This window comes from uncultured Caulobacter sp., from assembly GCF_947036865.1.
Classification (GTDB): Bacteria; Pseudomonadota; Alphaproteobacteria; order Caulobacterales; family Caulobacteraceae; genus Caulobacter.
Map to the genome: position 1 here is coordinate 1 of NZ_CAMQSF010000010.1, position 57,671 is coordinate 57,671.

40 protein-coding genes, 2 pseudogenes and 1 riboswitch are annotated in these 57,671 nt (G+C 69.3%); of the genes and pseudogenes, 17 read left to right on the plus strand and 25 right to left on the minus strand.

Annotated features, from left to right (window positions below; genetic code table 11):
• Positions 1-326: 326 nt before the first annotated feature.
• From Q0V34_RS08250 to kdpA, 5 genes are read right to left on the minus strand one after another with little or no spacing between them, the layout of a single operon-like run.
• Positions 327-1,016 (minus strand): winged helix-turn-helix domain-containing protein, encoded by a 690-nt coding sequence (locus Q0V34_RS08250; RefSeq protein ID WP_297510452.1) that lies wholly within the window; start codon positions 1,014-1,016, stop codon positions 327-329.
• A 7-nt stretch (positions 1,017-1,023) separates the two neighbouring features.
• The gene (locus tag Q0V34_RS08255) at positions 1,024-3,720 is read right to left on the minus strand and encodes a sensor histidine kinase KdpD (protein WP_297510455.1); all 2,697 of its coding nucleotides are present in this window, start codon (positions 3,718-3,720) and stop codon (positions 1,024-1,026) included.
• Positions 3,720-4,298, minus strand: coding sequence for a potassium-transporting ATPase subunit KdpC (gene kdpC / locus Q0V34_RS08260; protein ID WP_297510458.1), 579 nt, complete (start codon positions 4,296-4,298; stop codon positions 3,720-3,722). Before kdpC ends, Q0V34_RS08255 begins: the two co-directional genes overlap by 1 nt.
• A gap of 26 nt (positions 4,299-4,324) precedes the next feature.
• Positions 4,325-6,385, minus strand: coding sequence for a potassium-transporting ATPase subunit KdpB (kdpB, locus tag Q0V34_RS08265; RefSeq protein WP_297510462.1), 2,061 nt, complete (start codon positions 6,383-6,385; stop codon positions 4,325-4,327).
• 11 nt (positions 6,386-6,396) lie between these two features.
• Positions 6,397-8,109: a potassium-transporting ATPase subunit KdpA gene (gene kdpA / locus Q0V34_RS08270; protein ID WP_297510465.1), complete on the minus strand. Its 1,713-nt coding sequence runs from the start codon at positions 8,107-8,109 to the stop codon at positions 6,397-6,399.
• Positions 8,110-8,627: 518 nt separating this feature from the next.
• On the opposite strand from kdpA, the gene Q0V34_RS08275 reads away from it, so the two are divergent.
• The gene (locus tag Q0V34_RS08275) at positions 8,628-10,736 is read left to right on the plus strand and encodes a TonB-dependent siderophore receptor (RefSeq protein ID WP_297510468.1); all 2,109 of its coding nucleotides are present in this window, start codon (positions 8,628-8,630) and stop codon (positions 10,734-10,736) included.
• Here the strand turns inward: Q0V34_RS08275 and Q0V34_RS08280 are convergent.
• Positions 10,708-11,475, minus strand: a complete 768-nt coding sequence (locus Q0V34_RS08280) for an alpha/beta hydrolase (protein ID WP_297510669.1) — start codon at positions 11,473-11,475, stop codon at positions 10,708-10,710. The genes Q0V34_RS08275 and Q0V34_RS08280 overlap by 29 nt on opposite strands.
• Before the next feature lie 49 nt (positions 11,476-11,524).
• The gene (gene pgi / locus Q0V34_RS08285; RefSeq protein WP_297510471.1) at positions 11,525-13,144 is read right to left on the minus strand and encodes a glucose-6-phosphate isomerase; all 1,620 of its coding nucleotides are present in this window, start codon (positions 13,142-13,144) and stop codon (positions 11,525-11,527) included.
• A 106-nt stretch (positions 13,145-13,250) separates the two neighbouring features.
• Between pgi and Q0V34_RS08290 the strand changes: the two genes are divergently transcribed.
• A complete protein-coding gene (locus Q0V34_RS08290; RefSeq protein WP_297510473.1) occupies positions 13,251-13,742 on the plus strand; it encodes a hypothetical protein in 492 nt (163 codons plus the stop codon).
• A 100-nt stretch (positions 13,743-13,842) separates the two neighbouring features.
• Positions 13,843-14,571 (plus strand): DUF1353 domain-containing protein, encoded by a 729-nt coding sequence (locus Q0V34_RS08295; protein WP_297510475.1) that lies wholly within the window; start codon positions 13,843-13,845, stop codon positions 14,569-14,571.
• A gap of 74 nt (positions 14,572-14,645) precedes the next feature.
• Here the strand turns inward: Q0V34_RS08295 and Q0V34_RS08300 are convergent, their stop codons facing one another.
• Positions 14,646-16,802 (minus strand): thioredoxin family protein, encoded by a 2,157-nt coding sequence (locus Q0V34_RS08300; RefSeq protein WP_297510477.1) that lies wholly within the window; start codon positions 16,800-16,802, stop codon positions 14,646-14,648.
• Positions 16,803-16,933: 131 nt separating this feature from the next.
• On the opposite strand from Q0V34_RS08300, the gene Q0V34_RS08305 reads away from it, so the two are divergent.
• Positions 16,934-17,326, plus strand: coding sequence for an acyl dehydratase (locus Q0V34_RS08305; RefSeq protein ID WP_297510479.1), 393 nt, complete (start codon positions 16,934-16,936; stop codon positions 17,324-17,326).
• A gap of 175 nt (positions 17,327-17,501) precedes the next feature.
• Here the strand turns inward: Q0V34_RS08305 and Q0V34_RS08310 are convergent, their stop codons facing one another.
• The gene (locus Q0V34_RS08310; RefSeq protein WP_297510482.1) at positions 17,502-18,290 is read right to left on the minus strand and encodes a SapC family protein; all 789 of its coding nucleotides are present in this window, start codon (positions 18,288-18,290) and stop codon (positions 17,502-17,504) included.
• A 318-nt stretch (positions 18,291-18,608) separates the two neighbouring features.
• Between Q0V34_RS08310 and Q0V34_RS08315 the strand changes: the two genes are divergently transcribed.
• On the plus strand, positions 18,609-19,421 hold the full coding sequence (locus Q0V34_RS08315) for a phosphatase PAP2 family protein (RefSeq protein WP_297510485.1): 813 nt from the start codon (positions 18,609-18,611) through the stop codon (positions 19,419-19,421).
• Here Q0V34_RS08315 and Q0V34_RS08320 read toward each other — a convergent pair.
• The 4 genes from Q0V34_RS08320 to Q0V34_RS08335 all read right to left on the minus strand — a co-directional run bounded on the left by Q0V34_RS08320 (position 19,418) and on the right by Q0V34_RS08335 (position 25,413).
• A complete protein-coding gene (locus Q0V34_RS08320; protein WP_297510488.1) occupies positions 19,418-19,972 on the minus strand; it encodes a GNAT family N-acetyltransferase in 555 nt (184 codons plus the stop codon). The two genes, Q0V34_RS08315 and Q0V34_RS08320, sit on opposite strands and share 4 nt — an antisense overlap.
• Positions 19,969-20,847 (minus strand): N-carbamoylputrescine amidase, encoded by an 879-nt coding sequence (aguB, locus tag Q0V34_RS08325; protein WP_297510491.1) that lies wholly within the window; start codon positions 20,845-20,847, stop codon positions 19,969-19,971. Before aguB ends, Q0V34_RS08320 begins: the two co-directional genes overlap by 4 nt.
• A 1-nt stretch (position 20,848) precedes the next feature.
• A complete protein-coding gene (locus Q0V34_RS08330) occupies positions 20,849-21,850 on the minus strand; it encodes an agmatine deiminase family protein (protein ID WP_297510494.1) in 1,002 nt (333 codons plus the stop codon).
• Between the two features lie 179 nt (positions 21,851-22,029).
• Positions 22,030-25,413 carry a TonB-dependent receptor gene (locus Q0V34_RS08335; protein ID WP_297510497.1) on the minus strand — a complete coding sequence of 1,128 codons (3,384 nt, stop codon included), beginning with the start codon at positions 25,411-25,413 and terminating at the stop codon, positions 22,030-22,032.
• 207 nt (positions 25,414-25,620) lie between these two features.
• On the opposite strand from Q0V34_RS08335, the gene Q0V34_RS08340 reads away from it, so the two are divergent.
• The 3 genes and pseudogenes from Q0V34_RS08340 to Q0V34_RS08350 form a co-directional block, all read left to right on the plus strand.
• Positions 25,621-27,198 (plus strand): glycosyltransferase family 39 protein, encoded by a 1,578-nt coding sequence (locus Q0V34_RS08340; RefSeq protein ID WP_297510499.1) that lies wholly within the window; start codon positions 25,621-25,623, stop codon positions 27,196-27,198.
• Positions 27,199-27,282: 84 nt separating this feature from the next.
• Entirely contained in the window at positions 27,283-28,272 is a 990-nt protein-coding gene (locus Q0V34_RS08345) for a DJ-1/PfpI family protein (RefSeq protein ID WP_297510501.1), read from the plus strand.
• Positions 28,257-28,376: pseudogene (locus Q0V34_RS08350) on the plus strand (hypothetical protein); the annotation flags it as partial. The gene Q0V34_RS08345 and the pseudogene Q0V34_RS08350, both read left to right, overlap by 16 nt.
• Before the next feature lie 16 nt (positions 28,377-28,392).
• On the opposite strand, the gene Q0V34_RS08355 reads toward Q0V34_RS08350, so the two are convergent.
• Complete coding sequence (locus tag Q0V34_RS08355) at positions 28,393-29,034, minus strand: 3-oxoacid CoA-transferase subunit B (protein ID WP_297510504.1); 642 nt, start codon at positions 29,032-29,034, stop codon at positions 28,393-28,395.
• On the minus strand, positions 29,034-29,744 hold the full coding sequence (locus Q0V34_RS08360; protein WP_297510507.1) for a CoA transferase subunit A: 711 nt from the start codon (positions 29,742-29,744) through the stop codon (positions 29,034-29,036). Before Q0V34_RS08360 ends, Q0V34_RS08355 begins: the two co-directional genes overlap by 1 nt.
• Between Q0V34_RS08360 and Q0V34_RS08365 the strand changes: the two are divergent.
• From Q0V34_RS08365 to Q0V34_RS08375, 3 genes and pseudogenes are all read left to right on the plus strand, one after another.
• Positions 29,647-29,873 (plus strand): annotated as a pseudogene (locus Q0V34_RS08365) (hypothetical protein). The gene Q0V34_RS08360 and the pseudogene Q0V34_RS08365 sit on opposite strands and share 98 nt — an antisense overlap.
• On the plus strand, positions 29,870-30,463 hold the full coding sequence (locus Q0V34_RS08370) for an NAD(P)H-dependent oxidoreductase (protein ID WP_297510510.1): 594 nt from the start codon (positions 29,870-29,872) through the stop codon (positions 30,461-30,463). Before Q0V34_RS08365 ends, Q0V34_RS08370 begins: the two are co-directional and overlap by 4 nt.
• Positions 30,464-30,466: 3 nt before the next feature.
• Positions 30,467-32,368, plus strand: coding sequence for a monovalent cation:proton antiporter-2 (CPA2) family protein (locus Q0V34_RS08375; protein WP_297510513.1), 1,902 nt, complete (start codon positions 30,467-30,469; stop codon positions 32,366-32,368).
• Between the two features lie 16 nt (positions 32,369-32,384).
• Here Q0V34_RS08375 and Q0V34_RS08380 read toward each other — a convergent pair whose 3' ends face one another.
• The 3 genes from Q0V34_RS08380 to Q0V34_RS08390 all read right to left on the minus strand — a co-directional run bounded on the left by Q0V34_RS08380 (position 32,385) and on the right by Q0V34_RS08390 (position 35,279).
• A complete protein-coding gene (locus Q0V34_RS08380) occupies positions 32,385-33,389 on the minus strand; it encodes a sterol desaturase family protein (RefSeq protein WP_297510517.1) in 1,005 nt (334 codons plus the stop codon).
• A 59-nt stretch (positions 33,390-33,448) separates the two neighbouring features.
• On the minus strand, positions 33,449-34,504 hold the full coding sequence (locus Q0V34_RS08385) for a fatty acid desaturase (RefSeq protein WP_297510520.1): 1,056 nt from the start codon (positions 34,502-34,504) through the stop codon (positions 33,449-33,451).
• 106 nt (positions 34,505-34,610) lie between these two features.
• Positions 34,611-35,279 carry an OmpA family protein gene (locus Q0V34_RS08390; RefSeq protein ID WP_297510523.1) on the minus strand — a complete coding sequence of 223 codons (669 nt, stop codon included), beginning with the start codon at positions 35,277-35,279 and terminating at the stop codon, positions 34,611-34,613.
• 177 nt (positions 35,280-35,456) lie between these two features.
• On the opposite strand from Q0V34_RS08390, the gene Q0V34_RS08395 reads away from it, so the two are divergent.
• Positions 35,457-36,392: a 2-oxoglutarate and iron-dependent oxygenase domain-containing protein gene (locus Q0V34_RS08395; RefSeq protein WP_297510526.1), complete on the plus strand. Its 936-nt coding sequence runs from the start codon at positions 35,457-35,459 to the stop codon at positions 36,390-36,392.
• A gap of 61 nt (positions 36,393-36,453) precedes the next feature.
• On the opposite strand, the gene Q0V34_RS08400 is transcribed toward Q0V34_RS08395, so the two are convergent.
• Positions 36,454-38,124 carry a TadE/TadG family type IV pilus assembly protein gene (locus Q0V34_RS08400; protein WP_297510529.1) on the minus strand — a complete coding sequence of 557 codons (1,671 nt, stop codon included), beginning with the start codon at positions 38,122-38,124 and terminating at the stop codon, positions 36,454-36,456.
• Positions 38,125-38,253: 129 nt separating this feature from the next.
• Between Q0V34_RS08400 and trmD the strand changes: the two genes are divergently transcribed.
• The 4 genes from trmD to Q0V34_RS08420 all read left to right on the plus strand — a co-directional run bounded on the left by trmD (position 38,254) and on the right by Q0V34_RS08420 (position 42,219).
• Positions 38,254-38,982 (plus strand): tRNA (guanosine(37)-N1)-methyltransferase TrmD, encoded by a 729-nt coding sequence (gene trmD, locus Q0V34_RS08405; RefSeq protein ID WP_297510531.1) that lies wholly within the window; start codon positions 38,254-38,256, stop codon positions 38,980-38,982.
• A gap of 12 nt (positions 38,983-38,994) precedes the next feature.
• Positions 38,995-39,381 carry a 50S ribosomal protein L19 gene (rplS, locus tag Q0V34_RS08410; RefSeq protein WP_297510534.1) on the plus strand — a complete coding sequence of 129 codons (387 nt, stop codon included), beginning with the start codon at positions 38,995-38,997 and terminating at the stop codon, positions 39,379-39,381.
• A 282-nt stretch (positions 39,382-39,663) separates the two neighbouring features.
• A riboswitch (ZMP/ZTP riboswitch) is annotated at positions 39,664-39,743 on the plus strand.
• Between the two features lie 26 nt (positions 39,744-39,769).
• Positions 39,770-41,359, plus strand: coding sequence for a bifunctional phosphoribosylaminoimidazolecarboxamide formyltransferase/IMP cyclohydrolase (purH, locus tag Q0V34_RS08415; protein WP_297510537.1), 1,590 nt, complete (start codon positions 39,770-39,772; stop codon positions 41,357-41,359).
• Between the two features lie 110 nt (positions 41,360-41,469).
• Positions 41,470-42,219, plus strand: coding sequence for a prolyl oligopeptidase family serine peptidase (locus Q0V34_RS08420; RefSeq protein ID WP_297510540.1), 750 nt, complete (start codon positions 41,470-41,472; stop codon positions 42,217-42,219).
• Here the strand turns inward: Q0V34_RS08420 and Q0V34_RS08425 are convergent.
• The 4 genes from Q0V34_RS08425 to Q0V34_RS08440 all read right to left on the minus strand — a co-directional run bounded on the left by Q0V34_RS08425 (position 42,216) and on the right by Q0V34_RS08440 (position 51,082).
• Complete coding sequence (locus tag Q0V34_RS08425) at positions 42,216-43,421, minus strand: DUF418 domain-containing protein (protein ID WP_297510543.1); 1,206 nt, start codon at positions 43,419-43,421, stop codon at positions 42,216-42,218. The two genes, Q0V34_RS08420 and Q0V34_RS08425, sit on opposite strands and share 4 nt — an antisense overlap.
• A gap of 40 nt (positions 43,422-43,461) precedes the next feature.
• Positions 43,462-44,781 carry an MFS transporter gene (locus tag Q0V34_RS08430; protein WP_297510546.1) on the minus strand — a complete coding sequence of 440 codons (1,320 nt, stop codon included), beginning with the start codon at positions 44,779-44,781 and terminating at the stop codon, positions 43,462-43,464.
• Between the two features lie 60 nt (positions 44,782-44,841).
• Positions 44,842-49,665, minus strand: coding sequence for an NAD-glutamate dehydrogenase (locus Q0V34_RS08435; protein ID WP_297510549.1), 4,824 nt, complete (start codon positions 49,663-49,665; stop codon positions 44,842-44,844).
• Between the two features lie 271 nt (positions 49,666-49,936).
• Complete coding sequence (locus tag Q0V34_RS08440) at positions 49,937-51,082, minus strand: AI-2E family transporter (protein WP_297510552.1); 1,146 nt, start codon at positions 51,080-51,082, stop codon at positions 49,937-49,939.
• A 102-nt stretch (positions 51,083-51,184) separates the two neighbouring features.
• Between Q0V34_RS08440 and Q0V34_RS08445 the strand changes: the two genes are divergently transcribed.
• Complete coding sequence (locus Q0V34_RS08445) at positions 51,185-52,675, plus strand: helicase HerA-like domain-containing protein (RefSeq protein WP_297510555.1); 1,491 nt, start codon at positions 51,185-51,187, stop codon at positions 52,673-52,675.
• Here Q0V34_RS08445 and Q0V34_RS08450 read toward each other — a convergent pair.
• Complete coding sequence (locus Q0V34_RS08450) at positions 52,653-55,016, minus strand: ATP-binding protein (protein WP_297510558.1); 2,364 nt, start codon at positions 55,014-55,016, stop codon at positions 52,653-52,655. The genes Q0V34_RS08445 and Q0V34_RS08450 overlap by 23 nt on opposite strands.
• 106 nt (positions 55,017-55,122) lie before the next feature.
• On the minus strand, positions 55,123-57,573 hold the full coding sequence (locus tag Q0V34_RS08455; protein WP_297510671.1) for an EAL domain-containing protein: 2,451 nt from the start codon (positions 57,571-57,573) through the stop codon (positions 55,123-55,125).
• Between the last annotated feature and the right edge of the window lie 98 nt (positions 57,574-57,671).

Below are 57,671 nucleotides of genomic sequence, written 5' to 3' on the forward strand. Positions count from 1 at the left end.
AACCCCAGCTTCGTTCAAGCCCGCCTCCGGGTGAACAACCTTCATAGCTTCGACAACTAGGTGACAAAGACGCAAGGCTGGTGACCCGGAGTCACCATCGCGGTGGACGGTCGATCACGGCGCCGGCGCGGCGCTCAAGACCACGGGGCGACCCGCGCGGGATCGTCAGCCACGGGATAGGTCGGAGACCGCCCTCTCGGCATCGCGCCGCGGCCGCCGCCGCGCCTCGTTGATCCGCCGACACCGCGCGCGGGGTGGATTGGCTCGGTTTCGCCAAGGATCGCCGCGACGCGTTTCGGGGGCGCCGCGCGCCGGCTTTCCGGGTCCTAGCCCGCCAGCCGATAGCCCACGCCCGGCTCGGTCAGGATCAGGGTCGGCTTGCCGGGATCCTCCTCCAGCTTTTGCCGCAGTTGGCCCACGAAGACTCGCAGGTACTGGGTGTCCTCGGCGTGCGCGGCGCCCCAGACGCCGACCAGCAACTCCTTGTGGCTCAGCACCTTGCCCGGCGACAGGGCCAGTCGCGCCAGGAGCTCGAATTCCTTGGGCGACAGCTTCACGGGCCCGCCGTCCCGGGTCACCAGCCGCCGGTCGAGATCGATCACCACCGCGCCGAACGACAGCGGGCCGGCGGGACGACGGGGCGTCGAGGACTGTCGGAGCGCCACGCGCAGGCGCGCCAGCAGTTCGCCGACCCCGAACGGCTTTTCGACATAGTCGTTGGCGCCGCGATCCAGCGCCTCGATCTTCTCGACTTCCCGGTCGCGCGCCGAAAGGATCAGGATCGGCCCTTCGTAGAAGGCGCGCGCCTTGTCCAGCACGTCCTTGCCGTCCATGTCGGGCAGGCCCAGGTCCAGCACGACCGCGTCGGGGGACCACAGCGCGATGCCCCTCAGCCCTTCCTGGCCGCTGTCGGCGCGCAGGGGCTCGTAGCCGGCGGCGTCCAGGGCGGGCCCGAGAAAGCGATGGATCTGCGGCTCGTCGTCGATGACGAGGATGCGGTGGCGAAGCGCGCTCATGCGCCCGTCATAGCAGATGATGCGGCGTCGCGACGCCCTTGGGCAGGCTGATCAGGATCCGGGTTCCCCTCCCGTCGTGGATCGGACTGGCGGCGGCGATCCGTCCGCCCAGGGCGTCGATGAAGCCCTTGGCGATCGACAGGCCCAACCCCGCGCCCTGGCCGCGGTCGCTGGTTTCTTCCATGCGGCGGAACTTGTCGAACACGCGCTCCAGTTCCGTCGCGGGAATCCCGCGTCCCTCGTCCTCGATGCTGATCACGACGTTCGAGCGGTCCTCGTAGGCGGCCAGCTCGATGCGGGCGTCGGGCGGGCTGTAGGCGATGGCGTTCTCCAGGACATTGACCACCACCTGCTCCAGCAGATTGGCGTCGGTCTCGACCAGGGAAAGGTCGCGGGGAAAGTCGCGCGACAGCGGCCGTCCGCCCAGGCGGCGCGAGACCCGCTCGGCGGCGGCGTTGAGCACGTCGCGGACGTCGATCCAGTCGGTGCGCAGGCGCAGCGCCCCGCCCTCGATGCGGGTCATGTCCAGCAGGTTGGCGACATACCGGTTGAGGCGTTCGGCCTCCTCGCGAATGCTGATGACGAGGTCCTCGCGCACGGACTTGCCAAGCTTGTCCCCGTACTCGATCAGCGTGGTCGAGGCGCCCAGCACCGTCGACAGCGGCGTGCGCAGGTCGTGGCTGACCGAGTTCATCAGGGCCGAGCGGAAGCGATCGGTGCGGCGCAGCGTCTCGGTCTCCAACGCCTCGGCCGCGAGCTGCGAGCGCTCCAGGGCCACGGCCCCCTGCTCCAGCAAGGCCAGGACCAGCCGCTCGTGATCCGAGCCGGGCGGCGCGGTTCCGGCCGCCACGCCCGCGACGCCGGTCCGCGCGCGCACGCCGTCCATCGGCCAGAAGGTCCAGCGCGCCTGCGGCAGGGTGCCGGTGCCGAAGCCCGCCGGCTCGCCCTTCTCCCAGGCCCAGCGGGCGGCGGCCATCTGGGCGGCGTCCAGCGGCTGGAGGTCGGGAGAGCCGAACGCCGGGACGATTTCGCCGCCCTCGGGCAGCAGCACCAGGGCCCGCCCCCCGGCGGCGGCGGAGACCTGCTCGGCCAGGGCCCTGGCCACGGCCTCGCGTCCGCTGGCGGCCGACAGGGTGCGGCTAGCGGCCAGCAGGGTCGTCACGGCGGCGGCGCGACGCTGCGAGCCGAGGGCCTGGTCGCGCACCCGCCCCGCGAGGCCCCCGGAGGCCAGGGCCACGGCCCAGAACACGAACAGGGTGATGAGGTCGGTCGGCGAGCCGATGACCAGGCTGTAGCGCGGCTCGAGGAACAGATAGTTGTAGATGAGAAAGGCCACGGTCGCGGCCGCCAGGGCGGGGCGAAGGCCCTGGAGAACCCCGGCCGCCAGAACCGCGGCCAGGAAGATCATCCCCAGGTCGACTCGGTCGAAGGCCACGTCAAGACCCCAGGCGACCAGGGTCGCCGCCGCGACGAACAGGGCCCCCACCGCATAGCCTCGCCAACGATCCCTTCGCGGCGTCGGCGGCGGAGGAGGCTCGTGGCGTGGCGCGGCTTCGGTGACGACGTGCACCGCCACCCCGCGCGCCGCGCGCAGCAGCGCCGCCGCCAGGGAGCGGCCGAGCGCCTCGCGCCAGCGGCTCTCCACGGACTTGCCGATGACGATCTGGGTGACGTTGTGCCGCCGCGCATAGGCCATGACCGTGGCGACGATGTCGCCGCCCGTCAGGGTCAGGGTCACGCCGCCCAGCTGCTCGGCCAGGCGGAAGGCCTCGCGCTGGCGGGCGGCGTCGCCGTCGCGAGCGGCCGGACGGTCGATCCGCTCGACATGGGCCACGGTCCAGGGCGCGTCCATCATCATGTCGGAGAGCCGCCGGCCGGCGCGCACCAGGGTCGCGGCCATGGCGTCGCCGCTGACCAGCACCAGGATCCGCTCGCCCGCCGCCCAAGGCCCTTCGACACCCTTCTCGCGCATGGTGGCGACCAGCTGGTCGTCCACCGTCTGGGCCGCGCGGCGCAGGGCCAGCTCGCGCAGGGCGGTGAGGTTCTCGACCTTGAAGAAGTTGTCGGCGGCCAGCCGCGCCGTCTCCGGCACATAGACCTTGCCCGCCGCCATCCGCTCGCGCAGCTCCTCGGGCGTGATGTCGACGAGCTCGATGGCGTCGGCGCGCGAGAGGGCGCTGTCGGGCACGGTCTCGCGCTGGCGCACGCCGGTGATGCGCTGAACGACGTCGACGAGGCTCTCCAGGTGCTGGACGTTCAAGGTGGTCCAGACGTCCACCCCGGCGGCCAGCAGCTCCTCGACGTCCTGCCAGCGCTTGGGGTGGCGCGAGCCGATGGCGTTCGAATGGGCGTATTCGTCGACCAGCAGGATCTTGGGCTTGCGCGCCAGGGCCGCGTCCAGATCGAACTCCATCTGCACGCGGCCGCGATGCTCGATCGGCCTGCGCGGCAGGACCTCCATGCCGCGCAGCAGGCTTTCGGTCTCGCGCCGGCCGTGGGTCTCGACGACGCCGATCAGGACGTCGGCGCCCTCGGCCTTGCGGCGGCGGGCGGCGCGCAGCATCTCGTAGGTCTTGCCCACGCCGGGGGCCATGCCCAGAAACACCTTGAGGCGCCCCCGGCGCGCCTTGTTGGCGGCGGCCAGGAGCGCCTCGGGGTCGGGACGCCCAGGTTCGTTTTGCGAGGCGCGGTCGTCCGTCGGCACTATCCGCCTTTCGGGAATTGCGCGTCGAGCGCCCGGTTGAGCGACAGGACATTGACGCGGGGCTGGCCGATGAAGCCCAGCAGCGGCCGCTGGACCTGGGCGTCGATCAGGGCCGTGATCCGGCCAAGCGGCGCATGCCGCTCACGCGCCACGCGCGGCGCCTGGAAGCGGGCGTTGGCGGGCGAGATTTCCGGGTCGAGCCCCGAACCCGAAGAGGTGACCGCGTCGGCGGGGATCAGCGCGCCGGGATTCTCCGCGCGCAGGGCCTTGGCGTCGCTCTGCTCGCGGGCGATCAGCTTGTCGTAGAGCGGTCCCATGTTGGAGCCGCTGGAGGCGGTGGCGTCATAGCCGTTCCCGGCGGCGGAGGGACGGCCGTGGAAGTATTGCGGCTTGGCGAAGGCCTGGCCGATCAGGGCGGAGCCCACGACCTTGCCGCCGGCGTCACGGACGAGGCTGCCGTTGGCCTGGGCCGGAAACGCCGCCTGTGCGACGCCCGTGACGGCCAGCGGATAGGCCAGGCCCAGAAGCACGGTGAACAGGCCCATGGAAACGACGGCCGGGCGAAGATGAGACAACATGAGCATAGGTCTCCGAAGGTTCGTGTTTACGCCAAGCCCAGGGCCGAGACCACGAGGTCGATCAGCTTGATGCCGATGAACGGCGCGACCAGACCGCCCAGCCCGTAGAGGGTCAGGTTGCGCGACAGCAGCTTGCCGGCGCCGACGGCGCGGTACTTCACGCCCTTCAGGGCCAGAGGGATCAGGGCGACGATCACCAGGGCGTTGAAGATCACCGCCGACAGGATGGCGCTCTGCGGGCTGTGCAGCTTCATCACGTTCAGCGCCGAGAGGGCCGGCAGCGAGACCACGAACATCGCCGGAATGATGGCGAAATACTTGGCCACGTCGTTGGCGATCGAGAAGGTGGTCAGGGCGCCGCGGGTGATCAGCATCTGCTTGCCGACCTCGACGATCTCGATGACCTTGGTCGGGTCGCTGTCGAGATCGACCATGTTGCCGGCCTCGCGCGCGGCCTGGGCGCCGGTCTGCATGGCGACGCCGACGTCGGCCTGGGCCAGGGCGGGGGCGTCGTTGGCGCCGTCGCCGCACATGGCCACGAGGCGCCCCTTGCCCTGTTCCTCGCGGATCAGCCGCAGCTTGTCCTCGGGCGTGGCCTCGGCCAGGAAGTCGTCGACGCCGGCTTCCGAGGCGATGGCGGCGGCGGTCACCGGGTTGTCGCCGGTGATCATCACGGTGCGCAGGCCCATGCGGCGCAGGTCGGCGAAGCGCTCCTTCACGCCCGGCTTGACGACGTCCTTCAGGTGGATGACGCCGACCAGGACGCCGTCCTCGCTGACCGCCAGCGGCGTGCCGCCGGAGCGGGCGATGCGATCGACGGCGGCGGTCAGCTCGGCCGGGACGCTCTTGGGCTCCAGCGACAGCGAGCGGTAGACCGCGTCGACCGCGCCCTTGCGCCAGCGGCGGCCGCCGTGATCCAGGCCCGACTGGCGGGTCTGGGCGGAGAAGGGGATCGACGTCGCGCCTTCGGGCGGCTCGACGGTCAGGCCGGCGTTGCGCGCCAGCTCGACGATCGAACGGCCTTCCGGCGTCTCGTCGGCCAGGGAGGCCATCAGGGCCGCCTTCATCGCCGCGTCGGGACGCACGCCGGGCGCCGGGATCACCTCGGTGGCCATGCGGTTGCCGAAGGTGATGGTGCCGGTCTTGTCCAGCAGCAAGGTGTCGACGTCGCCGGCCGCCTCGACCGCGCGGCCCGAGGTCGCCAGAACATTGACCTTCAGGAGACGGTCCATCCCGGCGATGCCGACGGCGCTGAGCAGGCCGCCGATCGTGGTCGGGATCAGGGTGATGAATAGCGCGCCCAGCACCAGCGGATCCAGGGCCACGCCCGAGAACTTGCCCAGGCCCAGCAGGGTCACCACCGCGATCAGGAAGATCAGGGTCAGACCCGCCAGCAGCACGGCCAGGGCGATCTCGTTCGGCGTCTTGCGGCGGTCGGCGCCCTCGACCATGGCGATCATCCGATCCAGGAAGGTCGAGCCCGCCTCGGCGGTGACCCGCACCTTGATCCAGTCGGAGACCACGGTCGTGCCGCCGGTCACCGCCGAGCGGTCGCCGCCGCTCTCGCGGATCACCGGCGCGCTCTCGCCGGTGATCGCCGCCTCGTTGACGCTGGCCATGCCCTCGACGATCTCGCCGTCGGTGGCGATCACGTCGCCGGCCTCGACCAGGATGATTTCGCCGACCCCGAGCTTATGGGCCGGGGTGGGGATCCAGGTCCCGGTGTTGGGGTCGATGATCAGCTTGGCCTTGGTGGTGACGCGGGTGGCGCGCAGGCTGTCGGCGGCGGCCTTGCCCCGCCCCTCGGCGACGCTCTCGGCGAGGTTGGCGAACAGCACGGTGGCCCACAGCCAGACCGCGATCTGCAGGGCGAAGCCGGGCGCCTGATGCGCCGCCACCGCCGCGCCCGCCGAGACGGTCGACAGCAGGGCCACGATCCAGGTGGCGAAGATCACCGGATTGCCCGTCAACTTGCGCGGATCGAGCTTGAGGAAGGCGTCCTTGGCCGCGCGGAGCAGGACGGCGCCGGAGAGGCCGCCGGCCAGGGGGCGTCGCCCCTCGTCGGCATGGATATCGATCGAAGTCATGGGATCACCACTCAGCGGAGGGCCGCGACCGCGCCGAGCGCTTGGAAGTGCTCGACGATCGGTCCCAGCGCCATCGCGGGGAAGAATTGCAGGCCGCCCAGGATCAGGATCACCCCGATCAGCAGGCCAACGAAGAGACCGCCGTCGGTCGGCAGCGTGCCGGCGCTGGGGGCCAGCTTGGGCTTGGCGGCCAGGCTGCCGGCGATGGCCAGGACGGCGACGATCGGCAGGAAGCGGCCCAGCGCCATGGCGATCCCCAGCGTCACGTCCCACCAGGGGGCGTTGGCCGTCAGCCCCGCGAAGGCCGAGCCGTTATTGGCCGTGCCCGAGACATAGGCATAGAGGATCTCCGACAGGCCGTGCGGGCCGCTGTGCATCAGCCCCTTCAGCGCCTCCGGCAGGACGGCGGCGACGCCGGAGAAGCCCAGCATCGACAGCGGGATGATCACGACGGCGAGGATCGAGAACTGGATCTCGCGGGCCTCGATCTTCTTGCCGAGATATTCCGGCGTGCGCCCGACCATCAGGCCGGCGACGAACACCGACAGCAGGGCCATGACGACCATGATCGCGACGCCCGAACCGATGCCGCCCGGCAGGATCTCGCCCAGCTGCATCAGGAACATGGCGATGCCGCCGCCCAGGGGCATCAGGCTGGAGTGCATGCCGTTGACCGAGCCGTTCGAGGCGCCCGTGGTCATCGCGACCCAGGCGGCCGTGGCCGGCGCGCCGAAGCGGACCTCCTTGCCCTCCATGTTGACGCTGGCGTCGACCTTGGCGGCGACCTGGGCGGGAGGCGCCTGGGTCTCGGTGGCGTAGACGCCCGCCGCGCCGGCGAACAGCAGCACGAAGGCGGCGATGACCATCGCCCGCGCGTCCTTCTTGGCCAGCACCATGCGGCCGAAGGCGAAGAAGGCGGCCCAGCCCAGGGTGTTCATCGACACGGCCGTGAGCAGGTTGGTCAGCGGCGTCGGGTTCTCGAACGGGTGGGCCGAGTTGGCGTTGAAGATTCCGCCGCCATTGATGCCCAGCATCTTGATCGCCTCCTGCGAGGCCACCGCGTACAGCGAGATCTTCTGGTCCGCGCCCTCCAGGGTGTGGGCGGTGACGCTGGCGGCCAGGGTCTGGGGCAGGCCCAGGGCGACGAGCACGATCGCGAACACCAGGGACAGCGGCAGCAGCACGTAGAGCGTGGTGCGGATCAGATCGGCCCAGAAGTTGCCGACGCCCTCGCCGCGGTGGGCGACGAACGCCCGGGCCAGGGCGGCCGCGACCGTCGCGCCGGTGGCGGCCGACAGGAAGTTCTGCACCGTCAGCACCAGCATCTGGCTGAGCGTCGACATCGTGCTCTCGCCCGCGTAGCTCTGCCAGTTGGTGTTGGTGATGAAGCTGATCGCCGTGTTGAACGACAGGTGCCCCGACAGGCCGGCGAAGCCCTGCGGGTTCAGCGGCAGGACGCCTTGCAGGCGCAGCACCGCGTAGACGAAGACGAAGCCGACGAGATTGAACGCCAGCAGGGCCATCGCATAGGCGTGCCAGCTCTGGCTCTTGGTCGGATCGACGCCGCAGGCCTTGTAGAACAGGCCCTCGATGGGTCGCATCACGGGATCGAGGAAGGTTTTTTCGCCGTTCCAGACGCGCGAAAGGAAAACGCCCAGCGGCCAGCCGATCGCGACCGCCAGGCTCAGGGTCAGGGCGATCTCCGCCCATCCTTGCCAAGTCATGGAGAAGGGTCCGTCAGAACTTGTCGGGCCGCAGCATCGCCGCGACCATGTAGCCAGCGATCACGACCGCGCCGGCGCCCCACAGGATGTTCACGAGCATCGTCACACGCGCCTCAGCGCGGCGACGAACGCGCCGAACAGAGCGAACAGGCCCAAGGCCAGCGCTCCGTAGAGAAGATCAGCCATCACGGCCTCCTTGAATGTCGGAGGCCAGGGACCATGAAGCCGCGTAAGGGCTCCATGCCGAAACGACGGGCGGGCATAAGGGCGGCGTAAAGATCGCGGGCGCGCGCCCGGGCGGTCCACTGTTCCATGCGCTGGACAAACACCGAGGCGCAGAAACGAAGCTGATCTACAGCTAAGTGAATCTCGATCACTCAACAGATTATCCCCGTTGAGCCTGTGAATAACCCGCATGAAAAACTTGTAATATAACGGATAAGTAACGTACGTGTCGTCCTTGTAACTTGAGATGAACGGTGTGGGCGGCCAGACCTTCCCCCTAGTGAGGGGAAAGTTTGATGACCAAGACCATGCTGCTGGCCACGGCGGCCGCGCTGATGCTCGTCGACGCCGGTTTGGCGGGCGCCGCCAGGGCCGGCGAGACGGCCGAGAAGCCGGCGACCCAGGAAGCCGCCCAGGCGCCGGTTCCGACCGGCCCGACCGACAAGGCGCCGCTGGACGACGCCAGCCAGCGCGGCGTGCTGGTGTTCGAGCCGGCCTTCTTCGCCGCCCAGCGGCCGAACACGGCCCTGGACATGGTCAACCGGGTGCCGGGCTTTTCGATCAATGACGGTTCGGGCTCGCGCGGCTTCGAGGGCGCGGTCGGCAATGTGCTGATCAACGGCGACCGCCCGGCCTCGAAGAACGACAGCGGCTCGAACGTGCTGGGCCGCACCCCCGCCGACCGGGTCGAGCGCATCGAGCTGATTCGCGGCGGCGCGCCGGGGATCGACATGCAGGGCTACGCGGTCGTCGTGAACGTGATCCTGAAGAAGGGCGTCAGCCGCCAGCAGATCCTGACCTGGAACCCGATGTTCTTCGCCGGCGGCCACGACGTCTATGGCGGCAGCTATCAGTTCACCTCGACCAACGGCGATCACAGCTGGGGGATCTTTCTCAGCGATGGCAATTCGACCAGCGACAGCAACGGCGCCGGTCGCAACGTGCGCCACGACGGGACCGGCCAGCTGATCCGCGACGAGCGGTTCGAGAACGACGCCTGGGGCGGCGGCCACTCGATCCGCGGCAACTATTCGGGGCCCGTGGCCGGCGGCAAGCTGGAGGCCACCGCCCGCTATGGCGACCACGACTGGCGACAGTGGCAGGTGCTGCAATCGTCTAGCGCCCTGCGGCGCAGCGACTACGCGGAGAAGAGCCATTCGGGCGAGGTCGGCCTGACCTACACCCGGCCGCTGGCCCCGCGCTGGTTCCTCGAGAGCCGCGCCATCCACACCTTCGAGACCTTCAGGAACGCCTCGACCGGCGACGAGACCCTGAGCGGCGTCCAGAGCCCCCAACAACGGTTCGCGGCCAATGGCGACGACAGCGAGTCGATCCTGCGCGCCCTGGTGCGCCACGACTATTCCAAGGCGCTGACCGTCGAGGCCGGCGGCGAGGTCGCCTACAACATGCTGGACGTCAAACAGGCCTACAGCGTAGGCGGCGTCGGCGTGCCCCTGCCCTCGGCGTCGGTCAAGGTGGAGGAGCTGCGCGGCGAGGCCTTCACCAAGGCCACCTGGCGGGTCAATCCGAAACTGACCCTGGAAGGCGGCCTGCGGGTCGAGAAGTCGACGATCAAGCAGTCGGGCGACGCCTCGAACGAGAAGAGCTTCTTCTATCCCAAGCCCCGGTTCCTGGCGACCTGGACGCCGGCGGCGGGCAGCCAGTTCCGCTACCGCTTCGAGCGCGAGCTGGGCCAGCTGGACTTCAACGACTTCGCCGCCTCTTCGGACCTCGGCGACGGCAACGTCTATGGCGGCAATGTCGACCTGAAGCCCGAGCAGCGCTGGATCAACGAGATCAGCTACGAGCGCCGCTTCTGGGGCGAAGGCATCGTCTCGGTCGGCTATCGCCACGACGAGATCATCGGCGTGATCGACCGCCTGCCCTTGCCGGGCAACCTGTCGGCCACCGGCAATATCGGCGACGGCACGCTGGACCGGCTGTCGGTCAATATCGTCGTCCCCACGGACAAGCTTGGGATCAAGGGCGGTCGGTTCACCTTCAAGAACGACTGGAACCAGACCCACGTCACCGACCCGACCACGGGCAAGGACCGGCGGATCTCGCGCGTGCGTCCGACCCAGGCCAATATCGGCTTCCAGCAGGATCTGGTGAAGTACAAGACCCAGTGGGGGATCAACTGGCTGCCCTATCTGGGCCAAGGCACCTATGACGTCGACCAGACCAATGTCTGGCGCGGCACGGGCTATTACGAGACGTTCGTCGAGTACAAGCCGACCGCGACCCTGGCCATCCGCGCCCAGCTGAACATCTGGAACGACTATACGATTCGCCGGACGGTGTTCTCCAACCGCGCGCCGGAGCGGGCCGTGGCCTATGTCGAGGATCGGACGATCGACCCGCGCACCTTCGTCAGCCTGCGGGTGCGGAAGACGTTCTAGGCGCGGGCAGGCCGCCCAAGAAGCCGGTCACCTGGCCGACGAACCAGTCCTGGGCGTCGCGATGGACGTAGTGGCCTCCCCGGGGAGCGGCTTCCAGCCGCGCCGCCGGCCAGCGTTCGAGCAGCTTGGCCTGCTGGGCCAGCCATAGGCCGTCGAAGCCGCCCTGGCCGCTGTTCCGCCGCGTGAGGATCAGGGTCGGCGTCGCGCCGCCGGCCGTCTCGGCCTCCTCGCGTTCGGACTGGGCGATGGCCTCGGCCTCGCGACGCCCGCCGGCCGGGAACACGTACTTCAGCAGCGGCGGGAAGGTGCAGCCGAACTTGAGCCGCGCCGCGCAAGCCTCGGTGAAGCCGGTCGGACGGGTCTCCTCCAGCACCAGCGCCTCGACCTCGCCGGGGTTGCGGGCCGCGTAATAGGCCGCGAACACGCCGCCCAGCGAATGGCCCAGCAGCACCGGCCGCTTGACGCCGAGCGCCGCCAGCAGCCCCTTCAACTCCGCTTCCGCCCGCGCCGCGTCGTGGACGGCCGGATCGTCGGCGCTGCCGCCGTAGCCGGCGCGGTCGTAGGCGATGACCCGCCAGCCCTTGGCCAGTTTCGGCCCCACCGCGTCGAAGGTCGCCGCGCCGTCGCCCAGACCGCTCAGCATCACCAGGACCCGGTCCCCCGCCCCCCATTCGCGATAGGCGACCTTGCGGCCCGCGACCGTCGCCTCGCCGGCCCGGGCTGGGAGGGCGATCAGCATCGCGGCGGCGCAGAACGTGGCGATCAGTGGCGCGCGCACCTGCCCGGCCCTATCGCTTCAGGCGCTGGACCAGCGCCGCCGTGGACGGATCGTGCTCGCCCGCCGCGCCGTCGGTCAGCTCCGGCAGGATGCGGTTCGCCATCACCTTGCCCAGCTCGACGCCCCACTGGTCGAAGCTGTTGATTCCCCAGATCACGCCCTCGACGAAGGTCTTGTGCTCATAGAGGGCGATCAGGGCGCCGAACGTCTCCGGCGTCAGCCGGTCCAGAAGCACCAGGGTGGACGGACGATTGCCCGCGAAGGTCCGTTGCGGGGCCAGGGTGGCGATCTCGGCGTCCGGAACGCCCTTGGCCTTCAGCTCGGCGACGACGTCCTCGGTGGTCCGCCCCACCATGAACGCCTCGGCCTGGGCCAGCAGGTTCGACAGCAGCTTCTCGTGCATGCCGGCCGGGCCCTCTTCGGACCGGGCGACGCCGATCAGCTCCATCGGCGTGATGTCCGTCCCCTGATGCATGCACTGGAAATAGGCGTGCTGGACATTGGTGCCCTCGTCGCCGAACACCACCGTGGCCGTGCCGCGCGCGGCGGGCTGGCCATCGGGTCGGACCGACTTGCCGTTGCTCTCCATCTCCAGCTGCTGGAGGAAGGCCGCCAGGCGGCGGAGGCGGTGCGCATACGGAACGACCGACCGCGCCCGGCGGTCCAGGCCGTTGCGGTTGAAGATCTGGGCCAGGGCCAGCAGCACCGGCGCGTTCTTCTCCAGCGGGGCGTTTTGGAAGTGCGCGTCCATGGCCGCGCCGCCGTCGAGGAAGCCCTGGAAGGCGTCCCAGCCCGCCGCCACCGCCACCGACAGGCTGACCGACGACCACAGCGAATAGCGGCCGCCGACCCAGTCCCAGAAGCCGAACACCCGATCGTCCGGCACGCCGAAGGCCGAGGTCTTGTCCAAGGCGGTCGAGATGGCCGCCAGGTGCTGGTTGGCGCCGGCCTCGCCCAGCGCCGCCGCCAGCCAGGCGCGCGCGGCCCCGGCGTTGGCCATGGTCTCCTGCGTCGTGAAGGTCTTGGAGACCACCATGACCAGGGTCTCTTCCGGGTCCATATCGGCCGTGGTCAGGGCGAACTCGGCCCCGTCGACATTGGCCACGAAGCGCAGGTCGATCGTCGGCTTCACCGGCCGCAGGGCGTCCCACAGGAGGCGCGGCCCCAGGTCCGAACCGCCGATGCCGATGTGCAGGATGGCCTTGAACGGCTTGCCGGTCGCGCCCTTGATCGCGCCGGAGCGGACGGCCTCGGCGAAGGCCTTCATCCGGGTCCGGACACTCTCGACCTCGGCCATGACCGGCTGGCCCAGGGCCTTGATGTCGGCGCCGGCGGGCGCCCGCAGGGCGGTGTGCAGCACCGCGCGCCCCTCGGACGTGTTGATCGCCTCGCCGCCGAACATCCGCGCCCGGGCGCCCTCGACATCGGCCGCGTGGGCGAGATCCAGCGCCGCCTCGAGACCGGCCTCGTCCCAGGCCTGCTTGGAGAGATCCAGGTGCAGCCCGGCGACCTCCAGGGTCAGGGCGTCGAGGCGCCCCGGCTCGGCCTCGAAGAACTCGACGATGCGCTTTCCGCCGGCGGCCTTGGCGGCGGCTTCCAGGCGGGTCCAGGCGGCGTCGAGATCGGCCATGAGCGGTCCTCTGAAGTTTGGTAAATCGGCGTTTACCGTAGCGGGCTTATCAAACGCCCGCCGCCGCGTCATGGCAGACCAATGACGTTTTTTGCGGGAACCCGTCATGTCCTGCGACGCCGTCGCCTTTTCCGCCATGCTCTGGATGGCCTCGTTCAACCCCGGCCAGGCCGCGACGCCGGCTCCGGCCGTGAGCCAGCCCCTCGTGCCCAAGTCCGTCGCCGGCGAGCCGCTGTTCCAGGACATCGTCCGTCGCGCCCGTCAGCTGAAGGCCCAGACCGAAGCCTATCGCCAAGCCCTGGCCAAGGCCGACCCGGCCGGCGCGGCCCTGCCCCTGAAGGGCTTCGACGGCTTCGAGACCAGGATCGCGGATCTCTCGGCCCTCGACATGAAGGGCCACGTCACGCTGAAGGAACGCGGCGCGGTCGACGATCTCAAGTGCATCCTGCGCGGCATCAGCCAGGACCTGCCCGAGAAGCTGACGGCCGTCCGCGCGGCGGCGACGATCAAAACCCAGGATCTGGCCCTGCGCGACATGGTCTATCTGCTGAACGACAATGTCGAGGTCATCACCGCCCCGCCGCAGCCGGCGGCCTGAGGCTCGAAGCCCAAGCTTGGCCGAAACTTCGCCATGGTCGCTTGATATCGGCCGCCCGGGCGCTCAGAAGATCGCCGGTCCTCCCTCCTCGCCAGCTCCGATGTCCCGCCTGAAACCCCTCGCCGCCCTCGCGGGCGCCAGCCTGGTCCTCGCCGCCTGCGCGACCGAGACGAACACCACCGTCTTCGTGCCGGTCGTGGCCCCGACGCCGCCCAGTTCGCTGACGCCGCAGCCGATCATGCTGTTCAACCAGACCAAGGACGGCCGCAAGCTGTTCACGCTGGACGCCGAGTTCCCCTATTGCGACGTCGAGACGGGGAAGGTGATCGTGGTGCCCCGCTGGTACGTCACCGACTTCGCCAGCGTGCCGTGGTATGGCCAGGCGATCGTCGATCCCCAGGGTCCGACCGCCCGCGCCGCTATCGTCCACGACTGGCTCTACACGATCGGCGAGCCGGGCAAGCGCGAAGAGGCCGACCAGATCTTCCTGCGCGCGATGATCAAGTACGGGGTCTCGCCGTTCCAGGCCAATATCGCCTACCAGGCCGTGCGGCTGGGCGGCGAGAGGGGCTACGGCCTGCCCAGCGACTGGCGGTTCGTCGACCCCCGGCGCCAGGACATCGCCCAGCCCCCGCCGTTCCCCAAGCCGCGCACCGGCATGGTCCGCTACTTGCCCAAATGCCAGGGCTTCGGCGCGCTGATCGCGTCCGGCTGGCGCGCCTATCCGATCAAGACCCTGACGCCGGTGATCCCGCCGCCGGTGGTCGTGACCAAGACCCCGCTCGACAAGGTCAAGGACCTGGTCCCGTTCGGCGACAAGAAGAAGTAAAGCCCATGCGCCGCCCTCGCCCGTCGACAAGCTCGGGGTGAGGACGACTTTCGGGCCGTTCGTTCGAAAACGACCTACGTCCCCGCCTTCTCGATCGCCTCGATCACCAGGCCTTCGGTCAGCAGCTGCGGCAGGATCACCGGCGGGCCGCCGTTCTTGGGATAGACCACATAGAGCGGCACGCCCACGCGGCCGAACTCGGCCAGGGCCTTGGCGATCACCGGGTCGCGATTGGTCCAGTCGGCCTTCAGATAGACCGCGTTACGCGCCTTGAACGCCTCGACCACCTTCGAGCCGGACAGCGCGACCTTCTCGTTGACCTGGCAGGTGACGCACCAGGCGGCGGTGAAGTCGACCAGGACCGGTCGCCCTTCCGCTCGCAGCGCCTTGACCTTCTCGGGCGACCAGGCCTCGGCGGCGAGGCCGGGACCGGCCTGCGTGGGTCCGGCGGCGCTGGGCGCGGTCGTCGGCGCCTTGGCGTCCAAGGCGCCGAAGCCGGCGATGGCGAGGGCGCCGGCCAGGGCCAGCAGCGCCACCACGGTCGAGACCATCGCGGGCTTGCCCTCGGCGCGCCGCGCCTGAGCCAGGCCGTGCAGCCACGCCGCGAAGGCCGCCAGCACGCCGGCCGCCAGCAGATAGCCCAGGGCCAGCGGCCCCGCCTGCTGGGCGAACACCCAGGCCAGCCACAGGGCCGCGCCGTACATCGGGAAGGCCAGCCCCTTCTTCAGCACGTCCATCCAGGCGCCGGGACGCGGCAGAAGCTTCAGGAGCCCCGGAATGAAGGCCACGGCCACGAACGGCGCGGCGAAGCCCAGGGCCAGGGCCAGGAACACCGCCAGGGCGACGAGGGGCGGTTGGGTCAGGGCGTAGCCCAGGGCCCCGGCCATGAACGGCGCGGTGCAGGGGGCGGCCACCACCACGGCCAGGGCTCCGGTGAAGAAGGCGCCGGCCGCGCCGTCCTTGGAGGAGGCCTCGGCCCCGACGTTCTGCACCGAGGTCCCGATCTCGAAGACGCCGGACATGTTCAGCGCCACCAGCAGCATCAGCAAGGCCAGCCCCGCCACCACGACCGGCGACTGCAGCTGGAAGCCCCAGCCCACCGCCGCGCCGCCGGCCCGGACGGCCAGCAGAACGCCGGCCAGGGCGAGGAACGTCGCCACCACGCCCAGCAGGAAGACGAGACCCTGCGCCCGCGCCTTGGCCGCATGGTGGGCGTGGCCGGCCAGGCTGGCGGCCTTCATCGACAGCACCGGGAAGACGCACGGCATCAGGTTCAGGATCAGGCCGCCGACAAAGGCGAACAGCAGGGCGCCGACGAGGCCGCCCGACCCCGCCCCGCCCCCCGCCGGCTTGGTCTCGACCGGCGGCGCCAGACCGCCGGCGGCGGCGGGCGGCTCGCCCGGCGTGGCGCTGACCTCCCAGGCCCCGGCCTTGGTCGCCAGCACGCCGGCCAGTTCGCTCGGGGCCGCGCCGCCGCCGACGAAGTCGTAGCCCGGCTTCAGCGCCAGGGTCAGGCCCTCGGGGCCACGGTCGACGCCTTGTGCGGCGGCGTGCTCGATCGCCTTGGGCGAATAGGGAAAGAAATAGGCGCCGGCCAGGTCCGCGCCCTTCAGCGGGCCGCCGGTGACGGCGAGCTTGAGGGTCTGGCCGTCCAGCTTGAACACCGCCTTCAGGCCCGCCGGCTTGGGGGCCTTGGCCAGGGCTTCGCCGACCACCGCCCCCCATTTCGGATCGGCCGTCGGCGTCGCGACGACCGGCAGCAGCAGCGAGACCTTGGCCTCCTCCGGCACGCAGATGTCCTTGCAGACCAGATAGAAGACGTCGGCGGTCAGGCTGAGGGTGGTCCCGATCTGCGCGTCCGCGGGGGCGGTGATCGGCACGGGCAGCAGCACCTCGCCCTCATAGGCGTAGTCCAGCAGCGGCCCGAGCTTGGCGGTCGTCGGCGTCGGCCAGACGATGTCGCCGGCGCTCCAGCCGGCGGGCAGGGTCCAGGTGATCTTGGTCGCCTGGCCCGCGTCGCCGGGATTGCGCCAATAGGTGTGCCACTCGGGGATGATCTTCTGGCGCAGGGCCACATAGACCATGCCGCCGGGCGCGACGCCGGTGTCCTGCGCCACCAGCTCCGACTCGATGTGCCCGGACTGGACCACCGGTCCCGCCAGGGCGCCGCCGGCCAGGAGGGTCGCCGCCAGCAGCGCTTGGAGGGCCAGGACGAGTTTCTTCAGGACCATCGGGAAAAGCTCGACAAGGAGGACGGCGGCGGCCACACATGGCCCCTCCCCCGCCTTTTCCACAAGGGGGCGCCCTCGACAATGTGGGGGACGCGGTCGACAGTCGGTCTCGGAATCATCCGGAGACCTCCATGCCCGCCGCCTTCGACGACATCGCCATCGGACAAGTCGTCAATCTCGGCTCCCGCGCCGTCGATGCGAAGGCGCTGGAGGCCTATATCGCCGCCTTCACCCCGGGTTGGCCGGTCGAGAACGGCGCGCCGGACGGCATGGTCTTCGCCCTGTGGACCCGCCTCGACACCGAGGCCAGCGCCGCCTGGCCGCAGACCAAGCGCCTGGGCGTCGACGCCCTGCGCTGGATGCGCAACCCGCCCGTCGGCGAACTGCTGCGCGGTCGCATGACCGTCATGGGCAAGGACCCGGTCGGCGAAGGCAAAGGCATCGTCATCGCCCAGCACGACCTGCTCGACGAGGCCGGGCGCCTGGTCTTCTCGTGCCTGACCCGGAGCATCTTCGCGCGTTAGCGAGGTCCGCCCTCGCCCTTCGACGGGCTCAGGGTGAGGGCTACTTTGGCCTTGCCTTAAAAACCTCACCCTGAGCTTGTCGAAGGGCGAGGTTCTTGGCGCCTCCAACGCCCCCCAAAGAAAAGGCGGTGAAGCTGTCGCCTCACCGCCTCGAAATCTTCTTACGAACCGAACCCTAGTTCAGGTTGGCGGCCTCGGCCTGCTTCATCATGGTCTTGTTGATCAGGCGATCCCAGCCCAGCAGCGACACCAGGTGGGCGTAGATCTGGCCCAGGGCGCCGTTCTGCTGCAGCTCCTTCAGCTTGTCGGCCGGCAGGGCGTTCAGCTTGTCTTCCGAGACGCCGAAATATTCGGCGACGGTGACCAGCTCGCCGGCGGGGGCGCCGGTCTCGTCCTGCGGCTGGAAGGTGGCCTTCTTCAGCTCGAACAGGTCCAGGTCCTTCAGCAGCTGGACGAACGAGTCCGTGCGCTGACGCTCGCCCTCGAAGTCGTCGCAGAACTTGATGCAGTTCTGGGTGTACTCGGTCGGCTCGCCCTTGGCGTCGAACAGCGGGGTTTCGCCCTTTTCGCTGAGCAGGTCCGAACCGCGGTCGATGCAGACGATCAGACGGTTCTCGGTGTCGTCATTGGCCAGCACGAACGGATAGCGGCGGATATAGGCCGGGATATAGACGTTCGGCTCGATCGAGCCGTCGGCGCCGATGAACAGGTTTTCCTGCTGGTTCAGGCCCATCACGGCCAGCGGCACCTTGTCCTCGCCGGCGAAGATCACCGGGAAGGTCAGGGCGGCCGGGCCGAATTCCGAGACCGTCAGCGGCACGGCGGTGCCGGCGGCGGCGAAGGCGTACGGCTTGTCCTTGTGGACGAGGGCCAGCTTCGCGTGCTGCTCGCGGTTCAGCGGCTCGGGCGAGATATAGAAAAGAACGTTGCCGGTGATCTGGCCGTCGGACTGGGTCGTTGTCATGAAGAGCTCTACGACAGAATTGGGAAACGGACGCTCGAACGCTTCGAAGACGACCGCGAAGGCCCGGCCTTCTAGCCGATCCAGCGCGGACCGGCAATCTAGGCCGCTGTCATAGCCGAACCCGGCGGCGCGGATTCACCGCCGAGGAGAGCGCGAGCGCGTCGTCTGGCTTGTCCGGGAACGGATCAGAAGCGACGGACGACCCGGCGCGCCATGTCGCGGCGTCATGAAACGATATATCTCGCCCTCGACCCGCTTTGTCTTGACGCGGCGGCCGTGGCCCGGTCTGTGAGCCCGTCAGCTGAAGGGACGCATCCCATGACCCGTTTCGCGCCAGTCGCCGTCGCCTCGGCCCTGATCCTGTCCCTGGCCGGCTGTTCGGCGCTTCCGAGACCCTTCGCCGAGCGCGCCCCGGCCAAGGTCGCGATGACCGCGCCGTCGGCGGGCTGGGTGAAGCCGCCGCCGGGATATCTGGAGGGAAACGGCGGGATCGACGCCGTCGCCATCCTCGGTCCGCCGCCGGCCCCGGACTCGCCGCGCGGCAAGGCCGAGCGCGCCCAGTTCGTGGAGACCCGCAAGCTGGTCAACACCGCCGCCTGGAGCCAGGCGATCGCCGACGCCGACCTTTCGGGCAAGAACGGGCTGAAGAGCTTCTCGTGCGCGGCGGGCGTCACGCTGAGCGCCGAGGCGACCCCGACCCTGGCCCGCCTGCTGCTGCGCATGACCGACGACGCGGCCCGGATCTACCAGCCCGCCAAGGCCAGCTTCAAACGGCCGCGCCCGCCGGTCGGCAACAGCGCCCCGATCTGCGTGCCGCGCGAGGCCTGGATCGAGACCGACGGCTCCTATCCCTCCGGCCACGGCCTGATCGGCTGGGCCTGGGCCTCGGTGATCGCCGAGCTGGTTCCGGAAAAGACGAGCCCGATCCTGGCGCGCGGCAAGGCGTTCGGCGACAGCCGCGTCATCTGCGGCGTCCACTATCAGAGCGACGTCGAGGCCGGCCGCTATCTGGGCTCGGCCCTGGTGACGCGGCTGCACGACGAGCCGGCGTTCATGAGCGATCTGGCCAAGGCGCGCGAGGAAGTGGCGGCTTCGAAGACCAAGGGCCCGCCAGCGGGCTGCGGCGCCTAGCGGCCGCGAAAGTAGCCCTCATCTTGGGGCCGCGCCACGAACACCACGTGCGGCCGCAGCGGATCATCCGCCGCCAGGCTCGGATGGTCGAAGTCGCGGTCGGGGGCCGGGACCATGCCGATCCGGCGCATCACCGCCTGCGACTTGAGGTTCGGCCGGGCCGTCCAGGCGAGGATTTCGGCCAGATTCAGGACCTTGAAGCCATGGGCCAGAGCCGCGCGGCCCGCCTCGGTGGCGTAGCCCTGGCCCCAGGCTTCGGCCGCGAAACGCCAGCCCACCTCGACCTTGCCGGCCTCGGGAAGATTGTCTGGCGCATGCCACAGGCCCGTCATGCCGATCACCTGGCGGTCGGCCTTGCGCTCGACGACCCAGAAGCCGAAGCCGTGGCGCGCGATATGCTCGGCGCAGCGCTCCAGAAAGAGCGCGCTGGCGGCGGCGTCGCGCGCGCCGCCCAACCAGTAGCCGACCTGGGGATCGGCGTTCATCGCCGCCACGGCCGGGTGATCGCGCTCGACCGCCGGGCGCAGCACCAGACGGTCGGTCTCGATCACGCGGGACGGCCGCTCGACAGGGCCGAATAGAACTCCGGCCGGCGATCGCGGAAGAAGCCCCAGGCGGCGCGGTGCGTCGTCAGGAAGTCGAGGTCGAAGGTCGCCGCGACGATCCCCTCGTCCGCCCGGCCCAGCTCGCTGACTAGGTCGCCGCGATGGTCGGCCACGAACGACGAGCCGTAGAAGGTCTGGCCGCCGTTCGGATAGCCGTCCCAGGGTTCGAAGCCGATGCGGTTGGCGCCGATCACCGGGATCACGTTGCTGACCGCGTGGCCCTGCATGGCCCGCCGCCACGGCAGGGCGGTGTCGAGGCTGGGGTCATGCGGCTCGCTGCCGATGGCCGTCGGATAGAACAAGGCCTCGGCGCCCATCAGGGCCATGGCGCGGGCGGCCTCGGGGTACCACTGGTCCCAGCAGATGCCCACGCCCAGGCGGCCAAAGCGCGTGTCCCAGACCTTGAAGCCGGTGTCGCCGGGGCGGAAATAATACTTTTCCATATAGCCCGGCCCGTCGGGGATGTGGCTCTTGCGATAGACGCCCATCAGCGACCCGTCGGCGTCGGCCATGACCAGGCTGTTGAAATAGTGCGGTCCCTCGCGCTCGAAGATCGAGATCGGGATCACCACGCCCAGCTCGCCGGCCAGCGGCGCGATGGCCTTGACCACCGGGTGCTCGCGCCACGGGTGCGCCTCGGCGAACCAGCGCTCTTCCTGCGCCACGCAGAAATAGGGCCCCTGGAACAGCTCGGACGGCAGGATCACCTGGGCTCCGTTGCCGGCCGCCGCGCGGATGAAGTGCTCGGTCTTCTTGAGGTTCTCCGCCAGGTCCATCCCGTAGGCGGTCTGGATCGCGGCGACGCTGAGCGTGCGGGCCATGTTACGCGGGCTCCTGCTGGCTGATGCAGTGGAACGAACCGCCGCCGGTCAGGATGGCGGTCGAGGGCAGGCCGATCACCTGGCGCTCGGGGAACAGGCCCTTGATCACCTCGACGGCGATGGCGCCCGACTCCTCGGCGTAGATCGGCACGATGACCGCGCCGTTGGCGATCAGGAAGTTCATGTGCGAGGCGGGGATCGGCTCGCCGTCCTCGTCGAGGATCCGGCCCGGCGAGGGGATGCGGACCACCTGCAGCGGCGAACCCCGGCTGTCGGTCATGCCGGCCAGCAGGCGCGCGGTCTCGGCATAGACCTCGGCGTTGGGGTCGTCGGTCCCGAAGGCCATCGGGCAGGCCACGACGCCGGGGGCCACGAAGCGGGCCAGATTGTCGACGTGACCGTCGGTGTGGTCGTTCAGCAGGCCATCGCCCAGCCACAGCACCTTCTTGGCGCCCAGGGCGGCCGCCAGGGCCGTCGTCGCCGAGGCCTCGTCCCAGCCGGCGTTGCGGTTGGCGTTCAGCAGGCACTGGCGCGTCGTCAGGATCGTGCCGTTGCCGTCGTGATCCAGCGCGCCGCCCTCCAGGATGAAGGCGTTGCGGGCCAGGGGCGCGCCCGAGGCGGCGGCGATCTGCTCGGCGACGATGTCGTCGCCTTCCAGGCTGTACTTGCCGCCCCAGCCGTTGAACTGGAAGCCGGCGGCCACGGCCTTGCCGGCGTCGTCGACGAAGATCGGCCCGGTGTCGCGCAGCCAGATGTCGCCGAACTGGCCGCGGACGATCTCGATCTCGGCGTCCGACAGCAGGGCGCGCGCCGCGGCCTCGGCCTCGTCGCCGACCACCATCAGCCGCACGCGCTCGCCGCCGGGGCCGGCCAGGGCGCGGGCGAGGTCGGCGACCTCTTGCTGGGCCTGTTCCAGATCCTCTTGCCAGAGCTCTGCGTGGCTGGGGAAACCCACCCACATGGCGCGGTGCGGAGCCCACTCGGCGGGGACGATGACGGTCATTCGGGATCCCAGGAGACGTCGAGGAAAAACGAAAGGGGGCGCAGATGGCCCCCCGCGGGGTCTAGGTCAAGGGGGCGCGGTCAAGGCGGGGTCTGGCGCCTCCTTAGCAAATGCGCGTGACAAAGAAAAAGGCGGCCCCCGAGGGGACCGCCTTCTCCGTCAGGTCACGGACCGAAGTCTTAGAATTCGTACTTCAGGCCGAACTTGATGTACCAGGTCGAGCTCTGGTTCGACGCGTTGACCGTCGGGGTCGTCGTCGAGGAGATCGAGTTGTACTGGTAGTAGTTGCCCGGACCGGCCGAGCAGGCGGTCGAGGCCGCCGTGCGCTGGGCGGCGCTCAGGCTCGGGTTGGCCAGGGCGGCCGGCTGGCAGTTCGTCGCCTGGACCACGTTGACGCGGTACGGGAACGCGTACTGCTCCAGGACGCCCCACTTCTTGTTGATCAGGTTGCCCAGGTTGATGATGTCCAGGGTCGCCTTCAGCTTCGAGCCGCCCGGGAAGAAGGCGGGCAGTTCTTGCTGCAGACGCACGTCCATCGTCGTCAGGTCGCGCGACTTGAAAGCGTTGCGCGGCGAGATCTGGCCGGCGTACTTGGCCAGGCCGGTCTGCTTCACGAACGCGTCGAGCTTGGCGGCGTCGGCGGCGTTGTTGAAGCGGACGATCGGGTCGCTGGTCATCGTGATGTTGCCCGACGAGTCGGCCTTCGGCACGTAGAACAGCTGGGTGTCGCGGAAGGCGACGTCGCCCGTCTCGCCGAACGCCTGCTCGGCCTGACCGGCGTTGGTGCCGGCGAAGGCGTCGAAGGTGTACGAGAACGGCAGACCCGCGCGGCGCTGGATGAAGAAGCGCGCCGAGGTTTCGTAATCGCCGAAGAAGGCGCGGCGATAGCCGACGGTCAGCTTCGTCGAATACTTGATCTGATAGTTCGAGGTGGCGACTTCCGGATTGTCACGATCGGCGATCGCCCACTGGCTGTAGTTCGACAGCGCGACCGAGCTGGTGCCCGGGCTCGTTTCCTTCACGTTGACGCGGGTATAGGTCACGTCGAAGTTCAGGCCTTGAGCCCAGCCGTCCTTCCAGTCCTTGCCGACGCCGACGGCGTAGGTGGTGCCGCCGCCCTTGTTCACGTTGGTCAGCAGCAGGTCGTAGAAGGCCGCGTTGGTGTTCTGGGTGCGGCTCGAGAGATAGGTCGGACGACCGTCCGGAGCCGGAGCGCCCTTGTTGGCGTCGGCGTACAGATCGCGCCAGGTGATGCCGTACTTGACCTTCTGGTACAGCACGTCGCCGTGGAAGCGGTAGTCGTCGCCCAGGAACGGCAGGTTCACGTAACGGGCCGCGCTCAGCGAGTACTTCCAGACCGCCGGGATGCGGAAGGTCGGATCCACGGCGTTGGCGATGCCGGTGCCGAGGTTGGCCGAGTTCGTGTTGGCTTGCTTGGCGGCGTCGGCGACCTTGAAGCCGTCCACGTTCAGCAGCGCGCTGGAGCAGGCGGTCGGCGCCGCGGCCGTCGGCGACGGCAGCTGCGTCGGGGTGCAGCTCACCGAACCCAGCAGGTTGCCGGTGTTGCTGTAGCTGTTCGACAGCCAGACGTTCGGGCTGCCGCCCGAGAACAGGCCGAAGCCGCCGGTCAGGACGGTGCGGTCATCCGGACGCCAGTTGAAGCCGAAGCGCGGCATGATCGAATACGCGCCCTTGAAGGTCGCGTTGTTCGGGATGCCGTACTGGTTGACGAAGCGGGCGTTCGTGTTCGGCTTGGTGTCCGAGTCGAAGAAGTCGGCGCGGACGCCGACGCGGACCGTCAGGCCCGGCATCACCGTGTATTCGTCTTGGGCGTAGATGGTGTTGGTGATCGCGTTCCACTTGGCCGCGCCGTTCACCGCGTTGTTGTCGGCGGCGTTGTTATAGGTCAGCGAGCAGGCGGTGCGGTTGGCGAGGTTGATCAGCGCATCGCGCGCGCCGCAGGTGGCGTCGAACAGGTACGAACCGTTGGCGCGCTGGACGAACTGGTTGAACACATCCAGTTGTTCGCGCTGGAAGCCGGCCGAGAACACGTGGTCGCCGACCTTGTAGACGCCCTTGATCTTGAACGTCTTGTTGACGTTGTCGAGGACGTTGGCTTGCGACGAGATATCCGGACCCAGCAGGACGTTGGTGCTGCCGATGCGGACCTGGAAGTTGGCGAACGCCGTGCCGCCCAGCGGCTGACGGATCGACGAAACTTCCTTGCGCGAATATTCCAGGGTGGTCGAGAACTGGTCGGTCCACTGCGAGAACAGCTGGCCGATATAGACCTCGTTCACTTCCGGCTTGTTGTAGTATTCCGACAGCAGCGACAGGTTGGTCGCGTTGTTGGTGCCGCCGTTGAAGGTCGAGTTGTTCTCTTCGCGAGCGTACTCGAACACCGCGCGGTGCTTGTCGGTGATGTTGCCGTCGAGCTTCAGGAAGTACTTCTTGTCGGTCTGCGGCGGCAGGGTCGCGCCATAGCCCAGCGTGTCGTAGTTGTAGACCGACTTCAGGGTGCTCTGGATCTGCTGGACCTGAGCGACGGTGACGCCGGGGACGCGGTTGGCCGCGTTGCTGTCGCCCGGACCGTAGGCGTCGCTGGCTTGCGAGTACTCGCCCTTTTCGTAACCGGCCGAGAAGAACAGGCGATCCTTGATGATCGGGCCGTTCAGGGTGACGCCGTAGGTCTTGTCCTCGAAGCGGGCGACCGTGAAGTCGCGCGGCTTGCCGGTGGTCGGGTCGTTGTAGATGCTGCTGAAGTGACGGCCGGCCATCCGCGAGCTGTCGTAGTCGGCGTAGACCGAGCCGTGGAAGCTGTTGCCGCCCGACTTGGTGACGATGTTCATCACGCCGCCCTGGAAGGCGCCGTACTGCACGTCATAGGGCGCGACTTCGAAGTTGAACGAGCGGACCAGTTCCAGCGAGATCGGCGAACGCTGCGACGGATAGCCGTTGCCGTTCAGGCCGAAGTTGTCCGACTGCTGGACGCCGTCGATATAGATCGTGTTGTAGCGGTTGTTCGTACCGGCCACGATCAGGGCGTTGCTGTTGGTCGGGTCGATCTGAACGAACGGGTTCAGGCGGGCCAGGTCCTTCAGGTCACGGCTGAACGACGGCAGGCTTTCGACGTCCCGGGCGCTGAAGCTCGAGCGCGGGCCGGTCTCGATCGTGCGGGCGCCGCTGGCGGCCGCCGTCACGACGACCTGGGCGACGGCGTTGTCGGCCGCGGCCAGGGCGATGTCCAGCGAGACGGGCGCGCCGGCTTCGATGTTGTCGACGGTGATCGACTTGCCCTGGAACGCCGGGTCCGACACCACGACCGTGTACGGACCGCCGACGCGCAGGCTGCGGGCGGCGTAGTAGCCGTCGGCGCTGGTCACGGTGGTGACCTTGGTGTTCGACGGGACGTTGGTCACGACGACGGTGACGTTGCCGAGCGGGGCGCCGTCGGGGCCCGTCACCCGGCCGCCGATGCCGCCGGTGGTTTCTTGAGCGTAGACGGCGTTCGCCGACGCCATCGCGAGCACGGCGAGCGCAGCGCCGCCCGCGAGCTTCCTCATCGAGATCATTTTATCCCCTCATTTTTAGCGATGGTAGCATCGGCCGCGTACAGAAAATGAGACCGTCTGCCCATTCTGGGGGGCGTCTTAAACTCGGTTTTAGAAGGTTTGGTGACGGAAAGGCCACGATGGCGCGGAAAGTGTCATAAATGCCCACATCCGCAGAAAAAATTGGTCAGTTTTCTTTTACATGAGTAAGCAGGCGGCATGTCCTTGGCGCAAGTTCAATCCCCTTTTTCGATCGAGGATCGCGCCTGGCGCGCGACGTTGATCGCGGTTGCTTGCCTGACGGTCGCGCGGATCGCCGCTCTGTTCGCCACGCCGCTGGAGCTCTATCCCGACGAGGCCCAGTACTGGCTTTGGTCGCGCGCCCTGGCGTTCGGTTATTTCTCCAAGCCGCCGATGATCGCCTGGCTGATCTGGCTGACGACCAAACTGGGCGGCGACGCCGAGGCTTGGGTCCGGCTGTCGGCGCCGCTTCTGCACGGCCTGACCGCCCTGATGATCCACCGTATCGCGCGGCGGCTGTATGGCGGATGGACGGGGCTGACGGCGGCGGCGATCTACAGCCTGATGCCGGGCGTGGTGCTGTCCTCGGGGCTGATCGCCACCGACGCGCCGCTGCTGTTCTTCCTGTCCCTGACGATCTGGGCCTATGTCGACCTGCGCGAGGCGACCGCGCCGCGCCGCTATTTCGTCGCCGCCGGCATGGGCCTGGCGCTGGGGCTGGCCTTCCTGTCGAAATACGCGGCGATCTACGCCCTGGGCAGCATCGTCATCCACTTCGCGGTCTCGCGCGAGGGGCGCCGACGCTGGTGTCCCGCCGCGGCGGTGCTGTTCGTCACGGCGCTGGTCCTGACCCTGGCGCCGAACCTCGCCTGGAACGCGGCGCACCATTTCTCGACGGTCAAGCACACCGCCTCGAACGCCAATTGGGGCGCGCATCGGCTGTTCAATTTCCGTGAGCTGATCGAGTTCGTGGGTTCGCAGTTCGGCGTGTTCGGCCCCGTGCCGTTCGCCGTGCTGGTCGGCGGCGCGATCTGGCTCGGCGCCAAGAGGCGCCTGGCCTCGCCCGACCTTCTCCTGCTCTGTTTCGCCGCCCCGCCGCTGATCCTGGTGGCCGGCGAGGCCTTCGTGTCGCGCGCCAACGCCAACTGGGCCGGCGCGGCCTTCGTCGCCGGCTCGGCCCTGGTGGCGGCCTGGCTGTCGCGCTGGAACGCCCGCCGCTGGCTCCTCGCGGGCCTGGGCTTTCAGGCGCTGTTCGCGCTGTTCTTCATGGTCTGCATGGTCAGCCCCCGGGTCGCGGACGCGGTCGGCCTGTCGAACGGCTTCAAGCGGGTGCGCGGTTGGGAGCAGACCGTCCAGGCCATCGTCGACCGAACCCGCGAGGAACAGGCCCTTCATGGCGGCGTGACCAGCGTGGCCATGGACGACCGCTTCGTCTACAACGCCGCCGCCTATTACGGCCGCGCCTATTTCGGCCAGCCCGGCGCCCCGCCGCTGAAGATGTGGGTGCACGAGGCCCATCCCCAGAACCAGGCCGAGACGGAGGCGCCGCTGACCGCCGCCTTCGGGCGCCGGGCCCTGATCGTCAGCCTGGAGGGCGGCTACAGGCCGGAGATCGAGCAGGACTTCCAGCACAGCGGCGACCTGCAGATCGCCCGGGTGCGGCTGGACAGGAAGCGCACGCGGCGGATCGACCTCTTCATCGCCGAGGGCTTCAGGCCCCTGCCCCGCGACCCGATCACCGGCCTGCCGCCCGAGCCGAAGCGCCGGCCGGAGTAAGGGCGGCGGCTTTCGAGGGATAAACGTCCTTTCGTCCGATCGCGCGCCGCCGATGCTTCCCGTGTCCAAACACGGGAGGTTTCGATGATGCGTCTGTTGGTTCTGTTCTTGGTCCTGATGGCCGGCTCCCCCGCCCTGGCCCGACCTTTGGTCGTGATCCTGGCCGAGCCGCGCGGGACCGAGACCACCGACCTGATCGCGCCCTACGCGGTTCTGGCCGAGTCCGGGGCCGTGGACGTCAGGATCCTGGCGCCCAGCCTTGCGCCCGTGAGACTGATGCCGGGCCGGGCCTTGGTTCGTCCGCAGGCGACCTATGCCGACCTGCGCCAGCGACCCGACGTCATCGTGGTGCCGTTCATGATGCCGGCGGTCGATCCGGCCCGAGAGGCCTGGCTGCGCGAGCGGGCGCGGGAGGGCGCGCGGATCGTCTCCATCTGCGCCGGCGCCGAGACCCTGGCCCACGCCGGCCTGTTGGACGGCCGCGAGGCGACCACCCACTGGTACGAGCTGAACCGACTGGCCAAGGCCTATCCGAAGGCGCGCTGGCGGCGCGACCGGCGCTGGATCGTCGACGGCCCCGCGACCACCACCGCCGGCGTCACGGCCTCGATCCCCGCCAGCCTGGCCCTGCTGCGCGACCTGGCCGGCGAGGACGTCATGCGCTCGACCGCCGCGCGGCTGGGCGTCCCCCTACCGGTCCAGGCCCACGACGGCGCGGCGTTCCGGGTGAACGGCGACGCGGCGATGTCGGGGCTGGCCGGCTGGGCCAACGCCTGGCGCGGCGAGAAGGTCGCGGTAAAGATCGCCGACGGCTTCGACGACCTGGCCTTCGCCACCACGCTGGACGCCTGGTCGCGGACCAACCGCTCCGAAGCCTTCGCCAGCGCGAGCGCGGTGTCGCGGCATGGGCTGGCGGTGATCGCGCCGGCGAAGCTTCCGCGCGCCAATCGCACCGTGGAGCCAGGCGCGGGCGATCCGACCGCCGTCCTGAACGAGATCTCCGCCACCTATGGCAAGGCGACGGCGCGTTATGTGGCGCTTACGCTGGAGCACCCGTACTGGCTGCAGAAATAGCTTGTCATCCCGGCCGGAGCGAAGCGGAGAGCCGGGACCCAGGGGCGACCGCGGTGCGCCGGCCCCTGGGTCCCGGACAGCCTCTGCGAGGCTTCCGGGATGACAAGGCTTTTTCGAGGACTAAACAGCCACCTCGAACGCGGCCTCGGTCTTGGCCTTGACCTCGTCGACGGTGACGCCCGGCGCCAGCTCGATCAGCTTCACCGGGGTCTTGCCGCGATTGATCTCGAAGACGCCGAGTTCGGTGATCAGGAGGTCGACGACCCCCGCGCCGGTGAGCGGCAAGGTGCATTGCTTTAAGAGCTTCGGCGCGCCGGACTTCTCGCAATGGTCCATGACCACCACCACGCGCTTGACGCCGGCGACGAGATCCATGGCCCCGCCCATGCCCTTGACCATCTTGCCGGGCACCATCCAGTTGGCGAGGTCGCCGTTCTGCGCCACCTGCATGCCGCCCAGGATCGACAGGGCGATATGGCCGCCGCGGATCATGGCGAAGCTGTCGGCCGAGCTGAAGTACGAGCTGGAGTCGAGCTCGGTGATCGTCTGCTTGCCGGCGTTGATCAGGTCGGCGTCCTCCTCGCCCTCATAGGGAAAGGGGCCCATGCCCAGCATGCCGTTCTCGCTCTGCAGCGTCACGTGCATGCCTTCGGGGATGTAGTTGGCCACCAGGGTCGGGATGCCGATGCCGAGGTTCACGTAGAAGCCGTCCCGCAGCTCCTTGGCGGCGCGGGCCGCCATCTCGTCACGCGTCCAGGCCATTAGGCTTGCTCCTTCTGGCGGGTGGTGACCCGCTCGATGCGCTTTTCGAACTTCGCGCCCTTGACGATGGCGTCGACATAGATGCCCGGCGTGTGGATGGCGTCCTTGTCGAGCTCGCCGATCGCGACCAGCTGCTCGACCTCGACCACCGTCTTGCGGCCGGCCGTGGCCATCATCGGATTGAAGTTCCGGGCGGTCTTCCGATAGATCAGGTTGCCCTCGGCGTCGCCCTTCCAGGCCTTGACGATCGCGAGGTCGGCGGTCAGGCCGCGCTCCATCACGTACATCTCGCCGTCGAACTCGCGGGTCTCCTTGCCCTCGGCCACCAGCGTGCCGTAGCCGGTGCGCGTGAAGAAGGCGGGGATGCCCGCCCCGCCAGCGCGGATGCGCTCGGCCAGCGTGCCCTGCGGATTGAACTCCAGCTCCAGCTCGCCGGAGAGGTAGAGCTGTTCGAACAGCTTGTTCTCGCCCACATAGGACGAGACCATCTTCTTGATCTGGCGATTTTCGAGCAGAATCCCCAGGCCGAAGCCGTCGACGCCGCAATTGTTGGAGATGACCGTGAGGTCCTTGGTCCCCGCCGCGCGGATCGCCGCGATCAGGTTCTCCGGAATGCCGCAGAGGCCGAACCCGCCTGCCATGATGGTCATGCCGTCGAACAGAAGCCCGGCGAGGGCTTCGACGGCGTCCTTCTTCACCTTGTCGACCATGGTCTCTCCCTTTTCCCACCCGCTGGAGGGGTCCCGCCTGCTAGAGGGGGTGTTTGGCGAACCGTGTCGCCCGAGCCGCGAAGAAATTCAACCCTTGATGAATTATTTTCCCGAAGGGTCGATCGATGACCGACGCTAGCACCGGGCCCGTGACGCCCGCCACCGCTCCGAGCGCTTCCGGCGTACTGCTGGTGCTGGCCCACCCCGCGCTTGAACGTTCTCGCGCCAATCGCGCCCTGGCCAAGGCGGCCAAGGGCGTGTCCGGCGTCACCTTCAAGGACCTCTACGAAACCTATCCGGACTTCGTGATCGACATCGAGGCCGAACAGGCGGCGCTGGTGAGCCATGAGGTCGTGGCCCTGCAATTTCCGCTGTTCTGGTACTCGACCCCGGCCCTGGTGAAGGAGTGGCTGGATCTCGTCTGGCTGCACGGCTTCGCCTATGGCGAGGGCGGCGAGGCGCTGAAGGGCAAGCGCCTGTTCGTGGCCTGCACGACCGGCGGCTCGGCCAAGGCCTATCACATGCAGGGCTACAACCGCTTCACGATGGACGAGTTCCTGCGCCCGCTGGAGCAGACGGCGCACCTGTGCGGCATGGACTGGGAGACCCCGTTCGTGGTGCACGGCGCCTCGGTCAAGGACGACGCGGCGCTGAAGGCCGAGGCCGAGCGCTACGCGGCCCGGGTAGCGTCGCTGCTGCCCGCGCGGACGGAGGCATAAGGCGTGGAAAACTTCCTGACCCAGACCCTCGTCTATCTGGGCGCGGCCGTCGTCTCGGTGCCGATCGCCAAGCGGCTCGGACTGGGTTCGGTGCTGGGCTATCTGATCGCCGGCGTGGTGATCGGCCCGTTCGCCCTCGGCTTGGTCGGCGCCCAGGCCGACGTCATGAAGTTCGCCGAGTTCGGCGTCGTCATCCTGCTGTTCCTGATCGGGCTCGAGGTGCAGCCCTCGATGCTGTGGGACATGCGCAAGGCGATCTTCGGCCTGGGCGGCGCGCAGGTGCTGGGCACCGCCGCCGCCATCGCCGTCGCCTCGCTGGTGCTGGGCTTGAATTGGCAGACGGCCCTGGCTGTCGGCCTAGTGCTGGCCATGTCGTCCACCGCCATCGTGCTGCAGACCCTGGATGAAAAGGGCCTGCGACAGGGTCCCGTCGGCCGCGCCGCGTTCGGCGTGCTGCTGTTGCAGGACCTGGCGGTGATCCCGCTGTTCGCCCTGCTGCCGCTCTTGGCCACCGCCGCGCCGCACGCGACCGGCGGCGAGGGTCACGGGGGCGCCAGCCTGGTCGCCCACCTGCCCGTCTGGGCGCAGATGCTGTCGGTGTTCGCCGCCGTCGCGGCCGTGGTCGGCGGCGGGCGCTATCTGGTCAAGCCGCTGTTCCGCTTCATCGCCCGCGCCCGCCTGCGCGAGATCTTCACCGCCTCGGCGCTGCTGATCGTGGTGGCCGTGGCCAGCCTGATGCAGATGGTCGGCCTGTCGCCGGCGCTGGGCGCCTTCCTGGCGGGCGTGGTGCTGGCCGAGAGCGAGTTCCGCCGCGAGCTGGAGACCGACATCGAGCCGTTCCGGGGCCTGTTGCTCGGCCTCTTCTTCATCACCGTCGGCGCGGGGGTCGACCTGCCGCTGGTGGCGCGCCAGCCCTTGCAGCTGCTGGGTCTGGTGATCGGATTGATGATCCTGAAGTTCCTGGTGATGTATGGCCTGGCCCGCCTGTTCGGCGCGCCCAAGCGGGGCGCCATGGCGGTGGCCACGGCCCTGGCCCAGGGCGGCGAATTCGCCTTCGTGCTGCTCAGCTTCACGGTCGGGGCGGGCGTGATCGCCGCGCCGCTGGCGGCCCTGCTGACCGCCGCGGTCGCCGTCTCCATGGCGCTCACGCCGGTGGCGATGATCCTCTATGAGCGGGTCGCGGCCCTGATGGACGCGGCTATTCCCGACGTCGTTCCCGACACCGGCGACTTCGACGAGGGCGAGCCCGACATCATCATCGCCGGCTTCGGCCGCTTCGGGCAGATCGCCGGCCGCCTGCTGGCCGCCAACGGCTTCCGCTCGACGGTGCTGGACAGCGACATCGAGCAGATCGAGCTGCTGCAGCGCTTCGGCCGGCGGGTGCACTATGGCGACGCCACGCGGCTGGACCTGCTGCGGGCCGCCGGCGCGGACCGGGCGCGGATGCTGATCGTCGCCCTCGACGACCGCGAAAAGACCGTCGAGCTGGTCGAGACCGCCCGCAAGGCCTTCCCCAATCTCGTCATCCTCGCCCGCGCCTGGGACCGCCGCCACGCCTACGATCTCCTGGCCAACGGCGCCGACGCGGTCGAGCGGGAGACCTTCGAATCGGCCCTGGCCCTGGGGACCACGGCCCTCCAGAAGCTGGGCTTCCGCGCCCACCGCGCGCACCGCGCCGCGGCCTTCTTCCGCCGCCACGACCGGCGGGTGTTCGAGGAGCTGCGGCCGATGTGGGGCCAGGAGGAAGCCTATATCCTGGCGTCGCGCGACGCGGCCAAGACCATGGACCGCCTGCTGGACGCCGACCTCCACCGCATGCGCCCCGGCGACGCGAGAGGCGCTTGGGACACGGCGAGCCTGGACGAGGAACTGCGCGAGCGCGCGCAGCAGGAGGAGGCGGAGTAGGGCGAGGTTTCCGCCCCTACTCGGCCAGCAGCGGAACCCCCGCCGGGATCCGCTCCCCCCGCACGGCCTCGACGAACGGGGTCGCGAAGCCGCCGGTGAGGCTGTGCGGATCGTCCGCCAGCGCGCCGAACCTGAGGTCGCGCGGCCGCGCGCCGGGCACATGCAACGTGCCGAACATCCGGTCCCAGACGGCCAGGCAGCTGCCCAGGTTCTTGCCGAAGTGAGCGGGATCGGCCGAATGGTGGATCTGGTGGTGGGCCGGGCTCAGCAGCCAGCGGCCGAACGGCGCGAACGTCATCCAGGCGTGCGAGTGCTGCAGGTGGATCACCGTCATCACGAAGACGAGAAAGATGGCGTTCTGGCCGAAAACCTGCGGCGCGTGCCAGGCCGGCCCGAACGCCCAGGCCAGCACGCCGCCGACCCCGCCGGTGGCTAGGGCCAAGAGGTTGGCGAACTTCAGGCTCTCGATCGGATGGACGCGATAGACGGTCAGCGGCGTCAGGGCCTCGGCGGTGTGGTGGACCTTGTGGAAGGCCCACAGCAAGGGGACCTTGTGGCTAAGCCAATGATCGAACCAGTAGGCCAACTCATAGGCCAGAAAGCCCAGCACCGTTCCGACCACCGCCACGAGCGACCACGGCGCCCCGTTCCACGGCCCCGCGCCGAACGTCTGACGCAGGGCCGACGCCAAGCCCACGGCGATCGCCTCGCCCGACAGCAGGGCGCCGCTCAGCAGCACGCCGGCGACCCACAGATTGAAGACGCAAAATACCAGATCCGCCCGGCTGGAGGCCGTCAGCCACACCTTGCGCGGGAAGAGCGCGCGCAGCAGCAGGCGTGGCGAGGTCTCGCGGCCTCGCGCCCGTCGAGACAGTACGATATGGCCGGCCGCGATCAGCAGGGCGCAGGCCAGCGAGACCAGCGAGAAGGTCGAGCCTAGCGGCAACAGGGCGTCGAGCAGCGGCGCGACAAGGCGATGGCCGGCCGTGGCGAGATCGATCCCAGTCTTGGCCGTGGTCACGTCCGGAAGGTCTCCGCGGAACAGAGACCCCTTCCTAACCCAAGCGTCTCAAGCGACGCTTAATGCGCCGGCTGCTCGGCGCCCGCGCGACGCTTTTCGCCGGCGCGGCGGAAAAGCTCGCCCAGGGCTTGGATCAGGCCCTTCTCGGACGCCCGGTGATAAAGCGAGTCCGAACCCAGGGCCTGCGCCAGGCGCGCGTGAGCCTTGCCCAGATTGTGGTAGGGCAGGCGCGGCAGCAGGTGGTGCAGCGCGTGGTAGCGCAGGCCGACCGGCGCCCAGAGATAGGAGGCCAGGTTCGGCGGCGGCACGTTGACCGAGTCGAGGAACTGCTCGTCCAGGGTCATCTTGTCGCCGTCGTTGTCCCAGTGGTGGGCGACCAGGGTGCGGGCCTGGTTCAGGAAGGTGGCCAGCGAGAAGATCGCGAGCCCGGTCGCCACGAACCGGATCGGCAGCCAGCCCGCGACGGTCGCGGCGATCACCGCCCACGACCACAGCCAGCAGGCCACGTCCTGGATCACCCACTCGGTCCGCCAGCGCGCCAGATCGTCGCGCGCGAAGTCGGGATTGATGATCAGGGCCGACAGCTTGGTCTTCACGTAGCGGCGCAGGGGCGGGATCACGAACGACAGCGGGACCAGGATGGCCGAGCGCAGGATCACGCCCAGCGGCGCCAGCAGGGCCACGAACAGGAAGCCGGCCAGCTTCAGCGGCGTGAAACGCGACAGCGGCATGTATTCCGGATCCAGCGCCGTGCCGAACCGGTCCTTGATATGGTGGATGTTGTGCACGCCTTCGTACATCAAGGACGGGGTCATCAGCGGCACGCCCACCAGCACGTTCCAGCCGGTCCGGAAGCCCGGCGTCTCGTCCGCCCGCAGGTGGGTCAGTTCGTGGATAAAGCTCAAGGCGCGGTAGAGGGCCAGCATGCTGACCAGGCCCGCGCCCAGGCCGATCGAAAGATGGATCGTCGTCGCGGCGACGAAGAACCCGCCCCACATCAGCGCCACCGACACGACGAGATCGGTCCAGTAGACCGCCGCGTTGGGCGTCATCAGGTCCTCGGTCAGGCCATAGGCCTGCTTGGTCAGACTGATTTCACCCGTCGCCTTGGTCACGTCGTCCTCGCGCTGCGCCTGTCGAAAGCGACGACTTGGCGACAGCGGAGGGGAAAAGCAACCATCTGGATCAAGGACGCGACAATTCCGCGCCCTTAAGCGTCCGTCAGGTCAGCGGCCGCAGCACGATCTCCACGCGCCGGTTCTGGGCGCGCCCGGCGGCGGTGGCGTTGTCGGCGATCGGCTGACGCTCGCCCATGCCCGCCACGAACACCCGGTCGGGCAGAACCCGGCCCTGGTTGGTCAGATAGCTGGCGACCGAGCTCGCCCGGCGCTCGGACAGGGCCTGGTTGTAGTCGTCCGGACCGCTGGAGTCGGCGTGGCCGACCACGTCGATCGTCGTCTGGGGATAGGCGTTCAGGGTGCGGGCCACGTCGTCGAGCACGCGCAGGAAGCGCGGCTGGATCTCGGACTTGTCGACGTCGAAGGTCACGTCGCTGGGCATGACCAGCACGATCTGGTCGCCGTTGCGGCGGATCATCACGCCCGAGCCCTCCAGGCTGCGACGGAAGTCGGCCTGCTGGCGGTCCATGTAGTTGCCGATCGCGCCGCCGGCCAGGGCGCCGATGCCCGCGCCGATCAGCGCGTTCTTGCGGCCCTGCTCGCCCTTGTTGGTGTTGGTCAGATAGCCGAGCAGCGCCCCCGCCCCGGCGCCGGCCAAGGCGCCGGTCCCGGTGTTGTTGCGGACCGGCATGCCCGTATACGGGTCGGTCGTCGTACAGGCCGTCAGGGCGGCGGCGCCCAGGAACAGTGCGGCCAAGGCGGTCTTGCGCATTCTCGCAACCCTCGCGTCTTTGCTGTAGATCAAGGCCACCGGGCCAAACGCCCGTCTCATGGTCAAGTTCCCGACCGCGCCGTCAGGGCCGCGCGACGATCTTCGTTTCGCCGCGCCCCCGATGTAGTAAGAGGGAACTTACCTCATTCCCAAGCTCGCTGCTCAAGGCTCGCCGACGTGCCCACCTCCGCCATCGAACCGATTTCTTTCACGCTCTACGCCAAGGATTTCCCGGGCTTCGCCCAGGCGCTCGGCGCGTCGTTCGAACGCTACGGCTTCGCGGTGCTGTCCGACCATGACATGGCGCAAGACCGGATCGACGCGGCCATCGACGACGCCAAGGCCTTCTTCGCCCTGCCGACCGAGGCGAAGATGCGGTACGCCGGGATCAAGGGCGGCGCGCGGGGCTATATTCCGTTCGGGGTCGAGACCGCCAAGGGCGCGACGCACCACGACCTGAAGGAATTCTGGCACATGGGCCGCGACCTGCCGCCCGGCCACCGGTTCCGCGAACACATGGCCGACAATGTCTGGCCGGCCGAGATTCCGGCCTTCAAGCACGACGTCACCTGGTTCTACAACGCGCTCGACACCATGGGCGGCAAGGTGCTGGAGGCGATCGCCACCTACCTGAAGCTGGACCGCGACTTCTTCAAGCCAACCATCCAGGACGGCAACAGCGTGCTCCGCCTGTTGCACTATCCGCCGATCCCGCTGGACGCCACCGGCGTGCGCGCCGGCGCGCACGGCGACATCAACACCATCACCCTCCTGCTGGGCGCCGAGGAAGGCGGGCTGGAGCTCCTGGACCGCAACGGCGAGTGGCTGCCGATCAACCCGCCGCCGGGCTGCATCGTCATCAATATCGGCGACATGCTCGAGCGCCTGACCAATCACGTCCTGCCCTCGACCATCCACCGGGTGCAGAACCCGCCGCCCGAGCGCCGCCACATCCCGCGCTACTCGACGCCGTTCTTCCTGCACTTCGCGTCGGACTACGAGATCAAGACGCTGCCCAACTGCGTCACGCCCGACAATCCGGACCGCTATCCGGAGTCGATCACGGCCGACGCGTTCCTCCAGCAGCGCCTGCGCGAGATCAAGCTGGCCTGATTGACGCCCCCTCGCCGCCAGCGCGGCCTGCCTGGCGCGGCGTCGACGGCGGGGAAGGCCTCTACTTCGAGATCCGCAGGTTCTGGATCGCGCCCGCGATGCTGTTGAACACCGCCGACAACTGGGTGGCGTCGGTCACGTCGTAATACATGTCGCTCCTACTGGCGCAGGCCTGCAGGTTGCCCTTGGAGTGGGACGAAACCCCGACGCCGATCGAATAGATCAGCACCCCCGCCGCCTTGGCGTTGGCGCAGACCTGGGCCTGGCGGCTGTCGATGGCGTCGCGACGATCGGTTTCCGACGAATTTTCGTCGAGGGCGACATTGCTGCTGTTCTTCAGCCGCTTCTGCCACATGTAGCCATAGCCGGTGTAGATCGAGCCATTGGGCACGTAGTAATCGTCGTTGGTGTTGTCGCCGTCGGTCAGCAGCACCATGATCTTCTGGGTCTTCGGCGTGCCGTAGGCCGCGCCGTCGGCGAACGGCGCGTTCGGCGACAGGGTGTGCCAGCCCCACATGGCGCCCATGGCGATATTGGTGTTGCCGTTGGCGATCATCTGATCGAGCTTGTCGTTCACCGTCTGGGCGCCCGCGGCCGTGCGGACATTGGTCAGGCGCAGCAGGTTGGTCAGGCCGCAGCCGGCGTTGGGACCATAGTTGGTGCCCGTCTTGGCGTCGCTGATCACGGCGGCCTTGTTGCTGGCGGCGTACTTGTTGGGCTCGGCCTGACGCGTGAACCAGTCGGTCGAGCTGTTCTTGTCGTTGGTGATCCAATTGTTCTGGATGTCGCCGCCCCAGACGGTGCGCGCGTCACGCCACCTGTTCCAGCTGTCGTAATAGACCGTGTTGTCGTCCGGCTCGTCCGGCGCGAAGAACGGCACGAACAGCGTCGCGGGCGTGCCCGAGCTCGGCGCCGTATCCTGGATGTCATAGGGGTCCGGCCGGCTCTCCACGCAACCGGCCCACGTCAGGCCCAGATTGCTCAGCAAGGTGAAGCGGTTCTGCGACGAGGCGAACACGTCGCTGCCATAGGCGCTGGGCTGGGTCCCGCTCATCCAGCTGGCCGTCTGATAGATCGAGCCCACGTTCACGGTCATCGAGAACGGGACGACCGAGATCTTCACCGCGTCGGTGTCGGAAGCCCGGCCCGCGGCCGCCGCCAGGGTGTTCACCAGCGACTTGGCCGCGCTCTTGAGGGCGTCGATCTTCTTGGTGTTGGTCGAGCCCAGCTTGCTGGCCATCGAACCGGTGTTGTCGAGCACCAGCGCCACTTCCAGCTTGTTGACCGAGCGGACCACCTCGGACCGGGCGGTGACGGTGATGTTCGCGCCGGTCCACAGATTGGCGATGATCGGCTTTATGGTGCCCGTGGCCGTGCCGATGACCTTGTTGCCCGCGCCCGTCGCGAAGGTCGAGCTCGTGGCGGTCAGGCCCAGATTCATCCCGGTGATCTCGGTGAGGAAGGCCGCGTCGCCCACGGTGTCGAGATCGGCGTCGGTCACCGCCGACGAGCGCGCGGCCATCAGCGTCGCGGCGTCCAGAGCGTCCTGCATCTGGCGCCGCTGCAGGCTGACGCGGCTGACATCGACGAGGCCGAACACCAGCACCGACAGCGGCAGCGCCAGGAAGGCGAACTGCACCGCGATGGCCCCGCGCTGGTCGCGACCCAGACGCGCGGCGAAGGCGGCGACGCCCTCGCTCAGGCGTCGAAGGAAGCGGCTTTGGGTCGGCATGAACGGCCTCGGAGCGTGATGTTTCGCCCGGAACTTCGCCGATGACGGTGAACAAGCCGAAAACGCCGTTGGTGAACGGCCCGCAAAAGCCGCTTCGACTCCCGGCGCGGGTGCGGCTAAAGAGCCGGCATGCCGTTCACCGCCACCGTCCTGACCATGTTCCCCGAGGCCTTTCCCGGGCCGCTCGGCGTGTCGATGATCGGGACCGCCTGGACGGAACAGGATCTCTGGCGTCTGGAAACGCTGGACATTCGCGCCTTTTCCAAGGATAAGCGCGGCTTCCTCGACGACACCCCCGCGGGTGGCGGCGCTGGAGCCGTGCTGAAAGCGGACGTCATCGCCTCGGCCCTCGACAGCGTCGAGCTGGGCGGACGGCCGCTTTTGTATATGAGCGCCCGGGGCAGGCCCCTGACCCAGGCGCGCGTGCGGGAGTGGTCCAAGGCGCCCGGCATCGTGGTGCTGTGCGGCCGCTTCGAGGGGGTGGACCAGCGGGTGCTCGACGCCCGCGGGTTCGAGGAGGTCTCGGTCGGAGACGCGGTGCTCGCGGGTGGCGAGGCGGCGGCGATGGTCGTGATCGAGGCGTGCGTTCGACTGGCTCCCGGCGTGCTGGGAAACATCGAGAGCACGCTGGAAGAAAGCTTCGAGGACGGCCTCCTCGAGCATCCGCAGTACACGAGACCGCGGACGTTCGAAGGGCTCGACATCCCCGAGGTGCTGCTGTCGGGCGATCACAAGAAGATCGACCAGTGGCGGCGAAGGATGCGTGAAGAGACGACCCGCGAGCGGCGCCCGGATCTCTGGGAGGCCTACCTCGCCAATCAACAGGCAAAAGGCGCCCCCAAAGGGGGAAAGCCCTAAGGAGACATGATCATGGCGATCAACATCATCGCTCAGCTCGAGCAAGAAGAATCGGCCCGTCTGCTGGCCGCGCGCCCGATCCCGGAATTCCGCCCCGGCGACACCCTGCGCGTCAACGTGAAGATCAAGGAAGGCGAGCGCGAGCGCGTTCAGGCCTATGAAGGCGTCTGCATCGCCCGCCAGGGCACGGGCGTCCACGAGAGCTTCACGGTCCGCAAGATCTCGTTCGGCGAAGGCGTGGAGCGTCTGTTCCCGCTGCTGTCGCCGAGCATCGAAAGCATCGAAGTCAAGCGTCGCGGCGTCGTCCGTCGCGCCAAGCTGTACTATCTGCGCGACCGTCGCGGTAAGTCGGCCCGCATCGCCGAGCGCGCGGGCGGCCTGAAGTCGACCGAGGAATAAGCCTCGCGCGACAGCGAACGATCGAAGGCCCCGGCGGAAACGTCGGGGCCTTTTTCGTGGACGGCGCGCCGCGTCCTTGCTCGGACCTCGCCATGACCCCCTCGAGCCAAGGCCCTCCCCCTCGATGGGGAAGGGTTGGGTGGGGGTGATTACGACGTCCAACGCCGCGCGCCGCCGCCGGCTCGGCGGGGTCACCCCCATCCCCGGCCCTTCCCCCATCAAGGGGGAAGGGGTTATGGCCGCGCCCCACATTGACTCCCCCGCCCGCCCCCGTATTTTCCGCCCCGTTCGGGTGACTGGCGTTGAAGGTGGGCGACCACCGGGGAGCCCGATCGCATAAGCCGCGCGCCTGGGCTCCCATTTCCGATCCCGAAACCTGGAGTCCGCCTTGCCCGCCGCCCCCGACTATCCGTCCGCCCCCGATCTCGTCGCCCCCAAGCGCGCCCTGCTGTCGGTCTCCGACAAGACCGGCCTCGTGGAAGCCGCCCGGACCCTGCACGCGGCCGGCGTCGAGCTCGTTTCGACCGGCGGCACCAAGGCCGCGATCGCCGCGGCCGGAATCCCGGTCAAGGACGTCTCGGACCTGACGGGCTTCCCCGAGATGATGGACGGCCGGGTCAAGACCCTGCACCCGGTGGTGCACGGCGGCTTGCTGGGCGTGCGCGACGCGGCCGATCACGCCAAGGCCATGGCCGACCACGGCATTGGCGGCATCGATATCCTCTATGTGAATCTCTATCCGTTCGAGGCGACCGTCGCCAAGGGCGGGTCCTATGCGGAATGCGTCGAGAACATCGACATCGGCGGCCCGGCCATGATCCGCTCGGCGGCCAAGAACCACGGCTATGTCGCCGTCTGCACCGATCCTTCGGACCTGGCCGAGGTGCTGGAAGCCTTGGAGGCCGGCGGGACCACCCTGGCCCTGCGCCAGCGGCTCGCGGCCCGCGCCTACGCCCGCACGGCGGCCTATGACGCGGCGATCTCGGCCTGGTTCGCGCAAGCGCTGGGCCAGGACTTCCCGGCCCGCAAGGCGATCGCCGGCGAGCTGCGCCAGACGATGCGCTATGGCGAGAACCCGCACCAGAAGGCGGCCTTCTACGCCTTCCCGAACCCGCGTCCGGGCGTGGCCACCGCGACCCAGCTGCAGGGCAAGGAACTCAGCTACAACAACATCAACGACACCGACGCGGCCTTCGAGCTGATCGCCGAGTTCGATCCGGCCCAGGGTCCGGCGGTGGCGATCATCAAGCACGCCAATCCCTGCGGCGTGGCGGTCGGCGCCACCCAGCGCGAAGCCTATGAGCGCGCCCTGGCCTGCGACCCGACCTCGGCCTTCGGCGGCATCGTCGCGGTCAACTCGCGCCTGACCCGCGAGGCGGCCGAGGCCATGGTCGAGATCTTCACCGAGGTGGTCATCGCCCCCGAGGCCGACGAGGACGCCGTGGCCGTGTTCGCGGCCAAGAAGAACCTGCGCCTGCTCGTCACCGGCGGCCTGCCAGATCCGCTCTCGACCGGCGACACCTTCAAGAGCGTGGCCGGCGGCTTCCTGGTCCAGTCCCGCGACGACGCCCGCATCAAGGCCTCGGACCTGAAGATCGTCACCAAGCGCCAGCCGACCGAGGAGGAGGTGCGCGACATGCTGTTCGCCTTCACCGTGGGCAAGCACGTCAAGTCCAACGCCATCGTCTACGCCCGCGCCGGCCAGACCCTGGGCGTCGGGGCCGGCCAGATGAACCGCAAGGACAGCGCCCGCATCGCGGCGCTGCGCGCAGCAGACTTCGGCCTGGATCTGAAGGGCTGCGCCTGCGCCTCGGAAGCCTTCTTCCCGTTCGCCGATGGCCTGATCCAGGCCGCCGAGGCCGGCGCCACGGCGATCATCCAGCCGGGCGGCTCGATGCGCGACCCCGAGGTGATCGAGGCGGCCGACAAGCTGGGCCTGGCCATGGCCTTCACGGGCGTGCGGGTGTTCAGGCATTAGAGATTATCCCTGGCCGATCTCCCCCGCGAAAGCGGGGGCCTAAGCCGAGCGTCCGAAAGTCCGCTTGGGTCCCCGCTTTCGCGGGGATGGGCGGTGAAGGGAGTGACCTAATGCGCAGCCAGGATTGGGGAGCCAAGGTCGCCGAACACTCCCGGATCTTCCGACCGGAGGGGCCAGGACCGTTTCCGGTCGCGCTGATCCTGCACGGCTGCGGCGGCAAGACGCCGTTCCTGGAGGCCTATGCCCGGGTGGCGGTCGAGGCGGGGTGGGCGGCGGTCGTGGTCGACTCGTTCGCGCCGCGCGGCCTCTCGCCGCTGGACGCCAAGCTGACCGTCTGCACCGGCTTGCGGCTACGCGGAAACCGGCGCGCCGCCGACGTCTTCGCCATGCTGGCCTGGCTGCAAGGCGAGGCCTGGGCCGACGCCAGCCGCGTCTTCCTGGCCGGCTGGAGCCACGGCGGCTGGACGATCATGGACGCCTACGCCCTGGGCGAGCGAGCGGGCGCGATCACCGGTCTCGCCGACGCCGATCCGGCGCGGCTGCGAACCGCGGTCAGGGGCGCTCTGCTCGTCTATCCCTATGCGGGCTATCCGGCCTTGACGACGCGCCACGGCTGGGGCGCGGGCGGGCCGCCGGTCTGGTCGGTATTGGCCGGCAAGGACCAGGTGGTCGGCTGGAAGGCGCCGAAGTTGGCCCTGGATCGCTTGGCGCGCGACGGCCTGAAGGTCGATCAGAGGTTCCTGGCCGACGCCACCCACGCCTTCGACGACGACCGCGCCAACGATCCCCGGGCGCGCTACCGACCCGACCTCTTCGAGGACGTGAAGGCCTATTTCCGAGGCGCTCTCGCGCGCTGTTAGGCGACGGCGGGCCTCGGCGCGGCGCGGCGCAGCGGGGTCGGGCCGCGATAGAGCCGCCGCCAGACCCACTCCAGCGGACCCATCTCGAACCGGTCCATCCACCAGCGCGACCACAGGATCTGCAGCACCCAGGTCGCCACGGTGAGGGCCGCCAGCACCGGCCGGTCGACCTTGCCGTGAAGCCCCGGTCCCCGGCCGCCGTAGAAGATCGCGGTCATGATCAGCGACTGGGTCAGGTAATTGGTGAAGGCCATCTGTCCGACCGGCGCCAGGATCCGAGGGACCGCGCTCCAGAAGCCCGTCGAGCGGGCGGCGAACACCATCAGGCTGACATAGGCCAAGGTGGTCAGCGGCGCGGTGGTCCACTGTACGGCGGAGAAGATCATCAGCAACGGCTGCGGCAGGCCCCTCAGGACCATGACGGTAAGCATGGCGGCGATCGCGGCCGACGCCGTCAGGCCGATGGCGGCCAGGGTCACATACGTCGATTTGCGCGCCTCGCCCGTTAGAACGCCGGCTTTGAAGCAGCCGAGGCCGATCATCATCAGGGCCGAGGTCATGATGAAGATGAACGGTTCGCCGACCAGGAATTCCAGGCGATCCTTGGCGTTCTGGGTCAGGGATTGGACGAAGGTCCCGCCGTACTGGACCTCGGCCGCCTTGGCCTTGGCGACCCCCTTGGCGGCCTCCAGCGCCATCTGGCTATGGTCATGCTGCAGGAAAAGCGCGGCCAGGGTCCCGGCCGTCGCGAGCAGCGAGAAGATGATCCAGATCGTGACCCCCGTGCGGATCAGCCGCTTGGACGACCAGGACCGGGTCAGCATCACCGCGAAGCCGGCCAGGGCGTAGCTCAGCAGCACGTCGCCGAACCAGATGGCGAAGCCGTGCAGAACGCCGAACACGACCATCCAGGCCAGGCGCTTGCGCAGGATCGCGCCCTTTTCCCGCTCGGCGCGCTCGCCCCCGACCAGGAAGATCGAGACGCCGAACAACATGGCGAACAGGGTCACGAACTTGCGCTGGAATAGCCACTGCGTCGCGAACCAGACGCCCAGGGTCGCCGGCCCCGTCCCGTGCGGCCAATGCGCCACCGACTCGGACAAAGGCGGCGCCACCGCGAAGTCGGGCATGTTGCACAGAAGAATGCCCAGCACGCCGAGACCCCTCAGCGAGTCGAGCAGAACGATACGGTCCTTGGCCATGTTCGCGTCCCCCTGACGACGAACCCTGCCCTGTTCCGGCTCACCCGGCAACCGGGGCCTGGCGAGGGGCGCCGGCCAACACCAGGCCGCCCGCCGCCACGAACAGCGCCGACACGGCGACGGCGACGCGCTGGTCGCCCAAGAGACGCGTTCCAAGGGCGACGACCAGCGGCGCCAGGAAGGCAGTCGCCTTGCCCGACAAGGCGTAGAGTCCGAACCACCGCCCGGTCTCGCCCGCCGGCGCCAGCTCGGCCATCCAGGCGCGCAGCGACGCCTGGGCGGGGCCGAAGGTCAGGCCGACGAACAGACTGAAGAACAGGAACATCCGCTCAGGCGCGCTGGCGAACAGCGGGCCGCCCGGCTGGGCCGGGGCCACGGGGATCAGGAAGAACAGCGCGTCCTTGCCGACCATGCCGACCCCGGCCGCGCCGAACAGCACCACGCCGGTGGCGATCAGCATGGTGCGCTTCGAGCCGATCCGCTGGTCGACGCGGCCGCCGATGAAGGTGCCGATCCCCGCCGTCACCGACAGGGCGATGGCGTAGAGTCCGAGCTGCGTCGTCGTCCAGCCGAACAGCCCCGCCGCCAGCACGCCACCGAACGCGATGAAGCTGGAGACGCCGTCGCCGAGCAGCATGCGGCCGAGCAGGAAGCGGGCCATGTAGGGGCGACTCGGCAGGCTTCGCAGCGTCTCCCAGAGCCGCGCCAGAGGCCGACTCCCGGCGACGGCCGGGGGACGGGGCGCCAGCAGCATCAACGGCCAGGCGAAGATCAGGAACCACAGCGCCACCATGGGTCCGACGATCCGGTCGGGCTCGTGCAGGGCCTTGGACAGGCCCAACATCGGAACCTTGGGGAGCGAGAAGCAGAAAAGCACGATGAACAGCGAGATCAGCGACCCGACATAGGCCATGGCCCAGGCGGTGCCCGACAGGCGTCCCACCTGTCCGGGCTTGGCGACGAGCGGCAGCAGGGCGTTCATCACCGTCCCGCCGAGCTCGGTCGTCACTCCGGCCACGACCAGGCAGCCCAGGATCGGGATCACGCGCTCGGTCCGGCCCGGCGCGGCCCACCAGAGGCCGAGGCTGGCGACGAGGAACGGGACGGCCAGCGCCACCATCCAGGCGCGCGGATCGCGCCGGGAGTCGACGCTGGCGCCGACGATCGGACTCAGGACGGCGATGGCCAGGCCCGAAACCGCGCCGGCATAGCCCAGCAGGCTCTGCCCGCGCGCGGCGTCGCCGACGAAGCCGGTGGCGAAATAGGGTGTGAAGATAAAGGTGGCGATCAGCGCCCAATAGGGCTGCTGCGCCCATTCATAGAGCGCCCAGGCCACGCGCCGACGATCATCTCTGTCCATGGCCTAGCGTTCCCTCTCCGCCTCCACTCCGTAAGGGAGCGGAGGCGGCAGGGCCAGAGCCTAAGCGGCCGACAGCTCGCGCAGAGCCGCATTGGCGATGGTCAGCTTGGCGAAGGTCCATCCGCCGCCGGCCTGCTCGATCTCGTCGATCGTGCGCTTGACCGCCTGGGAGCGATCGCCGCGCAGGGCGGCCCAGGACGCGATCGCGGCCTTGGCCGAGCCCTCGTCCTCGCCGGCCTGGGCGTTGGCGGCGAACTTCAGCACCGCCTCGGTGATCGCGGTCTGCTCGGTCAGCATGTCCTCGATCAGGCGGCGCACCGCCAGGCGCTCGAAGGCGTCGCCGCCGACGAAGGAACCCGCCGCGCCGCGCAGCCGGTCGAAGCCGAAGGCCGCGCCGACCTGGTGGTAGAGACGGGCGACCGTGTCGACGCTCCAGCTGGAGGCGCTGGCCAGGTCGACGAGGTCGGCGGCCGTGGTCAGCGGCTGCAAGGCGGCCACGGCGCGGGCCAGGGCCTCGGGCGCGCCGTCGGCGACATAGGCCTTCACCCGCTTGGCGACCGCCTTCTGCTCGAACGGCGACAGGATGGCCGGGGCCAGGCCCTTCAGCGTCTCGACCGAGGGGCCGTAGGCGTCGACCAGCTGCTGGACGGTGGCCTTGTCGCGCGCCGCGCGGCGGGCCAGCCAGAAGCTCAGGCTGCGCAGGGCGTAGGCCAGCGCCTTGTAGAGCGCGGTCTGCCCCTCGGCGGAGGCCTTGTTGTCGAGCGCGTTCACCTGGCCCCAGAGCGCGTCGATCCCGAGAATCCGCCGGGCGGCCGTGAAGCCCACCACCACGGCGCCGATGTCGGAGCCGGCGGCGGCCTTCAGGCGGCTGGCGAAGGTCGGGCCGCACATATTGACCATCTGGTTGCCGACCACCGTGGCGATGATCTCGCGCTTCAGGCGGTGCTTCTGCATGGCGTCGGCGTACCGGCCGAGCGCCTTGGGGAAGTAGCCTTCCAGCGTGGCCTCGAACCAGGGATCGTCCGGCGCCTGGCTGGCGACGATCTCGTCGAACAGATCCAGCTTGCCATAGGCCAGCAGCACCGCCAGCTCCGGCCGCGTGAGGCCCTTGCCGCCGGCCTTGCGCTCCAGGAGGGCGGTGTTGGTCGGCAGGCCCTCGACCTTGCGGTCCAGCCGGCCGCGCGTCTCGAGATCGACCATGTAGCGGATCTGGGCGTCGACCTCGCTGACCGCGTCGCTCTCCAGCAGGGTCAGGGCCAGGGTCTGGTCGTAATTGTGCTCCAGCACGTGGTGGCCGACATCGTCGGTCATCGAGGCCAGCAACGTGTTGCGGCTTTCGCGGGTCAGGTCGCCCGAGCGTTCCAGGATCCCGGTCAGGATCTTGATGTTGACCTCGTGGTCGGAGCTGTCGACGCCGGCCGAGTTGTCGATGGCGTCGGTGTTGATATGGCCGCCAGCCTGCGCGAACTCGATCCGGCCGGCCTGGGTCAGGCCCAGGTTCGCGCCTTCGCCGACGACTTTGACCCGCAGGTCGGAGCCGTTGATGCGGATGGCGTCATTGGCCTTGTCGCCGGCGTCGGCGTTGGTCTCGCCCCTGGCCTTCACATAGGTGCCGATGCCGCCGAGATAGAGCAGCTCGGCCCTGGACTTCAGGATCGCGGTCATCAGCTCGGCCGGCGACACGGCCTCGGCCTTGATCTCGAAGAGATCGCGAACCTCCTTGGACAGCGGGATGCTCTTGAGGCTGCGCGCGAAGACGCCGCCGCCCGGCGAGATCTTGGACTTGTCGTAGTCGTCCCACGACGAGCGCGGCAGCTTGAACATCCGGCTGCGCTCTTCCCACGAGACGGCGGGATCGGGGTTCGGGTCAAGGAAGATGTGCCGGTGGTCGAAGGCCGCCAGCAGCTTGGTCTGCTTGGACAGCAGCATGCCGTTGCCGAACACGTCGCCCGACATGTCGCCGACCCCCACCACCGTGAACGGCTCGGTCTGGATGTCCTTGCCCAGTTCGCGGAAGTGGCGCTTGACCGCTTCCCAGGCGCCGCGCGCGGTGATGCCCATCACCTTGTGGTCGTAGCCCACCGAGCCGCCCGAGGCGAAGGCGTCGCCCAGCCAGAAGCCGTAGGCCTCGGCCACGCCGTTGGCGATGTCCGAGAAGGTCGCGGTGCCCTTGTCGGCGGCGACGACCAGATACGGATCGTGCCCGTCATGGACCACCACCGACGGCGGCGCCACGACCTGGTTGTCGGCGTCGATATTGTCGGTCAGGTCCAGAAGCCCCGACAGGAAGGTCTTGTAGGCGCGGATCGCCTCGGCCTGGATCGCGTCGCGATCGCCGCCGCGCGGCAATTGCTTGGGATAGAAGCCGCCCTTCGATCCGACCGGCACGATCACCGCGTTCTTGACCTGCTGAGCCTTCACCAGGCCCAGCACCTCGGTGCGGAAGTCGTCGCGGCGATCCGACCAGCGCAGCCCGCCGCGCGCGACGGGACCAAAGCGCAGGTGCACGCCCTCGACATGCGGCGCCGAGACGTAGATCTCGCGGAACGGCTTGGGCGCGGGCAGGTCCTCGAGTTCCCGGGAGGCGATCTTGAAGCTGATATAGGGCTTGGGGCCGCCGTCGGCGGCGGGCTGGTAGAAGTTGGTGCGCTGGATGGCGCCGACCAGGGCCGCCAGGCGACGCAGGACACGGTCGGAGTCCAGGCTCTCGACGGCCTGGAGGGCCTCGCTGATCTTGCCCTGGACGGCCTTGGCCTGCTCCTGGCGGGTGGCCAGGTCGGCGCGGATGGCCGGGTCGAACTTGGTCTGGAAGAGATCCAGGATCAGGCGGGCGACGGCCGGGTGGTCGGACAGCGCCTGTTCCTGCACGCCTTGGCTGGGATCCAGGCCCGACTGCTGGCGATAGCGGGCCAGGGCGCGGATCAGCGCGGCCTCGCGCCAGCCGACGCCCAGCTCCAGCACCAGGCGGTTGAAGCCGTCGCTCTCGGCGCGCCCCGTCCAGATCGCCACGAAGGCGGCCTCGAAGGCCTCCTGGATGTCGGCGAACACCAGGTGCTCGCCGGCCTCGTCGCGCAGCACGAACTCGTGAACCCAGACCGGCTGGCCGTCGGGCGAGACCTTGAAGCCCTCCTCGATCAGGGCCTTCAGACCCATGTGCTCGAGGATCGGCAGGACGTCGGCCAGCGGCGCGGCGGCGCCGGGACGATAGAGCTTGAAGCGGAACGTCACCGCGTCGTCGTCCGGGCGCCGGAAGGCGCGCACGCGCACGGCCTCGTCGGCCTTCAGGTCGTCGATCACCGCGATGTCGGCCAGCGCCTCGGCGGCGTCGTACTGGTCCCGATAGCCCGGCGGGAAGGCGCCGGCGTAGCGCGCCAGCAGCTGGGCCACGCGCCCGGGCCGGCCCTCGCGGATCTCGGCCTCGAACCGGTCGTCCCAGGTGCGGGCCGTCTCGGCGATGGCGGCCTCGACCGCGGCCATGTCCGGTTCGGCGTGATCGCCCGGCGTGACGCCCAGGATGTAGTGCACGCGGGCCAGCGGCGCGTCGGAGAAGCTAGGATAATAGGCCGAGACGCGACCATTGAAGGCCTGGGACAGGATCTTGCCGGCGCGCTCGCGGACGCCCGAGTCGTAGCGGTCGCGCGGCACGAACATCAGCACCGAGATGAACCGGTCGAACGGGTCGCGGCGGGCGAACAGCTTGACGCGCGGGCGGTCATAGAGGTGCAGAACCCCCAGCGCCATGGCCAGCAGCTGATCCTCGTCGGTCTGGAACAGCTCGTCGCGCGGCCAGGTCTCGAGGATGTTGCGCAGGCGCTTGCCGTTGTGGCTGTCGGGGTCCTTGCCGGCCCGCGCCAGCACGTGGCCGACCTTGCGGCGGATCAGCGGCACCGCGTGGGCCGGGGTCTCGTAGGCCTCGGCGGTGAACAGGCCCACGAAGCGGACCTCCCCCGCCGGCTTGCCGTCGGCGCCGTAACGACGCACGCCGACATAATCCATGTAACCCCGGCGATGGACGCGCGAGCGCAGGTTCGACTTGGCCACCACGATCGGATCGCCGATGTCGATATGGGTGCGGATCTGGGCCGACAGGATGGCCGGCTCGCTGCCCCGGCGCAGGACCGTGCGAGCCTGATCGCGCAGCACGCCAAGACTGCCTTCGGGCTGGTACAGCGGCTCCTCGGCGGCGTAGCCGCCATCGGGCGTGCGCGGATATTCGTAGACGCGCGCGCCCAGGAACACGAAGTGGTCGCCCTCCAGCCAGTCGAGGAAGGCCAGATCCTCGGTCTGTTCGCCGGCCGAGACCGGCGTCCGCGCGTCCTTCAGCTCGTCGATCGTCCGGCGCATCAGCGCGCGCATGGCCTCGAAGTCCCGCACCGCCAGGCCGACGTCGGCCAGCGTCTCGCGGACGCTCTCGACGAGCGCCGCCTCGCGGTCCTCGCCCACGGGCGCGAGCCAGATCTGGATCATCGAGCGGCGCGTGCCGCCGCAGTCGGAGACGGGGTGGAACATGGCCCGCACCGAGAAGCCGGCCTCGGTGACCTCGCCCATGATGCTGTCGACCAGGAAGGGGCGATCGGGCTGGACGATCTCGAGCAGATCCGAAGGCGTCTCGCCGCCCTCGGCGCGACGGAGGCGGATGGCGGGCTCGGACAGATCCTCGGTCGCCTCGCCGAAGCGCCAGAAGTCGGCCAGGGCGCGCGCCACGTCGGCGACGTCGAGGCCGGGAAGCTCCTCCGAGGACCAGTCGTCCTGGGCCTGGGCGGCGAAGCCCCGCGCGGCGGGCGACAGGGCCTGGGCCGAGGTTCCGAGAGCCTGGGCGAAGGCCTCCACCAGGGGTCCGATCGGGGCGTCAGCGGACTTGAGGTCGTTTTTTTCGCCGATCATCGGAGTTCCTCGCGAATTTTTGGCGGCAACCTAGCCCTTTTGGGCGTTCCTTCAACCGCTACGTGGAAAATCTGAAGAAATTCGTGCTGCGCCGAAATGCGGAAGCGCCGCCGGCTGGGGGAGGCCGGCGGCGCGGGCCCGCGCGGGGGGATGCGGGCGTCTTCCGCTTCGATGGCGGCGGTCTCGCCAGCCGCGATCGGCGGGGCGTCCGGGTGGGGGAAGCCGGACAAGGCATAGATGGGATGCCGCCCCCGCTGTTGAAGGGCCGGCGTCATTTCTTTCGCGCGGCCGCGCGCCTGCCCGCCGCCTTGGTCGTCCCCGTAGGCTCCGAGGCCAGGCGCTCGCCCTGAGGATCTCCGTCCTCGGACAGCAGGATGGCGATCCAGCGGGAGCCTTCGAACTGCGCCAGGATCACCATCGCGGCGACCGTTAGAGGCGTCGACAGGAACATGCCCGGCACGCCCCAAAGCGCGCCCCATACCGCCAGGGACAGCAGCACCACCGTCGGATCCATGTTCAGGCTGTCGCCCTGCATGCGCGGATAGATCAGATTGCCGACCACGAAGAAGATCGCCTGCAGGGCCGCGAACAGGATGACCGCCGGCCAGATCGAGTCGGGAAATTGCACGAGCGCGAACAGGGGCGGCAGGAAGCCGCCGATCGCGCCGCCCAGGATCGGGATATAGGCCGCCAGGAAGATCAGGAACGCCCAGAAGAAGGCGTTGTCGAGCCGCACCAGCATCATCACCACGAAGGCGGCGACGGCGATCATCAGCCCGGTGACCGTCTGGATCCACAGATACTGCTCCACGCCGTCGCGGATGCGCCCGAACAGCTTCATGTTCCGCTCGCGCTCGGCATGGTGCGGGAACAAGGCGACGATCTTGCGGGCGAAGCCCTTCCGCGAGGCGATGATGAAGCCGAGATAGATCAGCACCAGCACCGCGCTGGTGCCGAAGTTCTTGAACGATTGCGCCACGTCGCCGATGTAACTCTGAAGATTCAGATGCTTGAAGATCTCCTGGACGGACGGCGCGATCTTCAGCCCCGGGAAGAACCGCGACACGGTCGGCGCGAACTTGGCCAGGATGGCGTTCAGGCTGGCCAGGTATTCCGACGAGCGGTCGACGAACATCCGGCCGTTGTCGACCACGATCCAGATCGCGCCGCCGAACAGCACCAGCGACAGCACCATCGCCGTCGGTATGGCGAGCTTCGCGGGGAAGCCCTTGACGTTCGCGGTCAAGACCCGGGCGAAGCTGTCGATCATCACCGCCAGGAACACCGCCAGGGCCAGGGGCGTCAGGATGTCCTGCATCCACTTGAGCATCGCGCCGCCGGCGATCACCGCCAGGAACACCACCGCGTTTCGCGTCGTGACGGGCGGCGCCGCGCGGGGCGGAAGATCGGACGGCATGGGTAAAATCTCTCCGGAGGCGACCGGGACATTGCCCGCCCCGATTGGCGACGCGCAAGGCCCCGGTTAGGGTCGCCCGATTTTCTCACGGAGTAGAGCCGCATGTCGCTGTCGATTGGCGAAGACGAAATCCTGGTCGGCCTGGGCGAGGGGCCCGTGACGCAAAGGCTCGATCGCTCCAATCGCCACGGCGTGGTCGCGGGCGCGACCGGCACCGGCAAGACGGTCACCCTGCAGGTCCTGGCCCAGGCCTTCTCCGACGCCGGCGTGCCGGTCTTCGCCGCCGACGTGAAGGGCGACCTGTCGGGCGTGGCCATGCCCGGCGCGCCGAACGACAAGATGCGTGCTCGCGCCGACCAGATGGGCCTCGTTCTGACGCCGAGCGCCCCGCCGGTGATCTTCTGGGACCTGTTCGGTCAGAAGGGTCATCCGATCCGCACGACCATTTCGGAAATGGGACCCTTGCTGCTGTCGCGGCTGCTGGAGCTGAACGACGTGCAGGAAGGGGTGCTGACCATCGTCTTCCACGTCGCCGACCAGGAGGGCCTGCTGCTGCTGGACCTGAAGGACCTGCAGGCGGCGCTGAAATATGTCGCCGATCACGCCGACGAGATCGGAACCCAGTACGGCAACGTCTCGGCCGCGACCGTCGGCGCGATCCAGCGCAAGCTGCTGACGCTCCAGACCCAGGGCGCCGAGCATTTCTTCGGCGAGCCGGCGCTGGACCTCTCCGACCTGATGCGGACCGACGCGGCCGGGCGCGGCTATGTCAACCTGCTGGCCGCCGACCAGCTGATCCAATCGCCCAAGCTCTATTCGACCTTCCTGCTGTGGCTGATGTCGGAGCTGTTCGAGGCGCTGCCCGAGGTCGGCGATCCGGAAAAGCCCAAGCTCGTCTTCTTCTTCGACGAGGCCCACCTGCTGTTCAACGACGCGCCCAAGCCCTTGCTGGAGAAGATCGAGCAGGTCGTGCGCCTGATCCGCTCCAAGGGCGCCGGCGTCTATTTCGTCACCCAGAACCCGGCCGACATTCCGGACGCCGTGCTCGGCCAGCTGGGCGCGCGGGTGCAGCACGCGCTGCGCGCCTACACCCCCGCCGATCAGAAGGGCCTGAAGGCGGCCGCCCAATCCTTCCGGATCAATCCGAACTTCGACACCGCCGAGACGATCCAGGCCCTGGGCGTGGGCGAGGCGCTGGTCTCGACGCTGGACGAGAAGGGCGCGCCGCGCGTGGTGCAGAAGACCCTGATCCGGCCGCCGGCGTCGCGGCTGGGACCGGTCACGCCGCAGGAGCGCGCGGCGCTCCAGGCCCAGAGCCCGGTCGCGGGGGTCTACGACACGGCCCGGGACCGCGACTCCGCCTACGAGGTCCTGCAGGCGCGCGCCCGTCAGGCCCAGGCGGACGCCGCCGACGCGCGGGCCGAGGCCGACAGGCGCGAGCCGCGCCCTCGGGCGTCGGGCCGCCAAACCATGGTCGAGGCCTTCGCCGTCACCCTGGTGCGCACGGTGGCGTCTCAGGCGGGGCGCGAGCTGATGCGCGGGCTGCTGGGCGGCCTGGCCGGCGGGTCGACTAGTCGCCGACGTCGCTACTGACATCCCGCTCGGGGGCCACGCGACCGTGCAGCAGGGTCGCGGCGATGTCGGCCAGCTGATCGATCTGGAACGGCTTGCGCAGCACCGGCCACGGCAGATCCGCCGGCGCGGCGTCCAGGCGATCGCCGGCGTAGCCGGTGGTCAGGAGCACCGCCATGTCGGGCCGCTCCGCCGAGACCACGCGCGCCAAGTCCACGCCGCTGACGCCGCCCGGCATGACGACGTCAGACATCAGGAGGTCGAACGCGACGCCCTCGCGGAGCGCCTCCAGGGCCGAGGGGCCGTTCTCGGCGGTGGTCACCTGGCAGCCCAGGTCGCGTAGCAGGCCCCCGGCGATCTCGCGGACGGCGGCGTCATCCTCGACCAGCAGCACGCGCACGCCCTTCAGCCGATCGCGCGAGGCGACCGTCCGCGCGGCCGCGGGCGTCGGCGCCTCGTCCGTGGCCGGCAGATAGAGGGCGACCGTCGTCCCGCGGCCCTCGACGCTGTCGATAACCACGCCGCCGCCGCACTGGCGCAGGAAGCCGTAGACCTGGGCCAAGCCCAGGCCGGTGCCCTTGCCGACCTCCTTGGTGGTGAAGAACGGCTCGAAGACGCGCGCCAGGACCTCGGGCGACATGCCCGCGCCCGTATCCGAGACCGAGACCCGGACATAGTCGCCCGGCGCGGTGTCCGGGACCTCGCCGGCGCGCAGGGCGACGGGCGCGACGGCGATGCGGATCTCGCCCCCGACCGGGGTGGCGTCGGCGGCGTTGACGACCAGGTTGAGCAAGGCCGCCTCGAACTGGGCGGCGTCGACGCGAGAGCCCCGGGCGGCCGGGTCGTGATGAAGCGTCAGGGTGACGGCTTCGCCCACCGCCCGCCGCAGCAGCGGTTCGGCCTGCTCAAGCAAGGCGCCGATATCGACCACTTCCAGCCTCAGCTCCTGGCTGCGCGAGAAGGCCAGGAGCTGGCGGGTCAAGCGCTCGCCGCGCCGGCCGGCCGCCAGCGCCGCCTCGGCCAGGCGCGTGATCCTCGGCGTGTCGCTGGGCCGGCGCAGGATCATGTCGAGGCCGCCCACGATGACCGTCAGCAGATTGTTGAAGTCGTGCGCCACGCCGCCGGTGAGCCGTCCCACGGTCTCCAGGCGCTGCGCCTGGGCCAGGGCCGCCTGAGCGCGCGCGGTTTCGGCCATGCTGGCCTGCAGAGCGGCGGTGCGCTCGGCGACGCGGTCCTCCAGGTCCTTGCGCGCCTCGATCGTCTCGGTGAAGTCGAAGCTGCTGCCGATATAGCCGCGATATGCGCCGGCCTCGTCGAAGCGGGGCGCGCCGACGCTGCTGATCCAGCGCCAGGCGCCGTCGGCGCGGCGCAGACGGAAGGCGACGTTGAACGGCGCGCGGTCCCGCGCGGCGCCGTTGGCCAGATCGAGACCCGCGCGACGGTCGTCGGGATGCACGCCGTCGAGCCAGCCGCCGTTCCGCTCCTGCTCCAGGGTTCGACCGCGAAAGTCGAGCCAGGCCTGGTTGAACCAGTCGACATCGCCGCTCGGCGAACTCGCCCAGATCATCACGGGGGCGGAGTTGGCCACGCCCCGGAACAGCTCCTCGCTGCTTCGCAGGGCGGCGGCGGCGCGACGCTCCTGGGTCACGTCGCGGAACGTGACGGCCAGATCATCGTCAAGCCGCACCCCGCTGGACCGGATCCAGCGTTCCTCGCCGTCGATCACCCGGCGCACGTCGATGTCGTCGGGACCGCCGGTTTCCAGAAGCTGGCGCAGTCGCTCCACCATGTCGCGGCCGGTTTCGTCCTGGAACACCTCGAGCACCCGTCGCCCCAGCAAGGTCGAGACCCCCGCCGGCCGCATGCTCTCGGCCATCGGATTGGCGTAGGTCCAGCGCAGGTCGACCACCCGGCCATGCTCCCGGACCGGCTCCAGGATGACGAAGGCGTCGAGCGACACTTCCTGCGCCGACCGAAAGCGCGCCTCGGCCGCCAGACCCGACCGCACCGCCAGGCGGAGCGCCTCGACCAGAACCACGATCAGCCCGCCGCACAGCAAGAACATGGCCAGCTGGCCCGCCTCCTGAGGCGCCAGGTCCCAGGATCCCGCGGGCGGCAGCCAGAACCGCCAAGCGGTCAGGGCGCAGATGACCAGCGCCACGAGACCGGCGCCGAGACCGCCGACCATGGCCGCGACCATCACGGCGACGAAGAAGGTGGGGAAGTAGACGGGAATGCCGAAAACCATCACGGCCGCGAACCGGGCGGCGACCGCGACGGCGACGGCCAGCAGGGCCAGGCCATAGCGCAGTTCCCGCCGGTCGGCCGCCGTCACGAACCTGATCGCCGTCCGTCTGAGCACGCGCGCGCCTCCCGCATGGACGAGGCGGCGCCGGAGCGCCGCTCGGACTCACGCCTTGAGAGTCATGGATACCCCGTTCGGCTCCGCGCGCAATCGCCGGAGTTGATCAGGCCGAGCGCTTGACCGCGCGACGGGTCTCCGCCGGCTGGCGGGCCGGCGCTCCGGCGGTGGCCATGGTCCACGCCGCCAGGGCGTCCACGGGCGCTGGACGGCCGATGGCGTAACCCTGCAGCTCGGTGCAGTTCTCGCCGCGCAGGAACAGGATCTGCTCCTCGGTCTCGACGCCCTCGGCCACGACGGGAATTTCCAGGCTGCGCCCCAGCCCCAGCACCGCGCGCACGATGACGGTGGCGCGGTCGTGACGGTGGATGTTCTCGACGAAGCTCTTGTCGATCTTGATCTTGTCGAACGGGAACGACTGCAGGGTCGACAGCGACGAGAAGCCGGTGCCGAAGTCGTCCATGGCGATCCGCACGCCCAGGGCCTTCAGGCGCCGCAGATTGTCCAGGGCGCGCTGATAATCCTTGAACAGCGCGCTCTCGGTGATCTCCAGCTCCAGGCGCGACGGCGAAAGACCCGTCGAGATCAGCACCTCGTGCACCAGGCTGGGCAGGGCCGGATTGTGCAGTTGGATCGGCGACAGGTTGACCGCGATGCGCAGCGGCTTCTCCCAAGAGGCGGCGTCCGCGCACGCCCGGCGCAGCACCCATTCGCCCAGGGCCCCGATCAGCCCGTTTTCCTCGGCGACGGGAATGAATTCCAGCGGCGGGATCATGCCGCGGGTCGGGTGTTTCCAGCGCGCCAGCGCCTCGAAGCCGCAGACCTCGCCATCGGTGGCGCGGGCCAGGGGCTGGTAGTGGACGATCAGCTCGCCGTCGGCGATGCCCTGGCGCAGATCCCGCGCCAGATTGCGGCGCTCGCGGATCGAGTCGTCCATCTCGCGCTTGAAGAAACGGTAGACCCCTCGGCCGCTCTCCTTGGCGCGATAGAGCGCCATGTCGGCGTTGGCCATCAGCGCCTCGGCGGTGCGGCCGTCGTCGGGGTAGAGGCTGACGCCGAGGCTGGCGCCGAGCGCGAGCTCCTGGCCGGCATAGGGCGCGGGCGCCGACAGGCGCTCGATCAGGGCGCCGGCCAGTTCGGCCGCCGCCCCCGGCTGGTCGCCGCCGGCGATCTGGACGACGATGAATTCGTCGCCGCCGAGCCGGGCCGCGAAGGACGGCGCCTGCACGGTCAGCTGCAGGCGGCGGGCCGCCTCGACCAGGATCGCGTCGCCGGCCACGTGACCGTGCTGATCGTTGGCCTCCTTGAAGTGGTCGAGATCGACGCAGATGACCGAGAGGCTCTCGCCCGACGCCTCGACCCGCTCGATGGCCGCCGCCAGCCGCGTCTGCAGCGAATTGCGGTTGGGCAATCCCGTCAGGCCGTCGTGCTCGGCGAGATAGCGGATCTTCTCCTCGGCGGCGCGGCGCTCGCGCAGATCGCGGACGGCCAGGACGGTGAGGCCCGAGGTCTCGACGCGCGCCCCGTCGTCCATCAGGCGCGAAAACACCTCGACGGGGATCTCTCGTCCTCCGGCGATCGGCCGAAGCTTGCCTTCGCGGCGCACGCCCTCGCGGTTCGGCCCCGACTCGTCGAAGGTCAGGATGGCGCCCAGAAGCGGGCGACCGACCAGTTCCGAAAGCTCCGCGCCGACCAGATCGCAGAACGCCGCGTTGGCGTCGTTGATCCGGCCCGACTGGACCACGACGAGGCCCTCGTAGGCGGCGTTGGCGAGGCGGCGAATGCGCTCGAGCGCCGAGCGCGAGGTCTGGGACTCGATGGCGACGGCGCCGAGGCCGCCGAGGATGATCATGCTGGTGATCGAGCCGACCGCCAGGGTCAGCATCCCGCCCGATAGCAGCTGGTCGGGCACGGCGACCGAGGCGTCGGGAACGATGGTGATGGCCGACATGCCGGTGAAGTGCAGCGCCACGATGCCCAGGCACAGAAGGCCGCCGCCGATCGCCTGGCCCCGGGCGCTACGCGCCTGGCCGGCCAGGACCAGGGCGGCGGTGGCGCCGGAGACCCCCAGGATCGCCGACAGGCCCACCGTCGCGTGCTCCCAGACCAGATGGCCTTGGGTCACGAAGGCCGACATGCCCATGTAGTGCATGGCCGCGACCCCGAGGCCCAAGAGCACGCCGCCGGCGAAGTCGTTGGTCGTCGACCGCTGCGCCGAGGCCACGGCGAAGCCGCCCCCCATGAAGAGCACCGCGATCATCAGGGACAGCAAGGTGCCTGTCGGGCTGTAGCCGGTCTTCAGCCCCGGCGTGAACGCGACCATGGCGATGAAGTGCGTGGCCCAGACGCTGGAGCCCGCGACCAGACCGGTCAGCAGCAGCCAGGCCGCGCGGACGACGCCTCGCGCGCCGCGCATCCGGGAATAGAGCCGAAACGTGGTGAAGCAACCGGCGAGGCAGACGAGCCCGGCGATCAGCACCAGCCTCAGATCGTGCTGCGTGGTCAGGCAGGTAAGAAACTTAAGCACGCACCGCCCCCAAGGGTCACATCCCGACAGGGTTAAGGCGTGAGTTGCAAATAAACCGTTTCACGCGCCTGGAGGGGACAACCCGTCGCGGATCGGCGCGGGCCAGAGGTAGAATCTACCCCATGGCC

Excerpts from the sequence above, each read along its gene's own strand:
- Q0V34_RS08315 (WP_297510485.1), top strand. The coding sequence starts at position 18,609 with ATGACCCGTTTCGCGCCAGTCGCCGTCGCCTCGGCCCTGATCCTGTCC.
- Q0V34_RS08330 (WP_297510494.1), bottom strand. The coding sequence starts at position 21,850 with ATGACCGTCATCGTCCCCGCCGAGTGGGCTCCGCACCGCGCCATGTGG.
- Q0V34_RS08250 (WP_297510452.1), bottom strand. The coding sequence starts at position 1,016 with ATGAGCGCGCTTCGCCACCGCATCCTCGTCATCGACGACGAGCCGCAG.
- Q0V34_RS08280 (WP_297510669.1), bottom strand. The coding sequence starts at position 11,475 with ATGCTGATCGCCCTCCCAGCCCGGGCCGGCGAGGCGACGGTCGCGGGC.
- Q0V34_RS08300 (WP_297510477.1), bottom strand. The coding sequence starts at position 16,802 with ATGGTCCTGAAGAAACTCGTCCTGGCCCTCCAAGCGCTGCTGGCGGCG.
- Q0V34_RS08355 (WP_297510504.1), bottom strand. The coding sequence starts at position 29,034 with ATGGCCTGGACGCGTGACGAGATGGCGGCCCGCGCCGCCAAGGAGCTG.
- Q0V34_RS08295 (WP_297510475.1), top strand. The coding sequence starts at position 13,843 with ATGTCCCGCCTGAAACCCCTCGCCGCCCTCGCGGGCGCCAGCCTGGTC.
- Q0V34_RS08390 (WP_297510523.1), bottom strand. The coding sequence starts at position 35,279 with ATGCGCAAGACCGCCTTGGCCGCACTGTTCCTGGGCGCCGCCGCCCTG.
- Q0V34_RS08310 (WP_297510482.1), bottom strand. The coding sequence starts at position 18,290 with ATGACAACGACCCAGTCCGACGGCCAGATCACCGGCAACGTTCTTTTC.
- Q0V34_RS08420 (WP_297510540.1), top strand. The coding sequence starts at position 41,470 with ATGCGCAGCCAGGATTGGGGAGCCAAGGTCGCCGAACACTCCCGGATC.
- Q0V34_RS08430 (WP_297510546.1), bottom strand. The coding sequence starts at position 44,781 with ATGGACAGAGATGATCGTCGGCGCGTGGCCTGGGCGCTCTATGAATGG.
- rplS (WP_297510534.1), top strand. The coding sequence starts at position 38,995 with ATGGCGATCAACATCATCGCTCAGCTCGAGCAAGAAGAATCGGCCCGT.
- Q0V34_RS08435 (WP_297510549.1), bottom strand. The coding sequence starts at position 49,665 with ATGATCGGCGAAAAAAACGACCTCAAGTCCGCTGACGCCCCGATCGGA.
- kdpC (WP_297510458.1), bottom strand. The coding sequence starts at position 4,298 with ATGTTGTCTCATCTTCGCCCGGCCGTCGTTTCCATGGGCCTGTTCACC.
- Q0V34_RS08425 (WP_297510543.1), bottom strand. The coding sequence starts at position 43,421 with ATGGCCAAGGACCGTATCGTTCTGCTCGACTCGCTGAGGGGTCTCGGC.
- Q0V34_RS08360 (WP_297510507.1), bottom strand. The coding sequence starts at position 29,744 with ATGGTCGACAAGGTGAAGAAGGACGCCGTCGAAGCCCTCGCCGGGCTT.
- Q0V34_RS08305 (WP_297510479.1), top strand. The coding sequence starts at position 16,934 with ATGCCCGCCGCCTTCGACGACATCGCCATCGGACAAGTCGTCAATCTC.
- Q0V34_RS08370 (WP_297510510.1), top strand. The coding sequence starts at position 29,870 with ATGACCGACGCTAGCACCGGGCCCGTGACGCCCGCCACCGCTCCGAGC.
- aguB (WP_297510491.1), bottom strand. The coding sequence starts at position 20,847 with ATGGCCCGCACGCTCAGCGTCGCCGCGATCCAGACCGCCTACGGGATG.
- kdpB (WP_297510462.1), bottom strand. The coding sequence starts at position 6,385 with ATGACTTCGATCGATATCCATGCCGACGAGGGGCGACGCCCCCTGGCC.
- Q0V34_RS08335 (WP_297510497.1), bottom strand. The coding sequence starts at position 25,413 with ATGAGGAAGCTCGCGGGCGGCGCTGCGCTCGCCGTGCTCGCGATGGCG.
- Q0V34_RS08345 (WP_297510501.1), top strand. The coding sequence starts at position 27,283 with ATGATGCGTCTGTTGGTTCTGTTCTTGGTCCTGATGGCCGGCTCCCCC.
- Q0V34_RS08290 (WP_297510473.1), top strand. The coding sequence starts at position 13,251 with ATGTCCTGCGACGCCGTCGCCTTTTCCGCCATGCTCTGGATGGCCTCG.
- trmD (WP_297510531.1), top strand. The coding sequence starts at position 38,254 with ATGCCGTTCACCGCCACCGTCCTGACCATGTTCCCCGAGGCCTTTCCC.
- Q0V34_RS08445 (WP_297510555.1), top strand. The coding sequence starts at position 51,185 with ATGTCGCTGTCGATTGGCGAAGACGAAATCCTGGTCGGCCTGGGCGAG.
- Q0V34_RS08400 (WP_297510529.1), bottom strand. The coding sequence starts at position 38,124 with ATGCCGACCCAAAGCCGCTTCCTTCGACGCCTGAGCGAGGGCGTCGCC.
- kdpA (WP_297510465.1), bottom strand. The coding sequence starts at position 8,109 with ATGACTTGGCAAGGATGGGCGGAGATCGCCCTGACCCTGAGCCTGGCG.
- Q0V34_RS08340 (WP_297510499.1), top strand. The coding sequence starts at position 25,621 with ATGTCCTTGGCGCAAGTTCAATCCCCTTTTTCGATCGAGGATCGCGCC.
- pgi (WP_297510471.1), bottom strand. The coding sequence starts at position 13,144 with ATGGCCGATCTCGACGCCGCCTGGACCCGCCTGGAAGCCGCCGCCAAG.
- Q0V34_RS08440 (WP_297510552.1), bottom strand. The coding sequence starts at position 51,082 with ATGCCGTCCGATCTTCCGCCCCGCGCGGCGCCGCCCGTCACGACGCGA.